The 57671-nt window shown below is 41.6% G+C and carries 54 protein-coding genes (2 of these 54 only partly in view); 24 read left to right on the forward strand and 30 right to left on the reverse strand.

Going from position 1 to position 57671, the window contains the following annotated elements; translation table 11 throughout:
• The 4 genes from F2B13_RS04855 to F2B13_RS04870 form a co-directional block, all read right to left on the reverse strand.
• Positions 1-502 carry the start of a BamA/TamA family outer membrane protein gene (locus tag F2B13_RS04855; protein ID WP_149303414.1) on the reverse strand. It extends 599 nt beyond the left edge of the window, so the window shows 502 of its 1101 coding nt (coding positions 1-502); its start codon is at positions 500-502; its stop codon lies beyond the left edge, outside the window.
• A gap of 799 nt (positions 503-1301) precedes the next feature.
• Positions 1302-2588: a tetratricopeptide repeat protein gene (locus F2B13_RS04860; protein ID WP_149303416.1), complete on the reverse strand. Its 1287-nt coding sequence runs from the start codon at positions 2586-2588 to the stop codon at positions 1302-1304.
• Positions 2589-2721: 133 nt separating this feature from the next.
• On the reverse strand, positions 2722-3507 hold the full coding sequence (locus F2B13_RS04865) for a DUF4331 family protein (RefSeq protein ID WP_232625192.1): 786 nt from the start codon (positions 3505-3507) through the stop codon (positions 2722-2724).
• A 21-nt stretch (positions 3508-3528) separates the two neighbouring features.
• Positions 3529-4209, reverse strand: a complete 681-nt coding sequence (locus tag F2B13_RS04870; RefSeq protein WP_149303418.1) for a DUF4331 family protein — start codon at positions 4207-4209, stop codon at positions 3529-3531.
• A 193-nt stretch (positions 4210-4402) separates the two neighbouring features.
• Here F2B13_RS04870 and F2B13_RS04875 point away from each other — a divergent pair, with 193 nt between their 5' ends.
• Positions 4403-5590: an LETM1-related biofilm-associated protein gene (locus F2B13_RS04875; RefSeq protein ID WP_149276152.1), complete on the forward strand. Its 1188-nt coding sequence runs from the start codon at positions 4403-4405 to the stop codon at positions 5588-5590.
• 78 nt (positions 5591-5668) lie between these two features.
• Here F2B13_RS04875 and F2B13_RS04880 read toward each other — a convergent pair whose 3' ends face one another.
• From F2B13_RS04880 to F2B13_RS04895, 4 genes are all read right to left on the reverse strand, one after another.
• Entirely contained in the window at positions 5669-6424 is a 756-nt protein-coding gene (locus F2B13_RS04880) for a LytR/AlgR family response regulator transcription factor (protein WP_149303420.1), read from the reverse strand.
• Positions 6425-6651: 227 nt separating this feature from the next.
• Complete coding sequence (locus tag F2B13_RS04885; protein WP_149303421.1) at positions 6652-6999, reverse strand: 2TM domain-containing protein; 348 nt, start codon at positions 6997-6999, stop codon at positions 6652-6654.
• A gap of 91 nt (positions 7000-7090) precedes the next feature.
• Positions 7091-7393, reverse strand: coding sequence for a 2TM domain-containing protein (locus F2B13_RS04890; RefSeq protein ID WP_149276155.1), 303 nt, complete (start codon positions 7391-7393; stop codon positions 7091-7093).
• A 161-nt stretch (positions 7394-7554) separates the two neighbouring features.
• Entirely contained in the window at positions 7555-8892 is a 1338-nt protein-coding gene (locus F2B13_RS04895) for a 2TM domain-containing protein (RefSeq protein WP_149303423.1), read from the reverse strand.
• Between the two features lie 313 nt (positions 8893-9205).
• Here F2B13_RS04895 and F2B13_RS04900 point away from each other — a divergent pair, with 313 nt between their 5' ends.
• The gene (locus F2B13_RS04900; RefSeq protein ID WP_149303425.1) at positions 9206-10201 is read left to right on the forward strand and encodes a DUF1028 domain-containing protein; all 996 of its coding nucleotides are present in this window, start codon (positions 9206-9208) and stop codon (positions 10199-10201) included.
• A 21-nt stretch (positions 10202-10222) separates the two neighbouring features.
• Here the strand turns inward: F2B13_RS04900 and F2B13_RS04905 are convergent, their stop codons facing one another.
• The 3 genes from F2B13_RS04905 to F2B13_RS04915 are packed head-to-tail and all read right to left on the reverse strand — an operon-like array spanning position 10223 to position 15732.
• The gene (locus F2B13_RS04905) at positions 10223-11347 is read right to left on the reverse strand and encodes a Gfo/Idh/MocA family oxidoreductase (protein WP_149276158.1); all 1125 of its coding nucleotides are present in this window, start codon (positions 11345-11347) and stop codon (positions 10223-10225) included.
• Positions 11348-11357: 10 nt separating this feature from the next.
• Positions 11358-12218: a sugar phosphate isomerase/epimerase family protein gene (locus F2B13_RS04910; protein ID WP_149276159.1), complete on the reverse strand. Its 861-nt coding sequence runs from the start codon at positions 12216-12218 to the stop codon at positions 11358-11360.
• A 4-nt stretch (positions 12219-12222) separates the two neighbouring features.
• The gene (locus F2B13_RS04915) at positions 12223-15732 is read right to left on the reverse strand and encodes a PVC-type heme-binding CxxCH protein (RefSeq protein ID WP_149303427.1); all 3510 of its coding nucleotides are present in this window, start codon (positions 15730-15732) and stop codon (positions 12223-12225) included.
• 164 nt (positions 15733-15896) lie between these two features.
• On the opposite strand from F2B13_RS04915, the gene F2B13_RS04920 reads away from it, so the two are divergent.
• Positions 15897-16781: an AraC family transcriptional regulator gene (locus tag F2B13_RS04920; protein ID WP_149276161.1), complete on the forward strand. Its 885-nt coding sequence runs from the start codon at positions 15897-15899 to the stop codon at positions 16779-16781.
• Here F2B13_RS04920 and F2B13_RS04925 read toward each other — a convergent pair.
• Together F2B13_RS04925 and F2B13_RS04930 are read right to left on the reverse strand one after the other, a co-directional pair.
• Entirely contained in the window at positions 16768-18081 is a 1314-nt protein-coding gene (locus F2B13_RS04925) for a hypothetical protein (RefSeq protein WP_149303429.1), read from the reverse strand. The two genes, F2B13_RS04920 and F2B13_RS04925, sit on opposite strands and share 14 nt — an antisense overlap.
• A gap of 16 nt (positions 18082-18097) precedes the next feature.
• A complete protein-coding gene (locus tag F2B13_RS04930; protein WP_149276163.1) occupies positions 18098-18313 on the reverse strand; it encodes a hypothetical protein in 216 nt (71 codons plus the stop codon).
• 90 nt (positions 18314-18403) lie between these two features.
• Between F2B13_RS04930 and F2B13_RS04935 the strand changes: the two genes are divergently transcribed.
• Both F2B13_RS04935 and F2B13_RS04940 read left to right on the forward strand, forming a co-directional pair.
• Positions 18404-19954 carry an NAD(P)/FAD-dependent oxidoreductase gene (locus tag F2B13_RS04935; RefSeq protein ID WP_149303431.1) on the forward strand — a complete coding sequence of 517 codons (1551 nt, stop codon included), beginning with the start codon at positions 18404-18406 and terminating at the stop codon, positions 19952-19954.
• Between the two features lie 113 nt (positions 19955-20067).
• The gene (locus tag F2B13_RS04940; protein WP_149303433.1) at positions 20068-21372 is read left to right on the forward strand and encodes a DEAD/DEAH box helicase; all 1305 of its coding nucleotides are present in this window, start codon (positions 20068-20070) and stop codon (positions 21370-21372) included.
• Between the two features lie 95 nt (positions 21373-21467).
• Here the strand turns inward: F2B13_RS04940 and F2B13_RS04945 are convergent, their stop codons facing one another.
• From F2B13_RS04945 to F2B13_RS04955, 3 genes are all read right to left on the reverse strand, one after another.
• Positions 21468-22262 (reverse strand): hypothetical protein, encoded by a 795-nt coding sequence (locus F2B13_RS04945; protein WP_149276166.1) that lies wholly within the window; start codon positions 22260-22262, stop codon positions 21468-21470.
• 211 nt (positions 22263-22473) lie between these two features.
• The gene (locus F2B13_RS04950) at positions 22474-23205 is read right to left on the reverse strand and encodes a LytR/AlgR family response regulator transcription factor (protein WP_149276167.1); all 732 of its coding nucleotides are present in this window, start codon (positions 23203-23205) and stop codon (positions 22474-22476) included.
• A gap of 2 nt (positions 23206-23207) precedes the next feature.
• Positions 23208-25169, reverse strand: coding sequence for a sensor histidine kinase (locus tag F2B13_RS04955; RefSeq protein WP_149303435.1), 1962 nt, complete (start codon positions 25167-25169; stop codon positions 23208-23210).
• 188 nt (positions 25170-25357) lie between these two features.
• On the opposite strand from F2B13_RS04955, the gene F2B13_RS04960 reads away from it, so the two are divergent.
• The 6 genes from F2B13_RS04960 to F2B13_RS04980 all read left to right on the forward strand — a co-directional run bounded on the left by F2B13_RS04960 (position 25358) and on the right by F2B13_RS04980 (position 30143).
• Positions 25358-25888 carry an ester cyclase gene (locus F2B13_RS04960; RefSeq protein WP_149276169.1) on the forward strand — a complete coding sequence of 177 codons (531 nt, stop codon included), beginning with the start codon at positions 25358-25360 and terminating at the stop codon, positions 25886-25888.
• Between the two features lie 250 nt (positions 25889-26138).
• On the forward strand, positions 26139-26936 hold the full coding sequence (locus tag F2B13_RS04965) for a YybH family protein (RefSeq protein WP_198439808.1): 798 nt from the start codon (positions 26139-26141) through the stop codon (positions 26934-26936).
• A 269-nt stretch (positions 26937-27205) separates the two neighbouring features.
• On the forward strand, positions 27206-27424 hold the full coding sequence (locus F2B13_RS20365; RefSeq protein ID WP_198440079.1) for a methyltransferase family protein: 219 nt from the start codon (positions 27206-27208) through the stop codon (positions 27422-27424).
• A gap of 26 nt (positions 27425-27450) precedes the next feature.
• Positions 27451-28242: a methyltransferase gene (locus F2B13_RS04970; RefSeq protein ID WP_198440080.1), complete on the forward strand. Its 792-nt coding sequence runs from the start codon at positions 27451-27453 to the stop codon at positions 28240-28242.
• Positions 28243-28265: 23 nt separating this feature from the next.
• Positions 28266-29276 carry a methyltransferase gene (locus F2B13_RS04975; protein WP_149276172.1) on the forward strand — a complete coding sequence of 337 codons (1011 nt, stop codon included), beginning with the start codon at positions 28266-28268 and terminating at the stop codon, positions 29274-29276.
• 105 nt (positions 29277-29381) lie between these two features.
• Positions 29382-30143, forward strand: a complete 762-nt coding sequence (locus tag F2B13_RS04980; protein WP_149276173.1) for an alpha-amylase family protein — start codon at positions 29382-29384, stop codon at positions 30141-30143.
• 211 nt (positions 30144-30354) lie between these two features.
• Here the strand turns inward: F2B13_RS04980 and F2B13_RS04985 are convergent, their stop codons facing one another.
• From F2B13_RS04985 to F2B13_RS04995, 3 genes are all read right to left on the reverse strand, one after another.
• Positions 30355-31371: an AI-2E family transporter gene (locus tag F2B13_RS04985; RefSeq protein WP_149276174.1), complete on the reverse strand. Its 1017-nt coding sequence runs from the start codon at positions 31369-31371 to the stop codon at positions 30355-30357.
• Between the two features lie 253 nt (positions 31372-31624).
• The gene (locus tag F2B13_RS04990) at positions 31625-32608 is read right to left on the reverse strand and encodes an NAD-dependent epimerase/dehydratase family protein (RefSeq protein ID WP_149303437.1); all 984 of its coding nucleotides are present in this window, start codon (positions 32606-32608) and stop codon (positions 31625-31627) included.
• Between the two features lie 11 nt (positions 32609-32619).
• The gene (locus F2B13_RS04995; RefSeq protein ID WP_149276176.1) at positions 32620-33000 is read right to left on the reverse strand and encodes a VOC family protein; all 381 of its coding nucleotides are present in this window, start codon (positions 32998-33000) and stop codon (positions 32620-32622) included.
• A gap of 130 nt (positions 33001-33130) precedes the next feature.
• Here F2B13_RS04995 and F2B13_RS05000 point away from each other — a divergent pair, with 130 nt between their 5' ends.
• Entirely contained in the window at positions 33131-33889 is a 759-nt protein-coding gene (locus tag F2B13_RS05000) for an endonuclease/exonuclease/phosphatase family protein (protein ID WP_149303439.1), read from the forward strand.
• Between the two features lie 452 nt (positions 33890-34341).
• On the opposite strand, the gene F2B13_RS05005 is transcribed toward F2B13_RS05000, so the two are convergent.
• Complete coding sequence (locus F2B13_RS05005; RefSeq protein WP_149303441.1) at positions 34342-35172, reverse strand: alpha/beta fold hydrolase; 831 nt, start codon at positions 35170-35172, stop codon at positions 34342-34344.
• Positions 35173-35288: 116 nt separating this feature from the next.
• Between F2B13_RS05005 and F2B13_RS05010 the strand changes: the two genes are divergently transcribed.
• The 5 genes from F2B13_RS05010 (at position 35289) to F2B13_RS05030 (ending at position 38396) form a co-directional block, all read left to right on the forward strand.
• Positions 35289-35942 carry an FMN-binding negative transcriptional regulator gene (locus F2B13_RS05010; protein ID WP_149303443.1) on the forward strand — a complete coding sequence of 218 codons (654 nt, stop codon included), beginning with the start codon at positions 35289-35291 and terminating at the stop codon, positions 35940-35942.
• Position 35943: 1 nt separating this feature from the next.
• Positions 35944-36897, forward strand: a complete 954-nt coding sequence (locus F2B13_RS05015; RefSeq protein ID WP_149303445.1) for a sugar phosphate isomerase/epimerase family protein — start codon at positions 35944-35946, stop codon at positions 36895-36897.
• Positions 36898-36958: 61 nt separating this feature from the next.
• Positions 36959-37363: a VOC family protein gene (locus F2B13_RS05020; protein WP_149303447.1), complete on the forward strand. Its 405-nt coding sequence runs from the start codon at positions 36959-36961 to the stop codon at positions 37361-37363.
• Positions 37364-37440: 77 nt separating this feature from the next.
• Entirely contained in the window at positions 37441-37812 is a 372-nt protein-coding gene (locus F2B13_RS05025; RefSeq protein WP_149303449.1) for a TfoX/Sxy family protein, read from the forward strand.
• Between the two features lie 161 nt (positions 37813-37973).
• A complete protein-coding gene (locus F2B13_RS05030) occupies positions 37974-38396 on the forward strand; it encodes a DoxX family protein (RefSeq protein ID WP_149303450.1) in 423 nt (140 codons plus the stop codon).
• A 111-nt stretch (positions 38397-38507) separates the two neighbouring features.
• Here F2B13_RS05030 and F2B13_RS05035 read toward each other — a convergent pair whose 3' ends face one another.
• The 6 genes from F2B13_RS05035 to F2B13_RS05060 form a co-directional block, all read right to left on the reverse strand.
• Positions 38508-39314: an FAD binding domain-containing protein gene (locus tag F2B13_RS05035; protein WP_149276184.1), complete on the reverse strand. Its 807-nt coding sequence runs from the start codon at positions 39312-39314 to the stop codon at positions 38508-38510.
• Between the two features lie 18 nt (positions 39315-39332).
• Positions 39333-41693 carry a xanthine dehydrogenase family protein molybdopterin-binding subunit gene (locus F2B13_RS05040; RefSeq protein ID WP_149276185.1) on the reverse strand — a complete coding sequence of 787 codons (2361 nt, stop codon included), beginning with the start codon at positions 41691-41693 and terminating at the stop codon, positions 39333-39335.
• A 2-nt stretch (positions 41694-41695) separates the two neighbouring features.
• Positions 41696-42160 (reverse strand): (2Fe-2S)-binding protein, encoded by a 465-nt coding sequence (locus F2B13_RS05045; RefSeq protein ID WP_149276186.1) that lies wholly within the window; start codon positions 42158-42160, stop codon positions 41696-41698.
• 31 nt (positions 42161-42191) lie between these two features.
• Positions 42192-42644 carry a CoxG family protein gene (locus F2B13_RS05050; RefSeq protein WP_149276187.1) on the reverse strand — a complete coding sequence of 151 codons (453 nt, stop codon included), beginning with the start codon at positions 42642-42644 and terminating at the stop codon, positions 42192-42194.
• A 234-nt stretch (positions 42645-42878) separates the two neighbouring features.
• A complete protein-coding gene (locus F2B13_RS05055) occupies positions 42879-44051 on the reverse strand; it encodes a vWA domain-containing protein (protein WP_198440081.1) in 1173 nt (390 codons plus the stop codon).
• A gap of 4 nt (positions 44052-44055) precedes the next feature.
• A complete protein-coding gene (locus F2B13_RS05060) occupies positions 44056-44949 on the reverse strand; it encodes an AAA family ATPase (RefSeq protein WP_149303454.1) in 894 nt (297 codons plus the stop codon).
• A 351-nt stretch (positions 44950-45300) separates the two neighbouring features.
• Here F2B13_RS05060 and F2B13_RS05065 point away from each other — a divergent pair, with 351 nt between their 5' ends.
• The 5 genes from F2B13_RS05065 (at position 45301) to F2B13_RS05085 (ending at position 51570) form a co-directional block, all read left to right on the forward strand.
• Positions 45301-46866 (forward strand): toll/interleukin-1 receptor domain-containing protein, encoded by a 1566-nt coding sequence (locus F2B13_RS05065; protein WP_149276190.1) that lies wholly within the window; start codon positions 45301-45303, stop codon positions 46864-46866.
• Positions 46850-49174: an nSTAND1 domain-containing NTPase gene (locus F2B13_RS05070; protein ID WP_149303455.1), complete on the forward strand. Its 2325-nt coding sequence runs from the start codon at positions 46850-46852 to the stop codon at positions 49172-49174. The genes F2B13_RS05065 and F2B13_RS05070 overlap by 17 nt, the downstream gene beginning before the upstream one ends.
• 289 nt (positions 49175-49463) lie before the next feature.
• On the forward strand, positions 49464-49730 hold the full coding sequence (locus F2B13_RS05075) for a hypothetical protein (protein ID WP_149276192.1): 267 nt from the start codon (positions 49464-49466) through the stop codon (positions 49728-49730).
• A gap of 16 nt (positions 49731-49746) precedes the next feature.
• Positions 49747-50034, forward strand: a complete 288-nt coding sequence (locus F2B13_RS05080; protein WP_149276193.1) for a hypothetical protein — start codon at positions 49747-49749, stop codon at positions 50032-50034.
• 594 nt (positions 50035-50628) lie between these two features.
• Positions 50629-51570: a LysR substrate-binding domain-containing protein gene (locus tag F2B13_RS05085; RefSeq protein ID WP_149276194.1), complete on the forward strand. Its 942-nt coding sequence runs from the start codon at positions 50629-50631 to the stop codon at positions 51568-51570.
• A 27-nt stretch (positions 51571-51597) separates the two neighbouring features.
• Here the strand turns inward: F2B13_RS05085 and F2B13_RS05090 are convergent, their stop codons facing one another.
• On the reverse strand, positions 51598-51795 hold the full coding sequence (locus F2B13_RS05090) for a hypothetical protein (RefSeq protein ID WP_149276195.1): 198 nt from the start codon (positions 51793-51795) through the stop codon (positions 51598-51600).
• A 134-nt stretch (positions 51796-51929) separates the two neighbouring features.
• Here F2B13_RS05090 and F2B13_RS05095 point away from each other — a divergent pair, with 134 nt between their 5' ends.
• Positions 51930-53219: a D-alanyl-D-alanine carboxypeptidase/D-alanyl-D-alanine-endopeptidase gene (locus F2B13_RS05095; protein WP_149276196.1), complete on the forward strand. Its 1290-nt coding sequence runs from the start codon at positions 51930-51932 to the stop codon at positions 53217-53219.
• A 4-nt stretch (positions 53220-53223) separates the two neighbouring features.
• Here the strand turns inward: F2B13_RS05095 and nudK are convergent, their stop codons facing one another.
• From nudK to F2B13_RS05110, 3 genes are read right to left on the reverse strand one after another with little or no spacing between them, the layout of a single operon-like run.
• Entirely contained in the window at positions 53224-53808 is a 585-nt protein-coding gene (nudK, locus tag F2B13_RS05100) for a GDP-mannose pyrophosphatase NudK (RefSeq protein WP_149276197.1), read from the reverse strand.
• 12 nt (positions 53809-53820) lie between these two features.
• On the reverse strand, positions 53821-54414 hold the full coding sequence (locus F2B13_RS05105) for a gluconate 2-dehydrogenase subunit 3 family protein (protein WP_149276198.1): 594 nt from the start codon (positions 54412-54414) through the stop codon (positions 53821-53823).
• 3 nt (positions 54415-54417) lie between these two features.
• Entirely contained in the window at positions 54418-56118 is a 1701-nt protein-coding gene (locus F2B13_RS05110) for a GMC oxidoreductase (RefSeq protein ID WP_149276199.1), read from the reverse strand.
• 174 nt (positions 56119-56292) lie between these two features.
• Between F2B13_RS05110 and F2B13_RS05115 the strand changes: the two genes are divergently transcribed.
• Positions 56293-57671: the 5' portion of a M81 family metallopeptidase gene (locus F2B13_RS05115; RefSeq protein ID WP_149303457.1), read on the forward strand. 193 nt of this gene lie beyond the right edge of the window; the window shows 1379 of its 1572 coding nt (coding positions 1-1379); the start codon lies at positions 56293-56295; its stop codon lies off the right edge, out of view.

Genomic DNA, 57671 nt, shown 5'->3' on the forward strand with positions numbered 1-57671 from the left:
TAAGATTGCTAAAGCCGTCGAACTCATAGGCAAGTCCTACCGAAAAATTGGGTATAATTTCACGAAGCAGTGATAATCGCACCCTGGGAAAGGTGACTTCATAAGATTCTTCATTTTCTTCAGGAGCATCAATACCCGTGCCGTAAAAATTATAATAGTATTTGTAAAATCCGAGTTCGCCCAGAAGCCGCCAGCGCTCGTTATCACGATAAAACTCAAAGGGCACATAGACCAGAAATTGCCCTTTGGTCGTATAGCTCAAACCGAACTGGACTGAAGAAGGCCTAGTTTCCCTGGCTTCATCTTTAAGCCAAAAAGTGGCTATGCCCAAACCTCCAAAACCGAAAGCAGTTTCCGGTGTATAAAAAGCTACCGGAAAAGCGGAAATTTTTAAATTCTTCAACGTACTATCTTTAGTGGTTCCTTGTTGATCTTGGGATAGGACGGGGCTATGACAGCCTAGGACAACAAAAAAAAAGATAATTAGTTTTGTAATTTTCATATAGTAATTTAGAATAAAATGAGATTAATTTCGCTTCTAGAGGTATGCGTTAAACTGAGTTGGACAAATTATCCATTAATACCACCAACCCCTAGCCCATTTGATTTGATTACTTGCTTAAAACCTTTTACTCCGTCTATTGGTATTAGAAACCAATCTAAGGGCATAGCCGCCTTTGGTCAAGACCATAGGCTTATGAAGGCATATTATTTACATCCTGCTTTACTTGAAAAACATCGACGCAGAAAGGCATCTAATTTTTAGAAAAATTTTATATCCTACCTAATACACTTGCAGGGGACGTAATACACTTGCAGAGGACAATTCGCTTGTGCTTGTTGAATAAAGAAGATATGTTAAAGGCCTACCGCAAAACAAGGTAACCCTATTATAGGCGCAACCAAGTTATTATGGGAATTCAAAAAACTCTAGAATTTTATTTTCCGGATTTTAGTGTCTTTCGTAGGGCACGTCGAGCAATAAAAACCCGATAACACAAGATGGACATAAAGGAAAGCCAAACAAGGAAAAGTATGTATTCCATAACATCGTTATTTTAGGGTACTATTGGGGTTAAAGTTCATTGTGTTCGATAACATTTTCTGATGTTACTACACAAGCATTGATTTTTTGGGTAGTTAAACTTATGCATTGCCTACATCAATTCCTACTAAAAAGTTAAACCTCTCTTAATTTTTACATTATTCATAACAAAAAGGTGTTGAAATTATATTTATATCACCTTAGAGCACTCCAACCTAAAAAAAATTATGGTTCATAAGACTTCTTTTTAATCGATTTATAAGTTGGCGATGCTTTTTTCGGCGTGCGGTCCGAGTTCATATATGGCTTGGGATAGCTCATTTTTGAGCTTTTTAGCTTTATCAATTGCCCCGGTCGCTTTATAAATCTTTGCAACATACATCAGTACTTTGGGCTCAAATGTTTTTCCTTCAACATTTGCTTCTATAATTTGTCTGGCCTTGCTTTTTTCGCCTTTGTTCAAATAGGTGTAAGCTAGAAGACCGTAAGATTCAGGCGTAGGCCTAAGTTCAACCTCCTTTTGTGCCAGATCAAAAGCCTTGTTCAATTGCCCTGTTTCGTCTACATATATCGAGATGTTGTACCTGTTGTACATATTCCCATACGCAGGATTACTCACCAGCTTAAAATATTGGTCTAGATTTATAAGGCGTTTCAAGTCGTCGTTCAGGTAACCGGCAATCTCAGCTTTTAATAGAAAGTAATCGGGAGCGCTATAGGTCTTCGTTACCGAATCGAGAATACGCATGGCTTCTTCTGGTTTCTTTTCGTGGGAAAAAACGATCCATGCAATTCCTTTCTTAGCGTAGGCATTGTCAGAATCGATTTCCAAAGCTTTTAAATAGTAGGAATAGGAATCTTCAATTCGACCTGCATGACCATAGAAATCGGCTAAATTGGTATATGCCCACAACTGTAAGGCTTCATTATTAGAGGATTTTGCCTTTTTGGTAGCTTTTTCCATAAAATGTATGGCCGTACCGAGATCACCTAGGTGATCGTTCCACTTTGACAGACGGATCAAATATCCAAAATTGGACATGTGTTTTAGACTATCTAGGTATTTTTTCGCCATGTTGTAATTGCCCAATTCCATATGCACATCGAAAAGCAAACTTTGGGAAGCTTCTACCCCACTGTTGAAGGCTCTTGCTGAATCAGCAAACTGAAGGGCTTCCTTAAATCGATGTTGTGAAATATAATTTCTGGCCAATGCCCTATAAATTCCTGCCTTTCCGATGGCAGCAATGTCGGCCGCCTTTCTCAGTACAGCTTCGGCTTTCTTGAGATATTGGATATCTCCCGTATTTTTAAAAAAACGTTCATATTCACCTCCGACAATGCCAAAACTCATCAATTGCGAGCTGTCAGGTCGTATTTTAGAATTCCAAATCTCAAAATATTTAGAGGTGGCCTTACCGTGATTAGCTACCAAATATTTGTCGTAGTCGTTTTTATCGGTAATCTTGTCGGGGTTTTCAGATAGGTCGCAAGAACCCAGTAAAATGAGGAGTATGCCTATTAAAACGTAATTTCTACTCATGTTTTCAAGTTTAGGATCGAGCTGCCCATTATTCAACAGGGTATAGCTTGAATGAGATAATTGTAAAAGTTGGAATAAAGGGAGGGTAGCAAAGACCGCCCTCCCCGCTCCTTCTTCTTCATAGATTAAAATCTTACTCAGGAGCTCCCAAATAAGGGAATGTTTCTGTTGGATTCGCGGTAAAACCCACACCATCCGAGACTAGTCGTGGAAAATTTCCTACACCTTCCACTTCTTGCCCATTAAACCGTGCTCCGTCACCTCCTCCGAAAAGAAGTATAAGGGATACGTCTATAACATCATCCTGTAACGTCCTTCCTGTTAAACCGATGGCCCCTTCGTAATTAGGCGCACCTGAACCGGGGTTAAAATAGGTCGTCGGTAAATCGGGTGCAATCTCCAACACGTCTTGTGCCAAAACGCTGGTCAACACCTCCGCCGTAACAGGGTTATTAGTAAAGCCGTCTTGATCGGCTCCGTTCAAAATATCGCCTAAAATATTGGGTTGATAATTGACATCTTCCGGGTTTAGCCCCAATAGTTGAGCATAAACATCATGCAGTCCTTCTAAACGGTCCTCAAAGTCTTGACGGTACGACTCTTGTATGTTGGCCGGTCTTGCTTGATTATAAAAGTCTTTGAACTCGTCGATTACCAAAACCGTACCAATTCCAGGTCGGCCCATAAAGTCGACTTGGGCATAGGTGCCGGAAAAGTCGGGAGGCGCAATCATATTTTCATCGCAGGGTTGACAATCAGTGCCCCCACAATCGACCCCGGTCTCGTCACCATTCATCAAACCGTCGCTACAAGTAGATTGCGCCATGGTTTCCATAGTATCGTCATCTGCACATCCGACAATCATTGTGGCTGCACATAGCACCATAAACGTAAATTTTATTGTATGTAATTTCATCATGTTATGTTTTTAGATTGTTTATTATTGCTTTCTGTTGGTGGTGACCCACGTCTTATAAACGGAGAGCCCAAGAACATTGGTCGCGGTAGTTTCGCCTAGCATGCTATTTGGTATTTCCACCACTAGAGACATGGTATTGGCACCATCGAAGGTATCTACCGCTTCACCTTCCGGCAAAAAACCTTCAGGGGCGTTCCCGCCAATAACTTTGTTGAACTGGCCAAAATCGAAAAAGAACGGGTCTTGCCTAGGACCGGCGAACAGGGAAACACCAGCTTCCGTTGTTGTGGTCAGGGCATCAGCATCTGAAATAGCGACTTGCCCTAATGGAAAATCAGTCAATACCTCACTTTCCCTTCCAGTCATGTCAGGGGCTGCCGGGCCAAAGAAATACATCGTATCTCCCCTGGGAAGCGCTTGGATTACTAAATCTTCTATCAGGTCGTTATCGGTGTCGATATTGATTTCGGTCAGTACATTTTCATCAAATTCCCCATATGCCAAATCAGGTAAAACGTTGGTCTGCAGGTCTATAATAAATACTGTATTATCAGGATTGGAAGGTGACTCAAATCCATAGAAATCCGAGATATCGGCGGTATTACCTGTCGTTCCAGGTGCATCTATGTGATCAGCCGCCACTAAAACAATGCCGACTATGGTCAAGAATCCAAGACCAATCAAAAGTTTCGTGTTTTTCATTTTAAAGTAATTAGAGGTTAATATTTGCTTTTATCACCCTTACTTACGGTGCTTTCTATTGGAGGTTTGGTTTTAAGTGTTAAAAAAACGTTAATCAAAATTTCGATGGGAATTCTAAACGGTCAACAATAACCCCCCTTTGGGAAATCTTATTCGATTTTGTAGTATTTTGGCTCCCGAAATCAAAGTACGCATGAACCCATCTGCATCTGGTTGGATAGATAAATTTGGTTCCCTAGTTGAGCATGAACGAAGTATATATAGTGATTTTGGCAGCTTATATGCTACGTTGAAACGTTTAGGGTTTGTATACGGCATCAATGTTAAAGTCCCAAAATTCATTGTGCTTCAACACGTGCTCTCCGAAGACGAAAAAGCAAAAATAAATCTGTTAACAGGTCTGTATGGGGCTTTTAGATTGGAAACTAAAGAAAAAGATTTTGCTGTCTTTTTAGAAAGAATTTTCCAATTCTATAAAACCCTTGAAGTTAGCCGCATATCATTTCTTAATAAAATACTTACGGGAAGAAAAACGTCGGCCCAACTCGAAAAGCTTATCGATTCTAGAGTATACTTGGAGGACAACATGATCAGTAAAACCTTTAACAGTATCATTACCAACTCTCTACTGTTCATAGACGTGCTTCTTTTCAAAAGATACCTCAACCAACCTGATAATCTAAAAGCATACGCACAGGCCTTGGAGTATCTCACGATCAATGTCACATATCATGCCCTTAGTTCAAAAGAAAAAAATAAAAGTGATGAACGTCTTGCCCAATTGTTCGAATCATCATTGACCTTTATCGATAGTAACGCCCAAAATTTTGACGGCTCGTATCGTAACCAACTTTTAGAAAGACGATCTGTATGGGAAAACCGCTATTTTTTAGATGTGGCATGCCTTACGGTTTGGGAAGATAAATCGGTGGACTACCAGGAGTCGGAGTTTATTTTCAGCTTGGGTTCGGATTTGGGCATTGAAAACAAAAATGTCATTCAATCCCTAGACGAAATAAAAACGTTCTTTCGCAGAAATTCTAAAATCATTGCATTTTTGAAGGACAATAATTTGGCCGTTCAGTTCTATGACAGTATGTCAAAGGTAGTCAATAAGTTGATTCTTAGAAACAGTAAACGACTATTAATGGAACTCTCAGAGAGCAAAGAATTGGTTTTTTTAATCTCAAAAGCTACGGTTAAAGATTTAACCCCATTAGAAAGGAAAAAGGTTCAAAACCAATTATTGGACATCTTCAAAAGCATACCTTCCCTCGCTATTTTTCTATTGCCAGGGGGGGCAGTCTTACTTCCAATTTTCATCAAGCTTATTCCTAAGCTTTTACCTTCAGCCTTCGATGAAAACAGGGTGGAAAAATAGTAAATTTGGGATAATTACTGCTATAAGAAAAATCTATACTGTTTTATAAATATTTATTTATCAAATATTTATAATTATTCATTCCAACCAAAGCTTGAAGTCCCTAACACGTTCTCTACTCACGATTATTTCTTGGTCTTGATATCGATTTAGCTTGACTTTCAACCGTGAATTCGTATAAGAAACAATGTCTTTTATATGATCGATATTGACATAAAATTTACGACTTACCCGAAAAAATGATTTGGGTTCTAATTCCGATTCCAAATTTTCCAACGTCGTGTCAAGCAGATAATTTCTTCCTTCGGAGGTGGCCAAATAAGTTCCCTTGTTTTCGCTATAAAAACATTCCACTTCATCGGCATTGATAATCTTGAGGTGCTGGCCAACTCGTGCAGTGAATCTCTTTTTATATTCTCTTTCCAAGGGGTTTACCAGTAGCCTTTTGATATCCTCAAAATCAAGTGCCAATTTTTTAGGTCTCCTATCCGTGGAAAGATATTTTTTCACGGCCATCGCCAATTCTTCGTCGTCTATAGGTTTCAACAAATAGTCAATACTGTTCAGCTTAAATGCCTTAAGGGCATATTCATCATAAGCCGTGGTAAAAATAATGGCGCTATTAATTTCGACAGCTTCAAAAATCTCAAAAGATAGTCCGTCGGAAAGCTGAATATCCAAAAAAATAAGGTCCGGGTGCTTATTCTTTTCGAACCAAACAATAGCCTCTTCCACAGAATGTAGCATGGTCGACACTTCGATTTCTAAATCTTTGAGCAAGCGAGACAGTCTTCTAGCCGCTGGTTTTTCATCCTCTATGATTATGGTGGTCATTTTAAATTTTGTTTTTTAACGACAACTTGACTCAGTATTCAGTTAGAAACACTGGTAAACAAATTAATTTATGGACCTTTTTGGTATTCTTCCTTATCTTTTTTACTGTTTTCCCACCGCTTTGCAACCCCTAGCTAACTAGCAAAAAAGAACATCTAGACCCACAAACTTGTATACCTACATCCCTACAAAGGCCAAGGGCATAAATTATGTTGTTCCAAAGTTGCTTAATTATCTTTGGTTCGGGTACTATATTTATGGGCATTCTTTTTATCTTCCTCCATGTATTTTTCGATTTGTCTTTCCTCCCATTCCTTATTGAAAAACGGATTAAAAGAGAATACCTTGGCCGCGTGAAAGGTGAGGCCTATACCCCAAAAAAAAGGAGTCGCCAAAGTACCGAAATTGAAAAGAGCATCCGACAGCCCTTCGCCGCCCCTCGTTCTAGCAATCACTGTTGAAATTAGTATAAAAAGGTTGACAAGAACGTACACTATTGAGTGAATGTAAAAACCCTTTAACTCTTCTACGCGTTTTTTGGCTCTTTGTTTTTTATCTATTCTATTAGATTGCATATTCTGAGTTTTATAATATAGTTCTTTTGAAAAGCATCTTCTTGGGTTTTAGCCTTCTACCTCACTTTCACTTTTGCGTAAATCCGACATTCTATTGCCACTGCCTTTTGTTTTCATCCTCGTTCATAAATTCCTTGATTTTTCGTTCTTCCCAATTTTTCCCAAAAAAAGGATCAAATCCAAAAACCTTCAATGCTTGAAAAGCTAGTCCAAATCCCCAACCGAATGCCGCCCATAAAAACCACGGGTACTGCCATTTATCAACGTAATAGTTCAGTGCGGCCAGAAATGTAATAAAGACAAAATAAGAGATTAAACTGGTGTAAAACTTCTTTATTTTCTCGACACGGTCCTTTGCTCTTAAGTATTTATTTTCACTTTCATAATTTGCCATAATCTTTCGTTTTATTGGTTTATTGTTTCAAATTTCCCTTAAAAACTTACCCTGTCTAAATATGAAGTTCCCAATTGTGGTTTTTAAGAGATGAATTGCATATTTGCGTAAAACTTTTATAGTTTTTCCGTTATACGGAAATTGGTTCCCGTGGTGCTGTACTAAAAGTTTTCATCGTCCATATACTCTCTCATCTTTTTCTCCTCCCAACCTTTTCCTAGTATTGGGTTAAAACCAAAAGCCTCCATACCATGTATGAGTACACCAAAGCCCCATCCGAAAATAGGGAACAATACCCATGGAAAACTCGTCGTTTTATAATTAAGAATCACCAAAAAAGGAATGACTATACAGTATGCCAATACATTACCGTAAAACCCCTTTATATTTTCTACCCGTTGTTTTGCCTTCTCGTAACGCTTATCGGCAATGTATTCTTCTTGGGTTTCCATTTTAGAAATCAATTTAGAGAGAATCGGCAAACACACGCGAAATTCTACTTCCGATCGCTCAATATCCAAGGTACGATCGGTGAGCAGGCCATAGCGCTGACGTATATTGCGAAGTCCTACCCCACTACTCTTTTTAACAACTTGCTTTTCCTGAAGATTGTTGACCACCACCAGTACATTTCCTTCTTCAAATACTTTAATATGTAATGGTCTTTCCGAAGTTACTACATTATGTTTGACGGCATTTTCTAACAAAAGTTGCAACGATAAGGGTACAATTTTACCTTCATGAACTACCGACTTATCAGGAATATCGAACACGATACTGTCTTCGAAACGCATTTTTAAAAGTCTTACATATGTTTTTGCGAATTTCAGTTCTTCGTCAATAGACACCAATTCTTTGCCCTTTTGCTCAAGTACATAACGATAGACCTTTGAGAGTAGGGTCGTGAACTTTTGGGCTTGATATGGATCTTCTTCGATAAGGCTGGTCAACACATTGAGGCTATTGAATAGAAAATGTGGGTCTAACTGGTTTTTTAGTGCATCGAATTTTGCCGAGGCGGCACCCGCAATTATCTTTTGTTCCTTTACCTTGAACTCCTGACGGTATTTATAATAAAAAAAAGCAAAGAAAATCATCGCTACAACGATAGCGACCAACATAGAAACACCGTAGTATTGAAGACTTTGGGCTGCGAGGAAAGCTTGTACGTCTGTTTTTTCAATAATTACTTCATGAACGAACCGAGCTACGAACAAAGCCATTAGGGAAACTACTACCAAAGACCCTAGGGAAATAAAAAAACGTCTGCCAGAGAAGAGGTTTTTATCGAATCTTTGTAGAAGATGCCTAATCAAAAAGGCATCTGCCATATAAATGATAATACTGTACAATAGGTTTATGGCATAGTTTTTTAAAAGTAAGGAGAAATCTAATCCGTTATCATAGTCTCCCCTTATATAATAAATGCAGAAGAATACCACAAAAATTGATGTTCCGACAATAGTCGCCCTAATCAGTTCCTTTAAGGATTTTAGCATAGTATATGGGTATTTGTAAAACGCCTATCGTCGAATAAAGAAGCTTATCCACCATACAAAATGAGGATTCAACCCCTAAGTTAAATAATTATAAAATTCTAGGTATATCCATTGGCATTACCAAGAAGTCATTTTGAAATTCGCTGCCCTATTCAAAGAAAAACGAAATTAAAAAAGAACAGCGGAAGTCTTAAAAAAGGAATTCCGAATTGCCATTATTCCCTACCGAGTTGTAGGCTGTGACGAAACGACCCCAAGTTTTAAAGTACCTTTTCGTTATATTCGTTTTCACATATATAAACCGCATAATACTATGAAGTATTCCTTCACAATAACCTTGTTGATATCTCTTCTTATGGGGATTCAAAACAGGATATCGGCGCAAAGGGTCTACCAAGAGCAGTTTGCCCATACTTTTTCAATCGTAGCTAGGGATAAAAATACCGGGGAAATGGCCGTTGGGGTACAAAGTCATTGGTTCTCCGTGGGTACAATAGTTTCTTGGGGAAAGTCAGGTGTTGGCGTGGTGGCCACGCAATCATTTGTCAACCCTGCCTACGGGCCTAAGGGGCTGCAACTTATGGAAGAGGGGGAAACTGCGGAAGAAGCATTACAAATGCTTACCGCTCAGGATGATGGCAAAAACTTCAGGCAAGTAGGGTTTCTTGACGTTCATGGAAATAGCGCTTCCTTTACCGGAAAAAATTGTGTCGCTTCGGCAAACCATATTATCGGGGATAATTATGCCGTTCAAGCCAATATGATGCTCAATGATAGTGTGGTGCCAGCAATGGCTAGGGCTTTTAAAGTCCATAGTGATTTGCCTTTGGCCGAAAGAGTGGTACAAGTGCTACTTGCGGCACAAAAGGCCGGTGGTGATATACGCGGAAAACAATCAGCCGCCCTTATCGTCGTACATGCCGAACCCGTCAAAAACATTTGGGAAGACAAAAAGGTGAATCTACGGGTAGATGATAGTGAAGAACCCTTAATCGAACTCGACCGGCTGTTGAAAGTCCATCGTGCCTACGAGCATATGAACCGGGGTGATCTTGCCGTGGAGGTCGACAATATGGATAGTGCCTTGGCCGAATACGCCGCGGCAAGAAATCTATTTCCAGAGAACCTTGAAATGAAATATTGGACGGCTATCGCATTGGCCAACAACCATAGATTCAAGGAAGCACTTCCGATATTTAAAAAGGTATTCAAGGAAGACCCCAATTGGAAAACGATGACCAAGAGGCTACCAAAATCAGGTCTTCTAACAATATCCGATGTTGAGCTACAGCGTATTCTGAAGCTTTAAGGTCTCACGTTCCGATAGGGCTTAAGACAGTGTAAAATCAGGTAATTTGATCAGTTCACCGCCTTTTTGTGCCGACTCATGGGCCAATATGCCCACACAGGTGATGTTGGCCGATTGTTTTGCATTTGGGTAGGGCGGCTTTCCCGTAACCAAAGCATCCACGAAAGCGTGTACCAAATGTGGATGGGAACCGCCGTGTCCTGCACCTTGGGTAAATGACAAATGTTCGTGCTCGTCATCATAAACACCTTGGGTGGTAAACGATTGTATCTCTTTAGGAAGCAGCTTGGCAAAATCAGGACTCTCTACCTCCTCCGGAATTTCAGGTTCAGGTTTTTTAGCTGTATGGACCACGAGGGGTTTTCCTTCTATCAACGGCCACTCTACCGATTTTTTCGACCCATATACTTCAAAACTTTCGCGATACTGGCGCGCGACATCGAAAAGAGACCGATAGACCTGTGCGCTCAAATCGGAATCCTTAAATTTTATATGTGTGGTTTCGACGGCATATGGCGAGTTATAATTCGATATCAACTCTTCGCGTATCGTTCCCGATCCGAAACAGGATACATATTCAGCTTCATCTTGGGTCAATGCCAAAACCGGACCCACGCAATGGGTTGCATAATGCATAGGCGGTAGTCCAGGCCAGTAATTCGGCCATCCGTCCATATCTTGCTGGTGGCTGGCCTTCAAAAACTGAACCTTACCCAGTTCACCATTTTCATATAACTCTTTCATAAATAAAAACTCTCTGGCGTACACCACAGTTTCCATCATCATATACGTTAGTCCCGTTTCTTCGGTCAACCGCACAATTTCCTCACATTCTTCGACCGTTGTGGCCATTGGAACCGTACAAGCCACGTGCTTACCGGCCTTTAAAGCGGCAATAGATTGTTGGCCATGGGCTGGAATAGGTGTATTGATATGTACCGCATCTATATCGGGATCTTTTAAAAGTTCTTCATACGAAGTATATCTTTTGGGTACATCAAAGGCATCGGCAATCTCATTGAGTTTCTCCTCGTTTCTTTGGCAGACTGCTACGAGCTCGGCATTGCGATATTTTTTATAAATAGGAATGAACTCGGCTCCGAAACCTAATCCAATAATAGCCACTCTGATTTTTTTATTCTCCATGTCTCTATTCTTAGTCTTTAAACGTTTTCTTTATATGTTGTAACCCTTGGCTGGCAAAGTCATCTTGACTTTTAGCCATCGTTTTCCATATACAAACTGCTGCCGCCAATTCCTTAATCTCGGGGGTAAAGCTCTCAATTACTATAGCACCTTCATAATTAATATCCTTAAGACCTTCCTTAAAATCGGTCCAAGGGGTTAAACCGGTACCGGGTATTCCCCTATGGTTTTCTGAAACTTGTACATGAATCAATTTATCACCTACAGTACGAATCGCTTCACGAATATTTTTCTCTTCGATGGTCATGTGAAAACCATCCAGTAAAACTTTAGCCGCAGGATGATTGATATCGTTTACAAGACGCATCACATCTTCGGCAGTATTGACCATATCGGATTCAAAACGATTCAACGGTTCGAGAGCAATTGAAACACCACTTGACGCGGCCATCTTACATACTTTTTTTAAGTTGGTCACGGCTAGGTCCCACTCCCTTTTTCGTTGTTCCTCGGGTATCATTCTTGCCTTTCCCACTGCTGAATACATAGGTCCGGCAACGAAGTTCACGTCCAAGGTATTGCATAGTTTAAAACACTTTTCCAGATAATCAAAACATTGGGTATGTATCGTGGGGTCTTCATGGGTCAAATCTTTGGTCGGTCCAAATACCCCACAAACCGTCGCTGATAATCCGTTTTCCGACAGAGCCTTTTTGACGGTTTCTCCATCGATAAGGGCCGGATCTTCTACTGGTATCTCGACCAAGTCGTAGCCCATCTTTTTTATTTTGGGAAATAAGGCCAATGTACTTTCATCGAATGGTGATTGCCAAAGCCATGTGCTTACCCCGTATTTCAATTTTCCTTTCATTTTTTTAAATTGGATTAGCCACTACCTTCATTACGCCCTGCATGATACGCCAGTGCCCTGGAAAAGTACATATATAGGGGTATTCGCCAGGCTCCGAAGGAGCCGTGAATCGCAAGGTCACGGTTTGGTCCGGATTCACCAATGCCGTGGCATAGAGTACTTCCGACATTCTAGGTACATAATTTTGCGTAGCCCCGTTGGGATCCATCGCTAGTTTGTCTGCCGCGGCACCTACCTTTGCTTTGGTTCCGGGCCTCACAATGACTAGATTATGTTGCATAAAATCCACATTTTCCAAAACCAGTTCCACGTTCTTTCCTGCTTCAACGACAAACTCTGTCTTATCAAACTTCATTTCGTTTTCTACAGTTTTGATATTAATGACCACGCTGTTTTCTGAATTGGCAACATCCGATGCCTCTGCATCCAATCCTTTATTCATGTAACTTTTTGCAAATACCTCGGCGAGTGAACTTCCTCCAAATGCATTTTTTGGAGTTTTTGAAAAGTCGGTTTCTACTTCATATTTCCAAATTCCCGCAAGTGGGAATTCTTTATCGCTGGACCACCCTCCCACTCTGATGAACATTTGATCGGGTTTGCCATAGAATCCCCCGGGGCCCTCGGCGTCCTCCACTCGAACAGCCAGTACATTTTCTCCACTTTTAAAAAGTTCCTTGTCAATTCTATAATACCGATTTCTAGTATAGTCATCCTCGGTAAAACCAATTTGCTCGCCATTCAGATAAACGATATCCGACTCATCGATAGGGCCTAGTGACAAAATGGTCGATTCTTCGGGCTTAAATTTGAATTTTTTCCTGAACCAGATAATACCATCTATGTCCAGTCCCGCATCTTCAATGGTCTGCGGCAATTCCATCGTTTCCCATGCACTGTCATCATAGTTTTCTGCCTGTCTTTGGTTTTGTCCCAATTTTTCCAGATCCATAGCCGGGTTTGCGGCTTTGAAACTGTTCATAAAACCCGTACTATGTTTTCCGGCCGCGGCATAAGCGGCCTTTGCCAACCAATTATCGGTAAGAACGGGCTGATCTTTGCTTATTTTGAATATCTCCGCACCTAATTCATCAGAGGGTTCCCTTTCCGTGATATAGAGTATAGCCGCCAAACGTACCGCTGGATCTTTATCGTTCAACACATTTGATTTCACTACAGCTTCCACTGATTTTTCAGTACCGGAAAGTATTTGAATGGCACCTCTACGAACAGGGGCAGCAGGATGATAAAGTGCTCCCGCCACCACATTGCGCGCTTCCTTGTTGGTTTCTACTGACACCAAACCATCGATAGTCCATAAGGCATGTAACGCTCCTTTATTCATACCCATATTATCGACCACATTATTGTTCACCATTTTATATAGGTCAGGCAAGACTTCAGTATTGCCATTTTGTACCAGCAGCCGTTGTGCCGTCATTCTCCAGAACATGTTCGAATGATCCAGCGCTTCTACCAGCGCATCCGTATCGGTGGGGTCTAAAACAAACGCTTCCGATTCCTCCGCTCCCTTGGGAATGACTCTCCAAATACGCCCTCTGGACTTGTCCCGTAAAGGGTTTACATAGGCATTTCCATCACCGTTCTCAGCATTGAAACCACCCCTTTCCTTACTTGGTGTTGGGTTGTGCTGTACGATAAAGTTATACCAATCGGCCACCCAAACGTTGCCATCGGGCCCTACCTTTGCCTCCACGGGTGAAACCCACTCATCCGAACTGGCAAACAAGTTGCCTCCGTCCAACTCCTTATATCCTGCACCATCTTTCTGTATTTTAGCCATATGAACCACGCCCCCCGTCGGTTCACACACAAAGGCAATTTTGTTCCAATAATTACTAGGGTACTTCCGTGCGATATAAAAATGGTGCCCGGCGGCGGCCGTAAAACCACCAAAAACGTCTACCTGTCTCACATTGGGGGTAATGGCCTGCATGTCGTAATGGCCATCTATCTTCATGCTACCCTGGGCGGGAATACCCTCTATCTGCTCCAAGGCTGCATTGGGTATTCCTAAAAATACACTGTGCGTATTATTGGCAGTAGAGGCAAAAATGGCATTGTCTTCCGTTATCCCCAATCCCCAAGTATTATTACTAGTATTGGTCAATACTTCAAATATGCTTTTTTTGGGATGGAACCTGTACACGTTTTGGTTAAACTTAAAATCCTTCCCAAAAATCTGACCTTCAAAACCTGAATACCCCACAACTCCATACAGTTGATTATCCATACCATATTGTAGGTTTGATGGTCCTGCATGTGTATCAAAAGTGCCCCAGCCGTCTATCATAACCTCACGTACATCTGCCCTATCGTCTCCATCGGTATCTTTAAGAAACAGAAAGTGCGGTGCTTGCGATACAACGATGCCTCCATCATAAAATGAAAAACTAGTGGGTATATTTAGGTTTTCCGCAAAAACTGTAAACTTGTCCGCTTTCCCGTCGCCATCAGTATCTTCACAAATTTTTACCCGGTCATCACCTACTCCGGTATCGTTTCGCACCGTATTGGGATAATCTACCGTCTCTATAACCCATAGTCGGCCCCTTTCATCCCAGTTCATGGCAATGGGATTGATGATGTCCGGCTCGGAAACGAAGAGTTCCAATTCAAAACCGGCAGGAACCTGAATTAGTTTTTTTGATTCTTCCGCCGTTAAGGGAAGCTGATATTTTGGAGCGGGGTCTCTTTTCTCATAATTAGGGATATTGGGTTTTTCCTCATAGTGCAATGTGGGGATATCTTTGGCAAAGGCCATCCAATTTTCTTTTGCTTTTTCAGGGACCGCCCAAAGAATACCTTCCTTTACCAAATTTTGAAAACCAGGATGGCTCCATGTACGCTCATCATGCCCGTAAGCGGTATAAAATACTTTTCCTTGCCCATAATTCTTTACCCACGTCCAAGGTTCGTGATGTTCACCCTCTACCCGTTCCATCAACACATTGATGTCTTCCGCTATTTTATCGTGGACGTAAGTCTCGTCCCATGTGGAGAAAGGTTCAACGTTTTGCATGATAGGGTGATCCTTTGCTACGATATCCGCGGTGAACGTTCCGGTCCCGTGCTCCTTAAACTGAGCCCCGACCATATCTACGTACTCTGGTGAATTTCTAAAACAAAAACTTGCACAATGCAAGGGTATAAAAGCATGACCTTCACGTACATAGTTCAACAGGGCTTTTTCTTGGGATGAAGATATTTCATCGTGATTGGCATAGATGATCAACCCATCATACAGCGATAATTTCTCGGGATTTAGGTCGTTTACATCTTCCGTGTAGGTAATATTAATACCATCCTTGGTCAAAGCCGAGGCCAATATGGGAAAATAAGCACCTGAATCGTGATGTTCCAAGGCGTGGCCCAAAAAAAGAATCTCTATTCTTCTTGGGCTATCATCAGATTTTTCTTTTTTGGTAGTTCCACAGCTAATACATAAGAAAAGCGTTAAGAAAATACCGAAGGTCGAGCTGTTGAATTTCATGGGAATTGATTTTTTCAACGTCAATTATAAGCATAATTTCTATGAAAAAAACACTGTCACATATCCCATACTGACTTTTTTATATCTTTTAACACTTCTAAAAAGGTTTTTTTTGATAATTTAGAGTATATAGTTTGCTTACGGCATTATTTTAAAACACGATTGTGAAAACTGCCCTTCAAAAGTCTCCCATACCTGAAACCCGAGCCTATAAAGCCAAATTTCTGAAAGAACCTGTTTTCGACCCCAACTGGCATTTTCACTCGGAATACCAACTTTTTTTGGTCTTAAAAGGAAAAGGCACCCGTTTTATCGGAGACAGCGTACAGCCCTTCAAAACGGGAGATATTACCTTTACTGGGCCTAACCTTCCCCATCTTTGGCGCAATGACCAGGATATCGATCAAGCAAGTGATATTGCATGGTCTGAAGGGGCGGTAGTATATTTCAAGGAAGACTTCTTGGGTAGGGAATTTTTACAAACGGAAGAGGCCATTCGTTTACGACAGGTTTTTGCAAGAAGCTTAAGAGGTATCGAATTTACCGGAAAGACCGCTGAAAAACTGGGATCAATGATCAAAACGCTCATATCCCTAAAAGACTTTGACGGAATGCTCTATCTTTTAAAGATACTCAACTTCATCAGCAAGACTAAAGAATATAGGTTATTGGCCAGCCCAGGTTACACCAACACCCTTAAAGAAGCAGACACCGAAAAAATGTATCGTGTTTATGCACACGTCATGAAGAATTTTAAAGGGAAAATGGCATTGTCCGATTTAGCCGAATTGACCAATATGACGCCGACTTCTTTCAGTCGGTATTTTAAGGTACACGCCAACAAATCGTTTTCTGAATTCGTTAGCGAAATTCGGATCGGCCATGCATGCAAACTACTTATCGAAAAGAGGATGAATGTTTCCCAAGCTTGCTACAACAGTGGTTTCCAGACGCTTTCCAACTTCAATCGGCAATTCAAAGCGATCACAAAAAGAACTCCGAGAGACTACAAGAGGGAGTACACCACCAATGAAATTACTCGTCGTTAAGTTCACTGTTTAGTACCGTCGAAATATCGATCATATACATTTGCCGGCCATCACCACCATGTGTTGAATCAAAAATAACAAGGGTACCATCACTACTATTTCTAGGATGAAGGTCGCAGCGCATTTCACCCGTATATTTCTCGGGTTCATGAAACTTGCCGAGGGAAACTTTGGTTCTACTTGGAACATGAAAAAGATAAAGTTCCTGTAGACGTTCATCGCCTTGGGGATATGTATCATTGAGAATCCACTCATTATTGCTTCCATTGATATAGGTATTGTGTCCGTTTACGACCATTATGTCTTCACCGACCGGGGTAATTTCTTCCGTCATATCGGTAAAGAGGTAGAAACCCCATTCTTTTCCCACAGGTTTTGTCCACATACATATTTGATTCGGGTTCTTCCAAATAAAATGGGAGGTATGCCCCGAAGGATCCAAAATGTATCGGTTTGAACCATCAAGGTCGGCCGTCACCATTCGAGTAATAAATCCAGAGGGTTTGATGTCTTTGCCATTACCCTTTTCCTTGCGCCATCGGTGCAGAAACACAAAACGGCTATCATCGGGACTGATTAAAATATGGTTGAACCAATGCCAATAATCAGTCAATACTTCACCTTGATTCGACTGCCTGGCCATTTCGTCTATGGACACTAAAAGTTCCGATGCTCCTGTACTTAGATCGATTTTATAGATTCCTATGTTATCTGGATGCCGGTTTAGCGCAGTAGGGTCAGGAATTCCCGCATAGCCATAGCCGGGCCGTAGTTTCTGAATACGGTTGAATTCGGTTCCAAGAGCAAAGGTTCCGTCGTTGCTAATTGTATAAATGGCCTTCGGAAGTATTCTTTCTTTTTTGGTAAAAACATTGACTATCCTACTAATGTAATGATCATCCTTTATATCGTTCCAGATAATCTCTTCCCCTGAACCAGGAATCCATTGTAGCATACAGCCCTGCTGCCATCCCCAGGCCTTTGTCTCGCCAAGGGGTATCCATTTATTATCATTATGAAGATCTACCATGCCAATGATCAGTCTATCATGTTCGAGAGGTGAACGATGTATCGTATCTACTTCCATGCCCAATACATAACGCCCGGATGGATCTACCTGCAGCTTATCGTAATACCCAAACCAATGCTGTGCGGGGCCCGATGTCAATTTTTTAATCTCTGGTGTCCATTCTTCGACAGTCCCGATATCGGTTTGCACTGTTGATTCTGTCGTGTTTGAGGTCTTTTCCCGGCATCCTAAAATGAAAACAATGAGGAGCACTGAAACATAGTATTTCATAAATTTATATTGATCATTAGGCTAAGAATTTCAGTAAGTACGGTCTGTGAACCGATTGGAATTGGCGAACGGAACTATCCGTGGTACCACTTTGTCTAAAATTAACTATAATTCCCCTTAAATCTAAAAAAGGAGCAGCCCAAAATAGACTGGAAGCCACACTATAGGACTTTGGTTCGAGCACTTCGGCCAGAACGATTTCCGGTATAATTTTTTCTAGAACGAAAATCATTTTTGATTCCTTTAGATTTCAGATCATCGGAAATACTTAAAATACGTCACCTTCCACGACACCTACATTATTTTCCCTTAATTTTATCCCATGGTGAAAACCTTGCAACTGCGTTTACCCCTATCGGAAGTATCTCAAAAAGATATCCTTAAAAAACGAGTGGCCCAAAATCTTGGGCTTTCCGATAATGAATTTACCATTGATGTTCTAAAAAAATCGATAGATGCGAGGAAACCTAAAATTGTTTTTAATTATAAGCTCGCTGTTTACATCGGCGAACAACAACCGGAAAATAAAATATCTTTTGACTACAAGGATGTCTCAAAAGCCAAAACCGTACATATTGTAGGGTTCGGGCCGGCCGGAATGTGGGCGGCACTGCGTTGCCTAGAACTCGGCTTCAAGCCGGTCGTTTTTGAAAGGGGCAAAGACGTAAGGCGCAGAAGAAGAGATCTCAAGGCGATCAATCAAGATCATCAAGTAAATGAAGACTCGAATTACTGTTTTGGCGAGGGAGGTGCTGGCACCTATTCAGATGGCAAACTCTACACCCGAAGCCTCAAACGGGGAGATGTCAGACGTATTTTCGAAAGTTTGGTCTACCACGGGGCAACGGAGGAAATTTTAGTAGAAGCACACCCGCATATCGGAACCAATAAATTGCCCAAAATTGTAAAAAATATCCGGGAAACTATTATTGCACATGGGGGTGAGATTCATTTCGAAAGTCGAGTCACCGATTTTATGGTGAAGGACAACCGATTGAGAGCTTTAGTCGTAAACAATTCCACGGAATACCCTACGGACCGAGTAATTTTAGCCACCGGCCATTCTGCCCGCGATATCTTCTACCTGCTGCATAAGAAAGATATCGAACTATCGGCCAAATCCTTTGCGATGGGGGTACGGGTAGAACATCCGCAACAACTAATCGACTCGATACAATACCATTGTAAAACGGAACGACACGAATTGCTTCCTGCAGCCGCCTATAGTATGGTACACCAGGTCAAGGGAAGAGGCGTCTATTCTTTCTGCATGTGCCCAGGTGGCTTTATCGTGCCCGCCGCTACGGCTCCGGAAGAGGTGGTCGTAAATGGAATGTCACCTTCGAAAAGGAACAATAGGTTTGCTAATTCGGGCATCGTTGTCGAAATCAACGTAGATGAGGATCTTAAGAAATACGCACATTTCGGCCCACTGAAAGGCTTGGAGTACCAAAAAGACCTAGAACGCTTGGCCTATACTGCCGGAGGTCGAAGCCAAACTGCTCCCGGGCAGCGTTTGACCGATTTTGTCGAAGGCCGCACTTCACAAGATCTCAATGCGAGTTCGTATCAACCCGGCCTGCAATCGGCTCCGCTCCATTCCCTTCTTCCCAAGCTTATAGGAAGCCGTCTGCGGCAAGGATTAAAAGCCTTCGGGGAAAAAATGAACGGGTACTATACCGCTCAGGCAAATGTGGTGGGTGTAGAATCAAGAACATCGTCCCCGATCACCATTCCTAGAGACCAATACTTAGAGCATCCCAAAATCAAAGGCTTATTTCCCTGTGGCGAAGGTGGAGGATACGCCGGTGGTATCGTTTCGGCAGCCATGGACGGGGAACGATGTGCCGAAGCAGCGGTTGTAAAGCTTTAGATGAAACATACATCGATCTTTACAAGATAAAAGAACCCAACTGGTCATCGAGCTACCACAAAAGAGCTTTTTCCTAATTTAATTAGACGTATCTTCGCGCCTTATTTAAAATTATGACATTCAAAGAACTCGGCCTCGCCGAACCTCTCCTTCGGGCGTTAGAAACAGAAGGATACTCGCACCCCACCCCCATACAAGAACAAGCCATTCCGATTCTACTAAAAGGAAAAGATCTATTGGGCGTGGCCCAAACGGGAACGGGTAAGACCGCGGCTTTTGGCCTCCCTCTATTGCATCATCTCTATAATTCTAAAAACGGGGTATCTAGAAAACCGAAAATCAAAGCCTTAATCGTCACCCCGACCCGTGAACTGGCCATTCAAATCGGAGATAGTTTTACGGCTTATGGAAGATTTACCGGTCTTAAGAATACGGTAATCTTCGGAGGAGTAAAGCAAGGGCAACAAACCAGGATTTTGCGGCAAGGCATAGACATTCTTATTGCTACTCCTGGGCGTCTTTTAGACCTTTTTAACCAAGGATTCGTCTCTTTCCGCGATCTTGAATTTGTAGTTTTAGATGAAGCGGACCAGATGCTGGATATGGGTTTCATTCACGATATAAAAAAAATAATAGCAAAGCTTCCCCCAAAAAGACAATCGCTCTTTTTCTCGGCTACTATGCCCTCGAATATTGTGGAACTCTCTAAAAAACTATTGGGTGATTTCGAGAGAGTTTCTATTCGGCCACAGCAGGCTACGGCCGAAAAGGTGGAACAAGGGGTCTATTTTGTAAGCAAGAAAAATAAGCCAAAATTACTTGTACATCTCCTACAGGAAAATCCGACCGACTCCGTTTTGGTTTTTTCGCGAACCAAGCATGGTGCCAACAAAATAGTAAAAAAACTAGCACAAGCGGGCATAGGATCGGCCGCTATACATGGCAACAAGTCGCAAACGGCCCGTCAAAAAGCACTTGGACAATTTAAGGATGGAAAGCTCCGAATTTTGATAGCTACGGATATTGCCGCTAGGGGAATCGACATCGATGAGCTGGCTTTGGTCGTCAATTACGATTTACCCAACGTTTCGGAAACCTATGTGCACCGTATCGGCAGAACAGGCCGCGCCAATGCCAGCGGAACTGCCCTATCATTTTGCGACAAAGATGAGCGGCCCTATTTAAGGGATATCGAGAAATTGATCAAGCAAGAGGTACCAAGAATGCCGGAGCATCAATTTGTCGATGATGAGCAAGAGGAACCCGAAACTAGAGGCCCTGTACAAAAATCTAGGAATTCCAACCCGGCAAAAAATCGGAACCGTAGTGGCAACCGGTCTAAAAAATCAAGGTATCGAGGAGGGTCCAATTCAAATAGGAATAGTACTAATCGAAATAAGTCTAGGGGCAGGGATTGACAAAAGTTCAGCATCCGGAATCTTAATCAATACCTGAAAACCCCATAATCTTTAAACTATGGGGTTTTAATTGTCTTTAAGAATTTTAGTTGTCTTTAACGCGCCATTCTTATCAATTTCGCCATATACACATATTTCATGTCCCTCGCGGAAATACCTTCTTGCATCAGTTTTGTTACTGATGGGGTTGCCCCCTCGCTATAGTTTATGTTTTGATTTAAGGCCTGTCCATAATCCTTGAACATACTTACGGTCATGTGCGAGGCATAGGTGTCGCTTCCAATTGGATTTAAAAATCGAATCAATCCCCAACTTATCTTATCCCCGGCATCTACGGCTTTTTGATGTAAGGGCTGAAAGACTTCCATCTCGGCTTTCTCATACGTGGCATAATTCATAAGGTCTACTTTCATCATATCCACTTGTGCCACCGTACCAAGAACCATTTCAGCAGCTGACGAACCCGTGGTCGTTGCAATTTCTTGGGCAAATATACGTACGGCCAAATCCCTTGTTTTAGCAGAACCATTAAGTTTGGCCATAAGGTCGGTCTCGCTCATGGCAGGATAAGCGGCCTTCGCCCTATCCATAAGGTTGTTCCAACTACTGCCGTCCATCATTTTAACGGGGTCACTGTATATGGAAACCGTTAAGTATTGAAAATCCTGCATTTCACCACCAGGTTGGAGCGACCATAGGTCCCATCCGAGAATATCACCTGCTTTAACGCGTTGTTCTTGAATTTTTTCCCAGAATTCTTCCGTTTCCGAATATGCCGCTTCTTGCTCGTTATCGACTTTCATAAATTCAAAAGTAAGGTACAGCGTTTCTTGTGCGGTGACCAGATTACATAGGAGTATTCCGAATAGTAAGAGTACTACTTTTTTCATGTTTCCATTGGTTTATTGATTAGAGGAATCGGATTGGACTACGAACACCTTAATTCATCCATAGGCCAAATTCGTATTCCTAAGTATGGCTCCCCCGAACCATAATCAATACTACTGATGAAAAGTGAAAAAAAAAGGGAAATAAGGACAAATGAATGGTTTTACTGTCCATTTGAGCATTATTACTTACCGAAGTCATAATTGGTAACCCTTAAATTGTGTGAATACGAGCAAATAAATGCTCTTTATGGGACCTACTAATAGGAATGACTTTTCTATTGATCTCAATATGGGTATCGCTCACCACATCCAACTTTGAGATATTCACCATGTATGATCTATGGATTCGTAGGAATATAGCATTCGGTAATTTTTCCTCGAGCACCTTAAGAGTACTTGACAATAGGTATTTTTTTGTGGGTGTGACCACCGTAGCATAATTTCGATCGGCTTCGACATAGAGAATATCAGAAAGCAAAAGTTTCTCCATTTTGCCATTGTGTCTTATAAAAATACGATCGTTCAACACGTGCATATCTATAGGGACCTGAGGTTCTTTTTCTTCTTCCTTCAACTGTTCTACAACAAGAGCGACAGCGCGTTGTAAATTTAATTTGTTGAACGGTTTGGTAATGAATGCCATAGGATGTGTTGCCTTAGCTTTTTCAAAAGTTTTAGCATCATTGTTCGCGGTCAAATAAATAATTGGGATGTCAATGACTTTCTGAATAGAACGGGCGGTTTCTATACCGTTCAACGCCCCTTTAAGATTAATATCTAGCAACAAAATGTCAGGAGTATTATTGAGAACATGGTCAACAGCTTCTTCTCCCCTCGAAAGAATACCCGATATATCATACCCCGAGTTCTTTAGCTGTAACGCAAGGTTCGCTCCGATAATCATATCGTCTTCTACAATTAGAATGGTGGGCTGCTTTTTCATTTTTAGGCTGCTTTTTCAATCTGAAACTGAATGGAGACAGATGTTCCCTGAGAAGTTTTAAGATTCATTTTTCCATCCAATTGCTTGGTCAACAGTGCAATGAGCTGGGTACCAAAACCTGTTCCAGCCACTTCATCACCCGCTGTAAAACCCACTCCGTCATCAATAACCTTCAACTGAAATATATCTGCAATTTTATGTAGACCAACAGTGATTTTCCCCTCCCTATGGTCAGGAAAGGCGTATTTCAGCGAGTTTGTAACCAGTTCATTAACAATAAGGCCGATGGGTGTTGCCGCATCGACATCTAGCTCGAGTTCGGGCATATCGATTTCAATAGCCACTTTACCCACCATTCCAAAAGCATCTACCGTGTACTCCAATAAATTTTCGAAGTAATCTTTCATCTCAATGGAAGTCAAATGTTTGCCCGTATATAATTTTTGATGGATCATCGCCATACTCAACACCCGATGCTGGCTTTCCAGCATGGCATCCGACACCAATTTGTCTTTGATTTGAGCGGCATGTAGGGACAAAAGACTTGAAACCATTTCTAAATTGTTCTTTACCCGATGGTGTATTTCCATGATCAAGAACTCCTTATCGTTATTCTGCTTCTGCAACAGTCGATTCTTTCTTACATTGTTCGCGATGGCCTGATACGAAAGTAGAAGCAAGAGAAGCATTAAAATAGCGATAATAATGAAAAGGGTCTGCCTTGTCTTCTGTCTACTGATCAGAGATTCTTGATGTAAAATTTGACCTTCCTTATCGGCTAAATCCAGTTCTGTTCGCAATAAAGATGTACGCTGATCGGCCTCTGCAGTAAAAATTTGGGCTTTGAGCCTGTCATATTCGGCCATCGCCTTGTAAGCTTGTTGATAATCATGATTCCCTGCATATGCCCTTCCTAGGCCTTCATAGGCTTGGGCGAGGTAAAACCCATCACCGAAATCCTCAGTGGCAATATCAATGCTCTTACGCAGGTTCTTTATCGCTAGCGTGTAGTCACCCCGTTGAATATTCATTTTTCCAATGGAGAGCCATGAGCGCATTAACAGAAAGTCATTGGATAACATTTTTGCATACTTGACAGCATTTACCCCCGCTTCTTCGGCCTCTTGATATGTATTCAGGTAAACGTAAAGATCTAATAGGGATATATAGATGTCGCTCAAATTGTTATAGAAACCATACCGCTCCCCAATGATCAAAGCATGTTCGTAATACTGTTTCGCCTTTTCATATTCCTTTAAAGAAAGATAATTGTTGCCGGCCACATACAGTGTAAAGTCATAGTCAAGATCTGTAATTCCTATCTCTTCAAATATTTCAAGGGACTTCAGGGCATATTCCAACCCAGTCTCTGCTTTGGACTGTTTCCAAAAAAGGTTGCTCAAATCGCTATAGGCCAAGGCAATGGCTTTTCTATCGCGTAACTCCTTGCCAAGTCGTAATGAAATCTCGGCGTAGTCAGTTGCTTTATCCAATCGGCCTCTACGCTCATAGACATACCCCAATTGAGTATTTAGAAAGGCCAAGTCGCGCTTTGCAACTTTAGCTCGGGCCTCATTTAAAACCACTTCGGCACTGTCTAATTTTTCCATTCTCAACAAGACTGCGCCTTGGGTAACCATGAACCGTCCCTCCCAAATTACATGGTGTTGTTCAATGCTCTGACCCAATCCTTCTTTAACGAATTTCATCGCTGTACCCAAATTGCGCGTATGCCAATAATAGGCGAGATCATGTAGTACTGACAACCGAATGGTATCAGACTTGATTTTAGGATACGCTTTTTCCAATATTTTCAAATAGGATGGCCCAAAATTATCGGTGTCGACAAAAACTTTTTTGTAGGGATTTTCGCTTTCTAAATCGATAATCTGAGCAAAACTGGTTCCCCAATTCAGGGTAGAAAGGAATGCAAGGCAAGCTACTTTGTAAAAGAAACTCAGCATTTTAATTTGGTTGGTTTGGAGGGCACTACCTTTAAATGTACGATATAATTCCCAGATTTGGTTAGAAAAAGAATTTAATCGATTCGGACAGTAAAAAGGGGCATTCATCCGTATTCGGCAAACAATTCATTCACATTGCACTTTATTTGAATATATGTTCAAGTTCGCTTTTACATAAAGTATGCAAAATGAAGGTAGCAGCCCTTAGGTTATTTTTTCTAGCCGTCCTTTTCGTCGCCTGTGATGCCAGAAAAGGAGATAGAAGCCATAGGGTAACCGAAAATTTGACCGATAGTGTAATTAAGGTAAGTCTCCACATGTATGTAGATTCTTGTTGGAACAAGGGAGATACCACTTTTTTGAGTCAAGTGGCCACCTATCAATTCGAAAGGAAGCTGAACGGCATTTTGGTTACAAAAACGAAAAAAGAGATGCAAGCACATATGGAACAGTATTTCAATGCTTTTCCTGATTTGCACTTGAAAATGAAAAAATTTCACATTTTGGATAACACCGCTTTTATTGATTGGACTTGCACAGGGACCCACACGGGTAAATTAGGAGAGACAGCTGCCACTGGAAAAAAGGTGAAAATACATGGCTTCTCCCAACTCTTTTTTAATGAGGACGGAAATATGTTCGGTGAAGAAGTGGTATTCAACGAGCTCGATCTATTACAGCAACTTGGCTATACGATGAAGCTCCCTAACTTAAAATGAGGACGCATATCATTGACAAACCAATGTTCATAAACCAACCATTATGAAATCGGCAAAATCGCTATTTTTTATCGTATGGGCATCGACAATACCTTATGATGCACAAGGGTTTCTTGTCAAATTTAAATCTATATGAAGTCATTGAAGGAACGATGTGGCCCGATATGGCCCCATCCTCATATTACGTCTTTAATAGCCTTTATATTTTTTGAAAGGAATTTTTTTCACGACCTAATTTAAACCCATGAAAATGACAAAACTCATTAAAAACCTAATTTTTAGAACCTCTTTCGTCTTGATGCCCATGGTGATCGGATGCACTTCCATTGGTGAAGATGCAACCGATATGGCTACTATCAGAACCAAAATCGAAGAGAAAGAAAAAGCTTTTGCGGAGGCCATCTCAAATCAAGATGTAGAGGCAGTCCTGACATTCTATGCCGATGATGCAGTCAGTATGAGCAATGGCCAACCGGCGGATATTGGAAGAGAGGCCATTAGAAAAGATCTTGTCCAGAGTTTTAACAATCGGCAAAAGGGTTCAGTAACCAATTTTGAGGTGCTAGATGTATTTGGAAACGCAAGTCAAGTTACTGAAATTGGCAAAACCACCGTCAAAGATGCGTCGGGCAAGGTCATCTATACAGGTAAATACATGGCTGTTTGGGAAGAACGTAACGGTGAGTATATCTGCATACGTGATATATCAAACGGAGATATGCCCCGACCTCCAGCGTCAACAAAAAGCATTCACCTCTTCGATATGCCAAAGGGTCTTACTGAAGCACAATGGTCTGATAGTATTAAGGAGTTGAATACGATTATTGCCGATATGGGATATCCTGGTGCTGGTTATGCCTTCTACAAGACTTCGGACAGTACTATAAAGACAAACCGCTATTACTTTGAAGGTGTATGGCCATCGGGTGATGCTTATAAAAAAATACATGAAAATCCGCTTTTCACAGAGGCAAGTGAAAAAGGGGATTCCTTATATGCTAAAATCAAAGCGGTTGAGATTTACAGAAGAATGGAGAAAGTGGATTAAAGGAAAAATTCTTGAAAAAATTTTACAAGAAATATCATAAAACAGGTAGATGAGTTTCGGGGGAGACTCAAATTGACAAGATGGAAGCGAACGAACCAGCTGATGTAAGACTGTCATTAAGTCTACCTGTTTTTTATGTATTCGAGAAATCAAAGGTTCTTTATGGAATATACTCAGTATAGTGTGTATTGGCCGTAGTCTAAAACCTTTAAAAGAAATCGGCTAAAGAATGATGTTTCTAAACGGCAATATCATTATAAACTATAATTATGGTAGAAAGCACAAAAAAGCAACTCGATCCTTCAAAAATAATGCAGACAGGAACGGCTTTCTGGGCATCTAAACTACTGCTCACGGCTACCAACATGGAGCTTTTTACCATTTTGGCAAAAAAAGAATTATCCGGAACAGAAATTCAATCAAGGCTTGGCTTGCATCCAAGAAGTATATATGACTTTTTAGATGCCCTAGTCGCTTTAGGATTTTAAAAAGAACAGGACTAAAAGAGTCTAGTATGTATAGGAATGCTGAAGATTCAGATCTATTTCTTGACAAGAACAAGCCGAGTTATATGGGCGGTATGCTAGAAATGTGCAACAATAGGCTCTATCCTTTTTGGACCGATTTAGAAGAGGGCCTTAAAACGGGATTACCTCAAAATGAATCCAAAACAGGTGAAAAAACGCTCTTTGAAGCAATCTACACCAACGAGGATAAAATTCGGGAATTTGTCAATGCCATGGCTGGCGTTTCCATGGGTAATTTTATGGTCTTTGCAAAGCAATTTGATTTTTCCAACTATAAGACGCTATGCGATATCGGGGGCTCGGGCGGACATTTATCTGCCCAAGTAGTATTAAACAATAAACACATGCAGTGTATTTCATTCGATTTACCTCCCGTAAGCCCTGTAGCCCAAGAAAACGTCGCTAAGATGGCCCTGGATGACAAAATTCGAATTGAGTCGGGCGATTTTTTTACCGATGACTTTCCTAAAGCGGATATCATCACCATGGGTATGATTTTACACGATTGGGGCACTACCCATAAGAAAATGTTGATTAAAAAAGCCTATGAAGCGCTACCTAAAGGAGGGGCTTTTGTGGTTATCGAGAACATAATTGATGACAATCGAAGTGAGAATGCCTTTGGGCTATTAATGTCATTGAATATGCTTATCGAAACCACTGAGGGATATGATTTTACATTGGCTGATTTTGATGAATGGGCCAAAGAAGCAGGGTTTGTTTCGACAAGCCTTATGGCCTTGACCGGGCCCTCAAGTGCTGCAATAGCCATAAAATAATTAAAAATGTATAACGTAAATTAATGGAAAACGACCTACCACCCCAAATAGCTATGACCCAAATGATTTTAGGGTATGTACCGGTCAAAGCGATTCATGCAGCTGCAAAGCTTAATATCGCCGAACTTTTGGCGACCCATGGCCCCATGAATTCAATCCAATTGGCCGAGAAAACCGATACGCATCCAGAAGCGGTCTATCGACTACTACGGGCACTCGCCAGTAACGGTATTTTCAGGGAAGGCGAAAACGGAAAATTTGAATTGACCCCTTTGGCCGAATGTCTGAAGGAAGACAGCCCAAATAGCACGAAGGCCATGGCGCTCTCTGCAGGCAATTTGTTCTACAGGGCCTTTACGGAGCTCATGTACGCAGTGCGGCATGGAGGCGGTGGTTGGGTTGAGGCACTTGGCGCCCCGCCTTTTGAATACTTGCGGGATCATCCCGAAGAAGGCAAGATATTCGATCGCATGATGACCGATATCCACGGTGGGGAAACCGCTCCTATGGTCGATAACTACGATTTTTCTGTTTTCAATACGGTAGTCGATATCGGAGGCGGAAACGGGGAGGTGATTTCCGCCATATTAAATGAAAATTCAAGGACCAAGGGCATATTGTTCGATTTGCCCGAAGTAATCGACAGATCAAAGGAAAACATAAAAGCTGGGGGATTGCTTGATCGTTGCCAACTTTTGACGGGGGATTTCTTTAAGACAGTACCAAAAGGTGGTGATGCATACATACTAAGGCATATTGTTCATGATTGGAACGATGAGGATGCCATTTCCATTCTTACTAATTGTAGAAAAGCAATGGTGCCCCATGGCAAAGTCTTGGTCGTAGAGGCCGTTATTCCCAAAGGAAACGATCCGCACCCTTTTAAATGGCTCGACCTCACCATGCTTATGATCGGCGGCAAAGAACGAACTAAAGAGCAGTTTGAACATATTTTTTCACGGGCCGGTCTGAAATTGGTCCGAATTATTCCTGCGACACCAGCCGTCAGTATCGTTGAAGGCGTAGCGGTCTAAAAGTATTTATCGACAGTAAAAATGAATCGTAAGGTTTCGGATATAAAGAAATCTATATCATGACAGTATTATACCTGGGTAATTAACCAATTAAATGTAAATACAATGAAAAAATTTATGAGCACCCTAATGCTATGGCCGTTATTGGCCATGGCACAAACCAATGAAAGCCCAATTATCGAAAATGTAATGCTGACCGTGAATTCAGAAAAAATCGTTGCATTTGAAGCCGGTATTGCGGCGCACAACAAAAAGTTTCACGCAGATGGCCCGTATGGAGCAAGAGTGTACAGTGTGCTGAATGGTAAAAATGCCGGTAAATATATGCTGATTATGGGGCCCCTAACTTGGAGCGCTATTGATGGAAGACCTGCCAGCAAAGAGCATACGGACGATAATAACAAGAACATCAACCAGTATCTAGAGTCCGAGGTTGAAGTAAACTATATGAAGATGCACCCCGATTTATCAAATTTCTCAAAAGACTTTGAAATTAACAAGGTTTCGGTATTTATGATTGATGTAAAACGTTTCAAAGAGCAAGAGTTTATAGAGAAGGTCTTAAAAAAAGTAGTAAAGATGTATAAGGAAAAAATGCCAGGTCAGATTTATGGCGTCTACTCCAATGAAATGACCAATATGGATGGATTGGATTTTGCCTGGGTCGATTTTTTCAACAGTTCCTCTTGGTTGGGCAAGGAAGACAAATTTGTACAAAATTTCGAGGAAGTACACGGAGCTGGAAGTTTTCAACAATTCATGGCCGATGTAGAAGCTACTACCGATGGCGAAAGAACCGAAATTTGGACCCTTAGAAAAGATCTCAGCGGACCAAGTGCTCAAGTAATGGCAGCAACTCGGCAGTAATTATTTGAATTAGCTATTAAAATAACCTGACCGAACACGCAAGACCTGAACAAGTTCAGGTCTTGTTATTTTACCTAAACATATATCTTTAAAAACCCCTGAAGACGCTCCAAGATTATAAGACAAGCGCCTCTATTTCCACGTATTTATTGTGGGTAAAAGCCGCTCAAAAAAGAATTGAAAAAGTCTCTGAATCTACAACTTATTGTGTTCAGAGCTCGGGGGGATCACTATACTCTTTCTTATAAATACGAACTACGATCAGAAACAAGCTTATCAACAGCGGACCAAAAATAAGCCCTATAAATCCGAAGAGCGGCACGCCTACGATTACTCCGATGAGGGTGATGAGCGGATGCACATTATCCAATCGTTGTAGCAAATACAACCGGATGAGATTATCGGTGGAGCCCACTACCACAATACCGTAAATTAAAATGCCCCAGGCTTGAAAATCATTGCCATTCGAAAGAGTGAGTATGAATACGGGGAGAATGCCCACAAAAGTACCTACGAAAGGGATCATAGAACCCACCGCAACAATAACGAACCAAAATAAAGGATTTTGAATACCAAAGATCAAAAATCCAATAAGTGCTACTACTCCTTGGGCTACTGCAACCAGAGGTATGCCCAGTGCATTCGACTTTACCATTGCGTTAACCTCCTTACCAATAATATCAAGGTTTTCCTTACTTATAGGGATGAATTCGAATAGTGTAGATCGCAATTCATTTCTATTGGTTAACATATAGAAGAGCAGAAAATACATTATACCTATGGCCACCAATATATTAAAAGTACCCCCTGCGAAACTGGAAAGGTTATTGGCCAACCAGCTCGAGGCACCCGAAGGGTCTATTTTAGAGGTAAGATCATAATCGACCCATTTTTCCAAGATGAACATTTGATTTTTTATGGCCTCTACTACACTCTGTGATTTATCGACCGCGCTCCCCACTTTATTCCCCAACATTAAAATCAATCCACCGACCGGTAATAAAATACCGATAAAGGAAACTACCATAATCAAGGTTGCCGCAAGATTGGTATTCCAGCCCTTTGCCACCAACTTGGCCATCCATTTTCTGAAAATAACATAGATGGTGATCGCTCCTAAAATTCCGGAGAGGTATGGTACTAGTTCCAAAAAAATCAGTCCTCCAATAAGAAGAATCAATAAAAGAGTAAATAGTTGACTAATAATTTTAGGGTCGATAGAGCGCATTCCGTCTTAAGGTTAAGGAAGTTGGACTTTCTTTCGACGAAAAGGTAGTTGCAATTCGAATACGAAGCAATAGCGTCGACCATTATTTTTTAATCAAATAGCGCCTTTCGTTACCCCAATCCGATAGAAACAGTATTTACGTGCACATCACACTCAACACATGGCTCTATCCTAGAATAAAAATGCATCAGTTAATAAATTCGAAGCTTGTGAACCCTAGATTTGAGCTAGGCTTCGTGAGGGACTTACACTTTTATTGGGATCGATATACTGAGAGTATATTTTCTATTTTTTCTTCTGTCTGCTGATCGATGTTGATAAACTCAGGGTTATCATGTAACCAAGACAAGGTTCTTTTAATCCCTTCCGCAAATGGTATGGTTGCTTTATATCCAGATACAAAAGTTTTAATTTTGGTATTGTCGAACAATACGCTCTCTGCCTTATCGGCCAAAAGCGTACCCGTAAAAGACGGTTCTACGCTACAGATGAAATCAGAGGCAATGTGCACTATTTTTGCCTCTTTTTCCAAAGCATCGGCCAAAATCTTATAGATCATATTCCAGCTTAACACTTCATCCGAGGTAATGTGAAAAGCATGGCCAATGGCTTGTCTCAATCCCAAAAGACCGACAAAACCTTTCGCAAAATCATCGGAGTGGGTGACGGTCCATAGTGAAGTACCGTCACCATGTACAATGATTTCTTTTCCCGTTAAGATACGATTCGCGGTATTGTATTTATCGAATCCGCCAATAGCTATAGGTATTACAGTGTCATAAGTCAATGATGGTCGTACGATGGTAATAGGAAACTCTTCTTTGCGATACGCCTTTTGTAGCCTATGTTCGCATCGTATTTTGTTTTGTGAATAATCCCATAGGTTGTTGACCAAAGGCGTAGATTCAGTGATTACAGGATAGGTCAACGGCGTTTGATAGCACGATGCCGAGCTTATGAAAATGTATTGCTTGGTCTTTCCCCTAAACAACTGAATATCACGCTCGATGTCTTCGGGCATAAACGCTATCCAATTCACCACCACATCCCATTCATGTTCCTTTAGTTCACCTAAGGCATCCGGTTGGCCAATGTCTCCGATAATACTTTTGGCCCCAACGATCCTTGTATTTGAGTTTCCCCTGTTTAACAGGTATAGATCTATTCCCTTTGCAAGGGCTAAACGGCTAGAAGCCGTACTGATATTACCAGTTCCCCCAATAAATAGTACTTTCATAAAATGATGTTTCAGATATCCCTATAAAAAGTAAGCCCATTTTTAAAAGGGTCATAAAAACCGAACTCCTTGGTACCCCATGCTGTTTCACGAAGCAAAGTATGAGCATGAAATACGCCCATTTCTGAATATTCTTCATATAATGCTTCAATGTGCTCGGTAACGATTCGAAGCATTGGCCGATCGATTTCAATTTCCCATTCCTCGGCAGGGTGCCATTGCAAATGTATTTCAACATCATCTCTTAAAATACCTGCGTACTTAGGTTTTTTTGAATCATCGGCGAAAGCAATCTTAAAGTGCAATCGGTTTACATAAAAGTCCAATGCATCGACTACATCCCAGACAGGAAGCACGGGATGAATCTGATGTAAATATCCTTTTGTTTGCATAACCTAAATGTAATGGTAAATGCCTAAATTGTCAATTCGTATTAAATCTATTCTCATGTTTTTTAAAAATTCGCTTATCGCATGCCTACTTTTTACCCTAACTATAGGTCATGGTCAAAATATTAAGGTAATGACCTACAACATCAAGTATGATAATACTAATGACACCATAAACAATTGGAACTACAGAAAGGCTGCGATGGTCGATTTGGTCGATTACTATGGCCCCGATGTTGTTGGAATGCAAGAAGTACTCCATAATCAACTGACCTATTTAAACGATAACCTAAAAAACTATCAATATGTTGGTGTCGGCCGTGACGACGGAAAACAAAAAGGAGAATACTCTCCTATTTTCTACAATACCAAGAAGCTGAAGCTTTTACAATCGAATACGTTTTGGCTGTCCCCGACCCCAGATAAAGTTTCAGTCGGTTGGGATGCTGCCCTAGAACGTATTTGTACCTATGGACTGTTCGAGGAAATCAAATCAAAAAAGAGGTTTTGGGTCTTTAATACCCATTTCGACCATATTGGAGAAAAGGCCCGTGAAAATTCCGTTCGTTTGATCGTAAAAAAAATAACGGAAACTAATTTACAGAACCTACCGGCAGTTTTAATGGGCGATTTAAATCTAAGACCTGATACTGAACCTATTCAATATTTGAGAAACGAAATGGTAGACGGTAAAGAGAGTTCGAATAAATTGTTTTACGGGCCCTCGGGTACATTCAATGGCTTTGATCAGAATAGAATAATCGACCAGCGCATTGATTATATTTTCGTGAATGACTTTGAGGTTGATGCGTACATACATATTGACGATCGATTGGAAAACAATAAGCATATTTCCGATCATCTTCCTGTACTTGCCACCCTATCCCATTAACTTATAATACACGTTATCTTCTACATTCAAGGCTAAACAATTGGATTTTTGTGTAATGCCCTCGTGGATTCCCTATCTCTCCAACTCGGCCAAAGGTATCTCGACCGCCGGAATGAATCAAAGATGTAACTCTGGGTGAAGAGCCTGTCCTCAAAAAACGGGCTGTTTCAGTATAGGGTACCTCCATGAAAAAACTATCGTTCATCGTAGCTTCAAAAAACTTTTCTACTTTTTAAATATCTGTGAATCCCGATCAAATTCCTGATCGGCGGGATTCGTAGTCAAATCCGTTTTTTTGAAATTGTTCACCTGAAAATAAGAACATGGCAAGCCCTAGATGCTACCATTTTATTGTATGAAATGATGATCGCATCTAGGGCTTGAGATAAGTCTTGCCGTTTTTGTTGAATAAAAAACGGTGAATCCCTTTTTGGTTTTTAAATAGGGGGTCGCTATTTTTTCAAAAAAGAAATCAGAATTTCATTGAGCTTATCTGTATGCGTCACATTGAGTCCATGTGGCGCCCCTTTTATTACTTCGTAGGTACTATTTGCAATACCTTTTGCTGCCTGTTCCCCAGAAGTTGCGATAGGTACGGTCTCATCGGAATCACCGTGAACTATCAATGTCGGAACCGATACATTCTTAAGCTCATTCCTAAAATCGGTATGCATCCAAGCCAAGGCCGTCTGTATGGTAGCCCTTGGCGATGCATGGGATGCTATAATAAAGTCGTACTCCAATTGTGCTTCGCTTACCTTGTCTTTGTTATCGTCGTAGTTGTAGAAACCTTTGTGAAAATTCTTCAAGAACCCCACACGATCTTTTTGGAGGGCATTTTTAATTTCATTCAATGCGTCTTCTGGAACCCCATCCGGATTGTCATCCTTTTTTTTCACCAAAGGAATAATAGAACTGATGAGTGCGGCTTTTGCTACATTTTCTCCTTTGTAATCGGTAAAATAGCGAACGACCTCACCACCGCCCATAGAGAATCCAACAATTATCGCATCTTTTAGTTGCAATTCATCGATAATGGCCTTTAGATCTGTAGTAAGTGCGGAGTAATCATAGTTGCCCCAGGGCGCAGATGATATACCGAATCCTCTACGGTCGTAAGAAATACAACGAAAGCCCTCTTCGACAATTTTCCAAACTTGCTGTTCCCATGATTTTCTGCTTAGTGGCCAACCGTGTATCAAGATTACAGGTTGCCCTTCTCCATAGTCTTCATAAAAAATGTCTACAGGTTCTTTTCCTTTCTTGTTTGTTATAAATGGCATATCTTTAATTTTAATGTTTGTTACAAACTAACCTATAGGTAGTAGAAGCCTTGACTCTATTCCATTTAAAATTGGTTTAAACAAGGGGTGTTGGTTTCTCTCTACAGCAGAAGATTATGTACATACCTGAATATCAACGAAACGAAAACTTATCAGAGGTCAAAACCTTTATTCGTCAGAACAGTTTTGGAGTTTTGGTGAGTCAAATAGCCGGCAAACCGTGGGCCACACACCTACCCATGGAACTGGATGTACAGGCGGAAGGAAAAGACATACTCGTCGGTCATATGTCCAAATCAAACCAGCAATGGAGAGACTTCGCCAAAAACGAGGAGGTACTCTGCATCTTCAACGGCGCCCACGCCTATATTTCTTCTTCTTGGTACCAAAAAGAAGAGGTTCCCACATGGAATTATGTGGCCGTTCATGTGTATGGAAAAATTCGAATTTTGTCTCAATACGAAGTGATGGCTTCGCTACATCGATTGGTCGATAAATATGAGGCTGAAAGTGAAAACCCCGTTTCCTTGAAAAACATGTCAAATCATACTTTAAAGCAAGTTCATGGGGTCGTAGGGTTTCAAGTCGAAATATCGGATTTTCAAGCCAAGTACAAGCTTTCTCAAAATCGGGAGCACGACCACCCTAAAATTATAGAGGCCCTTGAAAAGAGACCAGACGAAGCTAGTAGGGCTATCGCTGAATTGATGAAAGAAAGAAGTGATATTAAAGGGGCTGCGAGCCCTAAAACTTCTTCTAAAAAAGATTGAAATGTCCGACCGCAGAAGATTCATTAAACAAGCTACTTTAGGAGCCACCGCGCTCTCGGTAGCTTCAACCTCAGCTTTTTACGAAATGTCCAAAACCAGCCTATCCTTACCGAGCAACTTAAAGATTTCATTGGCACAATGGTCGTTTCACAGAGCTTTGGAAAAAGGTGAAATGAATGCTTCCGATTTTGCCCATATCGCCAAGCAAAATTTTGGAGTACATGCAGTAGAGTACGTCAACCAATTCTATACGGAAAAGGCCAATAATGAAAAATACTGGGCCGAAATGAAAAAAAGGGCCGACGATGAAGAAGTTACAAGTCTTCTCATTATGGTCGACGAGGAAGGAGATCTAGGGAGCCCTGACCCTCTAGAGCGGATTAAATCGGTAGAAAATCATTACAAATGGATCCATGCGGCCAAAATTCTGGGTTGTCATTCCATCCGCGTCAATGCTTTTGGGGAAGGCGATAGGGCGTCTCTTAAGACATCCTTGATCGATGGACTGGGTAGGTTGGCATCCTACGGGGCCAAGGAAAACATCAATATCCTTATCGAAAACCATGGCCTTCATACCTCTGATGCCAAGTTCGTGGTTTCCATTATAGAGCAAGTGGGCAACCCCTATTTGGGTACGCTTCCAGATTTTGGAAACTGGTGCCTCGCCACCAAATGGGGCAGCACGCAAAACAATACGTGTAGCCAAGTATACGACCGGTATCAAGGAGTATCGGAATTTCTTCCTTTTGCCAAAGGTGTAAGTGCAAAGTCTTACGACTTTGACCTAAATGGTAATGAGACCATTATCAATTACCATAAAATGCTGAAAATTGTAAAAGATTCGGGATTTAACGGATATATCGGTATAGAGTACGAGGGAGAAGCTATTTCGGAACCTGAGGGAATATGGGCCACCAAAAAACTTATCGAAAAGGTCTGGAACGAAATCGGGTAATGCATTCCGTTTACATATTTACCTAATGCTCCGGTTCGGGGCCTTTGCAAATTTCTAAAAAATGGCTTCATTCGAAATAAGTAATCTCGATCATGTAGCGATACGGGTAGCTGATATTGAAACTTCGGTCGATTGGTATACCCAAGTACTTGGTTTAAAAAAATATAAGCTGGAAAAATGGGGTGATTATCCTATATTTATGTTCGCCGGAAAAACAGGTATCGCCTTGTTTCCGGCAAATGTGGAGGATCCGGAGGTTCCCGACACCAAAAATGTTAAGATTGACCATTTCGCCTTTTATGTTACGCGTGATAATTTTGAGAAGGCTAAAATAAAATACAATGAATTAGGGCTAATTTATACCCTTAGCGACCATCATTATTTTCATTCGATGTACACAAAAGACCCTGATGGACATACCGTAGAACTTACGACCTTAGTGGTACCTCCTGATCAGTTCTTTTAACGGGTGTGATGATTTTTTTGAGGGCTTTTATAACCTACGAAAATGAACAGACCACACCTATTTTAAACATTCAATGTATGGCATATGATGAATTTTTAGCGGATAGGGCACGACAAATACTCAGAAGTGAACATATCGCTTTTGAAGAAAAGAAAATGATGGGGGGACTCTGCTTTATGGTCAATGAAAAAATGTGTTTTGGTCTTGATATAGACAAAAACAACAATTCTTCTAGATTGATGTGCCGAGTAGGCGGGGACAATTACGAAAAATTACTTGCTCAACCACATTGTAAGCCTATGGACTTAACCGGAAGGGCCATGAGAGGGTATGTATTCGTTTCTTCTGAAGGTTTGGATACCGATGAACAATTGGCATTCTGGATTCGACAATGCCTTCTTTTTAACCCGGAAGCGACCCGTAGCAGAAAGAAGCCTAAAAAGAACTGAATCGTTTTCTTAGCCATGCGACAGTTTAAAAATAATCCTACCCCTTTCGAAGAGTTCCCTTGATTTTTAGATCCAAGGTTTTAACTTTTTTATATTGCTAAAAATGAGTAACTTATAACAACAATCGTCACTGCATACCGCAGTTCAATAAATAAGGAATCATGGGAACCATTAAATCTTTGAATAAATGGGCCAATGCCCATACGTATTATCCCCTAGACCTACTACGTGTCGGACTTGGGGTTTTTCTTTTTGTGAAAGGCATTGATATCATGTCGAATCATCAACAAATGATAGAGGTTATTCGGCCTTTTGAAGATATACCTGGGGGGATGGGCATTCTGCACTATGTAGCCCCTGCACACTTTGTGGGTGGTTTTTTAATCGTAATAGGCTTACTCACACGATGGGCCGTTTTGGCCCAATTGCCCATTTTGATCGGAGCCATTTTGGTCAATTTCATCGGTACAATGAATACGACCAATTTGATTCTAGCACTCTGCGTTTTGCTAGTTTGTGTTTTCTTTTTGTTGTATGGCTCAGGGAAGCACTCGGCTGACTATTATCTAAAAATGCAAAAGTGAGTTCGACATCTTGTGCCCCGCGCATCACGGCCGACAAAAAAGGGAAATATATCAGGCAATATTACCCCTGAACATTATTTCCCTTCAAATTTTATTTCTCACTCTGCAAGGCTAAGCTTCCAAGGCCCGTTTGACCATTACTTTAGCCAAATGAGTTCGATATTCGGCGTCGGCAAAATGATCTTCCATAACTTCGACACCGTCTACCGCATGTTCGGCCGCATCGGAATCATTGTTGTTTTTATAGGCTTTTTCTACTGCGGTAGCCCGATAGGGAGTGTCCGCGACTCCTGTTACCCCTACTTTGACCCCGCTACCGTCATGAACAACGGCTACGCCTACCACAGCAAATCTTGAGGCCGACTGATAGAACTTTTGATAGTTCCCATGGGCCACTTTGGGAAAGCGCACTGCTGTTATCAATTCGTCATCTTCAAGGGCTGTGGTAAAAATGCCTACGAAGAAATCTTTTGCATCGATCGTACGTTTACCCTTCTTTCCTTCTACTTCTATTTTTGCCTCACAGGCCAGAACAACCGCAGGATAATCTGCCGAGGGGTCTGCATGGGCCAAACTACCACCGATGGTACCTCGATTTCGTACCTGAACGTCACCGACCGTTTCGGCAGCTTGCTTTAGAATATTGACGTTCTTGTAAATCACTTCAGAATTCACAATTTGAGTGTGGGTACAATTGGCACCTATAATCACTTCGCTACCGGTTTCTTCAATAGTATTCAAACCGGAAATTCCGCTGATATCGATTAGTATTTCAGGACGGTTCAACCTTAATTTCATCGCAGGAATCAAACTATGGCCTCCCGAAAGAATTTTTGCATCGAAGCCATGCTCGTCCAAAAGATTTACCGCCTCATTTACCGAAGATGCTTTTATGTAATCAAATTTTGCTGGTATCATGCTCTTTGTGTTTCGTTGTTAATTTTGCATCGCTCTCCAAACTGTCTGGGGTTTGAGCGGCATTTGTATATCCGTTACCCCCAAATGGGCCAAAGCATCCACTACTGCGTTAACTACGGCAGGGGTAGACCCTATAGCTCCTGCCTCGCCTGCACCTTTAACTCCTAAGGGGTTGTGAGGACAAGGGGTAGTAGTTCTGTCCGTTTCTATCATGGGTAAATCATCTGCCCGAGGCATGGCATAATCCATATATGACCCCGTAATCATTTGTCCGCCCTCATCGTATACCACTTCTTCTAAAAGGGCCTGCCCCACTCCTTGGGCGACACCACCTTGTATTTGACCGTCTACAATCATCGGGTTCATGACATTACCGACATCGTCTACGGCGATGAACCGCTGAAGTTCAACAGCCCCAGTATCGGCATCTACCTCTACCACCGCAATGTGCGTACCGAAAGGATAGGTAAAATTGCTAGGGTCATAAAAGCTAGAGAAGTCAAGTCCTGGCTCCAAACCTTCAGGATAATCATGGGGCACGTAAGCTGTCAACGAAACATCACCAAAAGAAATCGACTTATCCGTACCTTTGACCGTCCATTTTCCGTCCAAATATTCGAGATCTTCTTCTGCGGCCTCCAATTTATGGGCTGCTATTTTGGCTCCTTTTTCCAATATCTTGTCGATACTCTTTATAATCGCACTTCCGCCCACGGCAAGACTTCTTGAACCATAGGTTCCCATACCAAAAGCGACTTGCTCGGTATCGCCATGTTCGATTTCGACATCATCCATCGGTATACCCAACTTATCTGCCACGAACTGGGCAAAAACGGTTTCATGGCCCTGACCATGGGAATGGGCACCTGTGAAAACCGATACTTTACCGGTAGGCTGTACGCGTACCTGACCCACCTCATACAATCCGGCCCTTGCTCCTAAAGCTCCGACTACGGCCGAAGGTGCTATACCGCATCCCTCGATATAGGTGGAGATTCCCACTCCTAAAAGTTTTCCCTTCTTGCGAGCCTTTTCTTGCTCTTTTCTAAAATCTTCATATCCGAGCATTTCCAATCCCCGTTTAAGTGCTTTTTCATAATTGCCGCTATCATATTGCAGGGCCACTTGGGTCTGGTACCCTTCTTCTTCTACGCCGTCAAATGGAGGGATGAAGTTCTTAAATCTTATTTCCGCAGGATCCATGCCCATTTCCTGAGCCCCTTTGGATATGATCCGCTCTAACAAATAGGTAGCTTCAGGCCTACCTGCGCCTCGATAAGCATCAACGGGAACGGTGTGCGTAAAAGGCGCCGTAACGTTCAAATGAATCAGTGGGGTTGTATACACCCCTTGAAAGAGGGTACCGTGCAAATAAGTAGGCACAGCAGGAGCGAAAGTAGAGAGATAAGCCCCCATACCGCAATACTCGTCGGTCAGATGAGCAACGATTTTTCCATCTTTATCAAAACCCATTTTCGATTTTACGACATGGTCGCGACCATGCGCATCTGTTAAGAACGCCTCACTTCTATCGGAGGTCCATTTTATAGGGCGACCTATTTCTTTTGACGCCCATGTCAAAAGTGCTTCTTCCGTATAATGATATATCTTACTGCCAAAGCCTCCCCCAACGTCACGAGATACGACGCGCACTTTGTGTTCTGGTATTCCCAAGGCGAAGGCACAGAGTAACAATCGAATCAGATGAGGGTTTTGGGTGCTGGTGTAGAGTGTCCATTTATCCCCATTTACATCGTAATCGGCAATATAACTTCGGGGCTCCATGGCATTTGGCGCCAATCTTTGATTGCGATATTCCATTTCGGTTACGTGATGTGCCTTCTCTAAAGCCGCCTCTACCTCTGCCCTATCATTTCCGATACACCAGTCGAAAGCGGCATTGTTTTCCCATTCATCGTGAACTAGCGGTGCGCCCTCCTCCATAGCTTTTTTGGGATCGGTCACCGAAGGAAGTTCTTCATAATCTACCTCGACCAATTCAACGGCATCGCGCGCCTGCTCGAGGGTTTCGGCTATGACAATCGCCACCGCTTCCCCGAGGTGCTTTATTTTATCTTTGGCCAATAAAGGATGCTTCGGCTCCCTCATCGTCTCTCCATTTTTGAAATCTACCTGCCAACCGCAAGGCACCCCAAACTCACCACATCCGTCCTTAGCGGTAAATACGGCGACCACCCCATCTGCCTTTTCGGCTTCCTCCGTCTTGACGGAAAGAATTTTGGCGTGGGCGTAGGGACTCCGTACAAACGCCGCATGGGCCATCTTCGGAAGTTTAATGTCATCGGTGTATTTCCCGGCTCCCTTTAGAAATCTTGCATCTTCACGTCTTTTGACTGATTTTCCTATAAAATTTCCCATAGCTACTTGTTAATTGTTTCAGCAGCATGCTGAATGGATTTAATAATATTGTGATACCCCGTACATCTACAGAAATTACCCTTTAGCCCATGTCGAATATCTTCTTCCGATGGTTTGGAATTGTGCTTAAGGATATCAGCTGCAACCATTACCATTCCTGGTGTACAAAATCCGCATTGAAGGCCATGTTCCTCCTTAAAGGCGGCCTGAATAGGGTGCATTTCTCCATTTTTGGCCATACCTTCTATAGTGGTTACTTCACTTCCGTTGGCCTGAACGGCCAAAATCGTGCACGACTTTACGGCATCACCGTTCAACGTGACGGTACACGCACCACAGCCACTTGTATCACAGCCGATATGGGTTCCTGTCAAATCCAGATGCTCCCTCAAAAATTGGGTCAAGCTCAACCGGGGTTCGATGTCACGGGTAAATTCTGTCCCGTTTACAGTTAGTGTTATTTCCATACTTGATAGAATTTTGAATTCATATTTTTTTTCAGTTCTTATCCCGTTTTTCGATTTCCTCTTCCATTGACTTGAAAAACTGCTTGGAGAGCGTACTTACTACGCCACTCATAATACGCTGGCCCATACTGGCCAAGGTACCGGACATTTTGGCCTCTCCCGTGTATTGAATATCGGTTTTATCGTCTTCAAGAGGTACCATTTTCATGACAATTTCAGCAATCACATTGCCCATTTTACTTTTTTGATCGATTTCCAGTGTACAGCTTTCGTGTGGAACCTTATCCTTTATGACCAAGTTACCGTTAAAATTCCCTTTTACAGGCCCCACCCTTACCTGGGAGATCGCCTCATACTTGTCCGGACCTTCCTCTTTTAGCTCTTTAATACCCGGAGTGACCTTCTCGAGTACGTTAGGATCCATTACCATTTCCCAAAAAACTGCAGGAGTAACGTTCAAGGTATAATTGCCGTTTATTTTCATACGTTAAGATTAAATTTTTCAAAAGACAGAACCGCAAACCTATAGACACGCGTAGATCATATGAAATAGTAAAACGTGCCTAAAAAATAGTGGAACCTGCCTGTTTGGTTATCAAAATTTAGTTTATGAATATAAAAAATACGATTGAATATTATGACTTTCAACGGTATTTTTTTGTGATATTCTTATATAAGATTATCATTTGTTAAGACATAGATAATTTCGAACCTGATTTTACTGAGGTATGGTGCTATTTCTTCTTCGCTGCACTTGCCAAAGTACTCGCTTCAAGCTTTCAAGATTATGAGCCGAACCCAAAAGATCGATATAGGGAAGGGCGGTTCTCATTCCCAAGGCTTCCGGAGAAAAAGTTGGGCTTCCCGCTAACGGGTTTAACCAAATCACTTTTCTTGATTTCTTGTAAATTATTTGCATCGCATTCTTAATAACTTCAGGTTGCCCAGTATCCCACCCGTCACTTACGATGAACACCATTGTCTTTTTATCTAAATATCGATGTCCGTATTCCGTGACGAAATCCTGCAGACAACTACCAATAGTGGTACCGCCCGACCAATGGGGTACCCTCTCCGAAATCATGTCGAAGGCCTTTTCAAATTCCTGGTTTTCAAGAATATCACTTACTTTATGTAGGGCAGTACTAAAGACTAGGGTCTCTATTTTATCATATGCATTTTGAAAGGCATAGATCAAGTGAACAAAGAATCGGCTATATAGGTCCATCGATTTACTTACATCACACAACAGCACTAATTTGAATTTCTTGTCTTTTAGACGACTATAAACCAAGCGCTGAATATCCCCTCCTTTTCGCATGTTCAACCTAATGGTCCGTTTTAGATCAAGCCTTTTATGTTTATTCGAAGTGATGCGTAAGCGGCTTTTTCGATGTGCCGCTTTTCTTGCAAGCTTTTTCAACAAGCGCATCATCAGGCGAATTTCATCTTCACTCAAGTCGGCAAAATTCTTTTTGGTCAAGACCTCCAAATGACTTAATGAACTGACTTCCTTTTCTTCTTCCGAGGGCTTAAGGTTCAACCAATCTTTAAGGGACTCAAAACGGGCTTCTAACTGTTGTGCCTTAGATTTTTTATCCTTCTTCACCACCTCATCCTTGACTTTGGCATCGGTTGCTTTGGCCAGTTGCTCCCAGAATTCATCATAGAACCCGTCGAACCTTTCAAATTGATACTTGTTTTTTACCAAGATAGCCTTTAGGGCCTGCCTAAAATAATGGGTACTACCTATTGGCAAATAGGTCAGCGCCTTGAGGGCATCGGATTCTTCGGTAACCCCGAGCTGAAAACCACGTCTTCTTAAAAAACGGCATAACAGGGTTATATTGGCCGACAGTTCTGTACGATATCTGATAACAGCTTGAGGCATTGCGTCAACCAATTCTTGATACAACGCCCGTTTTCTCAAGTAGCTCGGAAAGCGCATCTTGAGTATGGCGCATATCTTGCCAGTCTTTGAGTACGACACCCAACGTATCTTCCACCACTTTTTTGTCCAAGTGGGTAAGATGCATGCTTGCGAGAGCTTTGGCCCAATCAAGGGTCTCGGAAATACCAGGGGTCTTTTCCAATTTCAGTTGGCGAAGTTCTTTCATAAACGTACAGATTTGTACTCCCAACTGTTGATCCACTTCCGGCACCTTCGCTCTTACTATGGCCAGTTCCTTTTCAAAATCCGGATAATCGATCCAGATGTACAAACATCTTCTGCGGAGGGCTTCGGAGAGCTCTCTGGTACGGTTACCCGTTAAAATAATTTGAGGCTTATTTTTTGCCTTGATAGTACCAATTTCCGGAATTGTTACTTGCCAATCAGACAATACTTCTAGAAGAAAGCTCTCAAATTCTTCATCTGCCCGATCAATCTCATCAATAAGGAGCACAGGTTTTTGGGCGGCAGTAATGGCCTGAAGTACGGGTCTTTTGAGTAAAAACCGGTCTGAAAAAATAGTTTTTTCAAGCCCTTTGGTATTTTCCCCCTCGGCCTCTTGCATTTTTAAGAAGAGTAGTTGGTGTTGATAGTTCCATTCGTAAAGGGCATGGGTACTATCGAGCCCCTCGTAACACTGTAGGCGTATCAGTTCGGTGTTCAATGCCTTGGCCATAACCTTGGCAACCTCAGTTTTACCGACACCTGCAGGCCCTTCTATCAATAGTGGCTTTTCAAGCTGCATCGCCAAAAATATCGACATGGCGATAGCACCATCGCTAATGTACCCCTGCTTTTCGAGCATTTTTTTTATATCATGTAACTCTTGCGATCTCATAGTATATCCATTAGGGAAATGCTTAAAGTTACTTATAAAAGAGGTAATCTTTACGGAAGCATACATTAAGTCTAGGCATCATAATAAGAAAGTATCGATCTTCTTAAACGGATACCATGAAGTTTTCTATTTTTTGTGGGGAACAATAGTAAGGTAAGGACAGCTCCGAGGACACCTATAAATTATAAAGATGCTTCACTTAGCTTTCTAACCCTACAATTAATTCATTAGCCAGATACTTTTTGCGCTATCATACCCAAATCAAAATAGCGTTTATAGAGTATTAGACTGTCGCGGTGGTTTGTATTGGATATTTCACTAACTTACTAAGGACAAACCAACTTTGAAATCATGCAAACAGCGACCAACTTTGAGATCGATATTTTTATAAGTTATGCGCACAAAGACAATATTAAACAAAACGAAGGGTGGGTAAAAAAGTTTGTCGAATCCCTTCATTTTGATCTTGAACGCTTAACGGGAACCGATATTAATATATGGATCGATGACCGAAAATTGGATGGCAACGAATTTTTTGACCCTAAGATTCAAGAGTCTGTAGATAAAGCGGCCATTATGCTCTGTTTTAATTCTCCGAGCTACCGGGGTTCCGACTGGTGCAAGAAAGAAGTAAGCCTTTTTCACCAAAAATCCTTAAAGGAAGGTTTAGACATGGGCCATAGCTCACGTATCGTGAATGTGCTTCTTTATGATATGCCCATCGAGGATTGGTTGCCCGAATTCGCCGATAGAACAGGATTTCACTTTCATGAAAAAGTAGAAAACAAAGAAGATTGGGTCACCGCCGATCCTTTAGAATTGCATTCCACCGCGTTCAACGAAGAAATGAAAAAGCTTAGAACGGCCCTTTTTAAGCTCATAAAGCAATTTAAAAACCAGTCCGTAGAAAAAGAGGCAACGTCCATAATGGTCGACCTGCCGAGAGACGATGAATTCACCATTTACTTCGCAGATGCCCCAGAATCACTTCTGTCTCTGCGTAAAACGCTTATAAGCAGTCTGCAAAAAAAAGGGTATAAAATAATTTTAAACAGTCAAGACGCCCGAGAGGCCAAAGCCCATGAAGAGGAATGCCACCAAGTGTTGGAACATGCCAATTTGGCCATACATCTCTTAGACCAATACCCAGGACTTGAAATTGAAGGAGATCCGGACAACTGGTATCGGAAAAAACAAGTGGAAGTCGCCCTGAAATCTTCTGTCCCCCAATTGATTTATATGTCTTCCCAAATCGATATCGATAAAATCGAATCGGAACCCTATCGTGTTTTCATACAGTCCCTTGAAAGAGGTACGCCTACCGATGCCTCGGGCAATTCACTAGATAAGAACTATGAATTCATTGTAGACCATAAAAGTGGACTGACTCAAGAGGTACTTAATTTCATAGAAGTACTCATGGAGAAAAAAATGGCCGAAGAGCTTAGTAAAAAAGTGGGAGCGCACGACGAATTGGATATTTTACTTGACTACAATGTAGAGGATAAGTCCTACGCCATGGAATTGCAGAAGTCATTTGACAAGTACAAATTTGTAACCCATTATGCCCCATTGGGCCAAGACCCCGAAAAAAATCAAAAAATATTACAAAGACGGATGGACGAGGTTAAAAAACTCGTTTTTATCTATGGAAAATCTTCGCGCGATTGGGTACAATCGAGAATTAATACCGTTGCCAACAAGCTTCTTTGGAACGACAGCCCCATTGAAGACATTTATATCTATGCCGCTCCCCCAGACAAGGCATCCAACGATGATCTAATGCTAAAGGTCAAAAATATCAATGGTGTTCCCGTTAACATTATCGATTATAGTAAACATGAGGTATTAGATACTAATTTATTGGAACAATTCATTAGCAATATAAAGGGGGAATCAAATGCCAAACAAAACTAATCCGTATGTAGGTCTAAGGCCTTACCATACGGATGAAAATTCGTTCTTTTTTGGACGAGAAACACAAACCTTAGAACTACTTCAACGACTTTATCATCACAAATTTGTGGCCGTAATCGGAAGTTCTGGATGCGGAAAATCTTCATTATTGCGAGCGGGGCTTATTCCAGCCCTCAAAGGAGGCTTTCTTGTCGAAGACAGTAATCGGTGGATCATTGCCATCATGAAACCAGGTGAATCACCCTTGTATAACCTTGCTGAAGCACTTCTAAAAGAGATTGATAAAAAGCCCAAAAAGAATGATGTTCAGCAATTTGTGACTCAAATCGAAGAAGAAGGTATCGATGCAATTCTTGAACGAATACGTCCGCTTAGGGAAAAAGATAATTTCAACTTCTTCCTCTTGGTAGACCAATTTGAAGAATTATTTGCCTTTGCCAAGAAAAAGCCGGAAGACGGTGAGAAAACTAGGGCCGATAGTATGAACGAATCCATAACATTGGTCAATATTCTTCTTGAACTTTCACAGCAGAATTTGATTCCCTTTTATATAGTTTTCACCATGCGCTCTGACTTTATAGGAGACTGTGCCGAATATCATGGTCTGCCCGAGGCTATGAACAAAAGTCAATATCTTGTGCCCAGGCTCTCCCGCCAAGAATTGAAGAAAGTCATTGAAGGTCCGGCCCGGTTATCCGGTAAAAAGTTCAATTCTGCGTTAACGTCAAAACTCACTAATAACCTGGGAGATGTACAAGATGAGCTTCCCATATTGCAGCATATACTGATGCGCATGTGGGAATATGATGAACATCAAGACGAGGCCAATAAAGATGTAATCGGTTTTGAAGATTATGAAGCTGTGGGCGGTATCGAAAAAGCACTTTCCCGACATGCCCAAGAAGCGCTTGAAAATTTATCTTCCAATGAAAAAAAAATTGCCAAAACCTTATTTAAAGCATTAACCAAGATTGATGAAAACAATCGTAAAATAAGAAGACAGGTACGATTAAGTAAACTTGTGGTATTGACCGAAGCCTCGGAAGAAAAAGTGCTAGATGTAATCAATAGCTTTAACGCAGGGGGACGTTCTTTTCTAGTCATCGAAAGTATTGGCGATAGTGATGACAAACTTATCGATATTTCGCATGAAAGCCTGATCCGGCAATGGCGAACATTGCGCGAGCTCGTGGTAGAAGAAGCACGTAATGCCAAACAATATAAGGCCCTATCTGTTAAAGAACGACAATACAAAGCGGGGGAAAGAGCCTTATTGACCGGTATTGAATATGAGAGAACGGAAGAGTGGTGGAACAATTTTACACCCAATAAGGCCTGGGCTTCCCAATACGATACCAATTATGAAAACTGTACCGAGTTTATTAAGGAAAGTAAAAGACAGTATACGATAAATAAAAAAAGGAAAAAATTCAGAACCAAAGTACTCCCTCGAATTATCATAGCAGCGGTGGTAGCTGCAGTTATAGCCGCAGGTTTGTTTTATGTTAAATCACAACAAAAAGAGCTTCAAGATGAATTGGAGCGAAAATTGACCAGCCTTAAGGAAAAGGCCAAACAAGAAAATACCATGGCCGCCTATTCGGACTATTTAGGAGTTTTAACCGATAAGGATAAGGATCTAAAGAAAGAAATAGATTCCATTTTGAACAAAAAAAATGATTCACTGTGGGAGCGAGCCAAAAGATTCAATACTGTTGAGGAATATAATAATTACTTAGAGACAGTTACAGCTTCTGTCGATGAAGAGCAAACCCCCCCTAAAATTATTTATTTTGACGTTGCCAAGGATAATGCGACGAATGCACAGAAAATCATAGAAAATTTAGAGAAACAATTAATTGGGAATAACGTTGGTCCGCCAAAGGATAATGAGTGGGATATTGCCCAAAAAGGCAACACGGTGAACGATTACATCAACTATATGGAATCGAATACGGCACATTATGATGCAGCCTTAAAAAAATTGAATAGCATTGGTTCTAAAGGCTGGCTATTTGTTGGTAGGACCTTGGGTGAGAATAAGGATAATTTGGTTTTAGATAAGGTCTTTGATATAATTGCCAGAAAAGATTCAACTGACAAGATGGAACCGAATGCCATGCTGAAAAAAGGCGACATAGTACAATTGAGAGGTAAGGCCCACCGTAAAATTCGCAAGACGACGAGTTCCAATTCCCAGGATGTCGGGCTAGTACGCGATAACACCAAGTACTATGTAAACGAGGTTGAAATAATGGGAAGCGATGATAATCAAGAAAGAGCTGTTTTCGTTGAAATCATTTTTTGATTTCAACTAGGTCCATGCTCATCTTTTTTAAGTGGCAAATACACATGCTGTACCCCTAACCCATTGAGTTCTTGAAATCGGAGATCAATTTATTTTCAAGGTGTCCTAATTCTAAAGTTCTCCACTAATCTATTCGAATTAATTACAAGGGATACATCACTCCCAAATAGATCTCCTCCTGCACAAAAAACTTTTAATAAAATTTTAACGACTTGCTGGCGTAATTTTTTAAATCAAGTTGTTCTCTATACAAAAGCATTGATTTTTCAAGCTTAAAATTTATGCGAGTATGGAGCGTAAAAAATTTTTAACGCCTATTAGTTCTGGAGCGGCTTTTGCTTTGACCCTTTGTTGTTTCAACAGCTGTTTACGGGAAGAGATAAATCTCATCGATCCATCAGACCTAAACGGCAATACCGAAACCTTAAATCAAGGGGGAAACAATTCCCAAACGGTTTCCAACCCGGATACTGCCGCCCTATCCACAAAAATTCTATTCACCATTGACCTCACCTCGTCGGAAGCCTCAAAACTGGCAAGAAAATGTTTGGAGTAATCCAAGGGTATTTGAGATGTTAAAGAACGAGTTCGTGCTGATTTCCTTGTATATCGATGATAGAAGAGTACTTGAAGAAAATGAAAAATTCAACTTTAAGGTGAAGGAAAATCAACTAAAAGCAATTAATACTATTGGCGAAAAATGGGCCACTTTTCAACACGTCAATTTTGAAACCGCCTCGCAACCGTACTACGTAACAATGAGTCCAAATTTGGAATTATTGAATGCGCCTAAACAGTATACTGGAATTCAGCCTTATTATCAATGGCTACAGGAAAGTCTTGACCAAAATGCCAACTAGCCGTGCACCTCGTCTAAAAAAGTTGAAATTCAACGTTTTTGAACAATTAAATTAGAAGAACCAAGGTTTAAAGATTTTAATCATGCGTAATTTCAAATACTTAGCCATGAAAGTTTGTAAGACCTTTTTCTATATTTTAATCGGGATTGTCACTTTTATTCCTTTCGTCGTCGCATTGTATTGGGTCTCGAAGCAACCAACCTCTTAGGCCATCGGGCCAAATGCTTCAAATAAACTATTTTTAGCAATCTTGACGCTTTGTTTTCTTTATACCTGTAATCCCGTAAAAAACGTTTGAGCACGACTCGACATAGCCGATGGATCATTACACCAGACCTAGATCTGATATGTTGTGCATTCAATGCCCATAAATACGGTCGGTATGTTGTTGTAGTTGCTTGAGACCAATGAATTTCTACCTCAGCGTATTTTTAATACGCTACCTAAGCTAGGCCATATTGTCATTTAACCTGATATTATCTATATATTTTGTTTTTAAATCTTGTTACAATATCAATTTAATAAATATTGAAGATCCTTTTTAATAAATTTTATTGATAGTTTTTATATTTTTACGGGTCTGATTTCTATGCCATGACCATTACTCAATTACAATATGTGCTTGCCGTCGCCGAGTATCAAAATTTCACGTTGGCCGCCGAAAAAAGTTTCGTTACACAGCCCACGCTCAGTATGCAGGTTCAAAAATTGGAAGATGAACTCGATATCTTGATTTTTGACCGTGGAAAGAAGCCTATATCGATTACAGAGGTAGGAAAAAAGATTGTGGCCCAAGCCAAAAACATCGTAAACGAGGCGAATAGGATCAAAGATATCGTCGATCAGGAAAAGGGGTATATCGGGGGCGAGTATGCGCTAGGGATCATCCCAACCGTAATGCCTACCCTATTGCCGATGTTCTTAAAGACATTCATCAAGAAGTATCCCAAGGTGAATCTCATCATCAAAGAACAAAGTACGGAAAACCTTATACGCAACATACAAGACGGTCACCTTGATGCGGCCATTGCGGCCACTCCATTGAAAATAGAGTTTATTAAAGAAAGGCCTTTGTACTATGAGCCCTTTGTCGGTTATGTTCCAAAAAGCCATAGATTGGGAAATGCCTCAAATCTTAGACCCGAAGACTTGGATATCAACGACGTGCTTTTGTTGCAAGATGGACATTGTTTTAGAGACGGTGTTATTAATCTATGCAAAACTCCAAGAAATTTCCAAGAAGAACATTTTCAATTGGAAAGTGGTAGCTTCGAAACCCTCGTTAATTTAGCTGATGAAAATTTAGGAATGACCCTTCTGCCTTTTCTAAATACATTAGAGTTAGATGATGAAAAAAGGAAGAACTTGAAATATTTTGAAAATCCTCCTCCTGCTAGGGAAGTCAGTTTAATTTACCACAAGAGTGAACTTAAAATCCAAATAACAGAGGCGTTACGTGATGTAATAGCGAGTATCGTCAGAGGTGCTATAGCCTTTCAAGACGTCAAGATCATCAGCCCCTTGAGCAAAAATTAAAAAAACCCTCCGATCGGAGGGTTTTTATTATCTTTTTAAATAAATTAAACTTTGTTGAAGTTCTGGTTTATCAGTAGTAAATTGCTCTAACCAGAGTTTAAGTTCCTCGATTTCTTCGGGGAGTAATCTTGAAACCGCTTTTTTCAGTTCTTTTAAAAACAATTTTGTGTCAAAACTAACTTTTTTTAGCACTGTTTTAGAGTACTCAAGCATAGCTCTTGCCATATTTCAAAATGTTAAATTAATTAGTTGTTAGGAGTAAAAACTCCTTCTAAAGTTAAACTATTACGACTATATTTTATTGCGAAACGCCTGTTAAAAGTTAGCTAAATTCTTGTTAAACCCTTTGTTTTGAGCCGATGAGAAGCCTCTCTATAATATTCAACCCCTTAATAACTTGTAGTTTAATTGCGTTCTTCTTTTTGGGGTGTGCCTCTACGACCAGGGCCTTAAGAAAAAGTACCGATGAAATTGTGACATCGCCCTTCTACCAAAACCAGTTCACCGGTTTTATGCTGTATGATCCGGTAGCCCGCGATACCTTATACAATCTAAACGGTTCTAGATATTTCACGCCCGCTAGCAATACCAAGATATTCACCCTATACTCGGCCCTACAGCTTCTCCCAGACCGCATACCCTCCTTAAAGTATGTATTAGAAAATGACACTTTGTATATCGAAGGTACGGGAGACCCGACCTTGCTACATCCATATTTTCAAGATAGTACCGCCATTAAATTCCTGCAAAATCATAAAGATATTGCCCTCTACCTGAACAATTTCGAAGATGCTAAATTAGGGCCAGGATGGTCTTGGGGCGACTACCAGTACTACTATCAACCTGAAAGAGGCCCACTACCTCTTTATGGGAATGTCGTAACTATTTCGAATACAGATTCCCTAAGAGTCACCCCCTTCTATTTTAAGGATAGCGTTATCTCCATAAACTACTCGAAGAATAGAAACCTTGAAAGTAATACCTTCTACTATGCGCTTTCTAGAAACGACACGACCGAAATACCATATAGAACGGACTCGGCCTTGACAAAGACCTTATTAGAATCGTTGCTCGGCAAAGAAATCTCTCTGACTCCAAAAATGCCAAAATCCGAAAAAAATATTGTGTATGGTATTGCTTCGGATTCCGTGTATAAGCGGATGATGCACGAAAGCGACAATTTTTTAGCGGAACAGCTCCTATTCCTTGCCTCATCTACCCTTTTGGATACCTTGAATAGCAATGCTGTACGTGAATACATGATCGAGAATCAGCTTTCCGATCTAAAGCAACCGCCCAGATGGGTCGATGGTTCAGGGCTGTCAAGATATAACCTGTTCAGCCCGGCATCAATTGTGCAAGTATTGGATAAGCTATATCAAAACACGTCAAGGGAACGATTGTTTACCTTTTTCCCGGCAGGTGGGGTATCTGGCACTTTGGAAGATTGGTATGCAGGGAATCCGGACCCTTATATTTATGCCAAGACCGGAAGCCTCAGCAATAACCATTGTCTTAGTGGATATTTGATCACCAAATCGGGGAAAACCCTAATCTTTAGTTTCATGAACAATCACTTCAGAGAGTCGTCATCTGAAGTAAAAAAAAGAATGCAACTCGTACTAGAACAGATCAGGGATACGTATTAGCAAATTATTCCAATAATTTATGAAGAGCGGCATATTGCAACAGGAGAATGGTTTTGGCATCTTTAATCTCGCCCGTACGTATCATTTCCAAGGCTTTTTTAAAAGGATATTCCAACACCTCGATATTTTCGGTCTCATCGGCGGCACCGCCGCCTTCCCCAACTTTCATTTTTGGTTCATAGGCAGCGACAAAATAATACAGTATTTCGGTCACCGAACCTGGTGACATATAGGATTCAAAAACTTTTTCCACCTCGTCTATACGATAGCCGGTTTCTTCTTCAACTTCTTTTTTTATGCAATCTTTCGGATGATCACCATCAAGGAGTCCAGCACATACTTCCACCATCATGCCGTCTTCGTTACCGTTCACATATGTGGGCATACGAAACTGCTTGGTCAATACCACCGTACCCTTTTTTTTATTGAACAGTAAAATGGCCGCCCCATTTCCGCGGTCGTAGGCCTCGCGTTCCTGTATTTCCCATGAGCCGTCGTCTTTTTGGTACTCATAGGTAAATTTGTTCAAAGTGTACCAATTATCGGAAAGCACTTCTTTTTTAATGTTTTTAATTCTATGGTTCCGCATTAAAATAATAGATTACAAACTCCAGCGGTTTCCCACTTCGGAAATCGGCTTGCATGGTTCAAAACCACCAGGAATAGGGTCATAACTAAGTACTTTTTCTCCCATTTCTTCGGAGGTGAAATAGGCCCAAATTGCCATTGCCTTCATGGCCCGATAAAAGCCTATAGGTTCTTGATCACCAACCGAGGTACCCCAAACCCCGGGATTGAACTTTGCCGAATTCGCTTCCTGGCTTTTCAATACTTCGACCCTTTCGGTTTCGCCTAAATTGATAAAATCATCACCATAGTCTTTCTTACACTCGGCATTAAAAACGGCAATCCGATTTCGCATAGCTTCTTGACCTTCTTTATCATAAGTATGGGCGATTACCTTATCGATAAACATATCGACCTTAACGTCCAAGGCTCCAGGGGTATCGGTACGCGGAAGTATCATATCGACCAAAGCAGAAATAGTTTTAGCTTCCTTTTCTTTAAAAAACTGCGGCCGCCAATCTGATCGGGTTTCGTTCTTACATGATTGCAATAGCGATAAAAAAGAAGGCATACATACGGTGGCACCCGCCAAAAACCCCGCTTGTTTGAGCGCTTTTCTCCTGTTCATGGTTTAAATATTTCGTTTTTTCATTTCAGATACGGCGTAATTGGCAGCCCTAGCTGTTAGGGCCATATAAGTCAGGGAAGGATTAACACATGAAGATGAAGTCATACAGGCTCCATCGGTCACAAAAACATTTTTTGCACTGTGCACTTGATTGAATCCGTTCAATACGGAAGTTTTAGGGTCACGGCCCATACGTGCCGTTCCCATTTCATGCACACCGTATCCAGGTGGATGTTCATTGTCAAAACCTAACACGTCTTGTAGTCCTGCTTTTTCAAGCATCTCCACGGCATCATTCTGAATTTGGTTATTCAATGCTTTCTCATTTTCCTTGAACTCGGCGTCGATAGACAAGGTGGGTTGTCCCCATTTGTCGGTTACGTCTTTATTGAGGTACACTTTGTTCTCATGGTAGGGCAAACATTCGGCAAAACCGGTAATGAAAAATTCCCAAGGACCGGGTTTTAAAATGCCATCTTTGAAATCGGCACCGAACGACTCTATATTCGCCGGATTACCGCCCCTAAAACCTCCTCCCTGATAACCGAAGCCACGTAAGAACTTATCGGATCGGGTCTTTTCATCGATATTCACATAGCGGGGAATATAAATGCCATTGGGCCTTCTCCCTTTATAATATTTATCTTCAAAACCGTTGACTTTCCCCGTGGCCCCTACCCTATAGGTGTGATCCATTAAATTATGACCCAATACCCCACTATCGTTGCCCAAGCCGTTCTCGAACCGATTGGAAACTGAATTCATAAGTATTTGGGTCGTACTGAGGGTTGAGGCGTTCACGAAAACGATTTTAGCCGAATATTCAATATCCTCATTCGTTTCTGCATCGATGATACGTACCCCGGTTACTTTTTCTTTGGTGTCGTCATAAATAACGGACTGTACAATGGAAAAAGGTCTGATGGTAAGGTTACCTGTAGCATTTGCCGGTGGCAAGGTGACTGCATTACTGCTAAAATAAGCTCCGTAAGGACAACCCCTACTGCACCTGTTTCGATATTGACATTGGCCCCTACCGTTGTGTGGCTGTGTTAAGTGGGCCACGCGACCAATAATCATATGCCTTCCGGGAAAGTCTTTTTCAATTCTACCCTTCACATGCTTTTCTACACAATTAAGCGCCATGGGCGGCAAAAAATGGCTATCCGGTAGTTGTGGTAGCCCCAGGGGCTCTCCACTTATACCTGCGAATTTTTCAACATAAGTGTACCACGGTTCGATATCCTTATAGCGAATGGGCCAGTCAACACCATGACCGTCCTTTGCATTGGCCTCAAAATCAAGGTCACTCCATCGATACGTTTGCTTCCCCCAAAGCAAAGACTTACCGCCCATTTGGTGGCCCCGTAGCCAAAGAAAAGGCTTGACCTCGGTGTAGGGATTGGCCGCATCATCCGCCCAAAAATGTTCGGTATCTGCACCGACCCAACCCGACCTAATATTCTTGTAATGTTTCTTCTTCTGTTCTGGGGTCAAACCTCCACGATATTCCATGTCCCACGGGTCAAGGTGCATTGTGGGATAGTCTTTTACATGCTCTACAATCGGGCCACGCTCAAGCACCAACGTTCTAAGTCCTTTTTCACATAGTTCTTTGGCGGCCCATCCCCCACTGATACCCGATCCGATTACTATGGCATCGTAGGTCATGTCTTTTTTTGCATCGATGTTATAATTGGCCATAAATTCCGCTATAATTATCCTTCGAAGATAGGGATTATTCAATCAGGCGACAAAAAATTACGATTATCCTAAAAGGTTAGCAGTCTGTTTTCCAGACCGGGATACTGCTATCGAAAATTTGTAACTTACTCCATATGTTAATCGAATATTAATACTTCTAAATCGGCCTCTATTTTGAAAAAATCAATTTTGTTCCTTAACTGCATCTTTCTCTTAATCAGCGGTTGCAACTCAAAGAAAGAGAAAAATGACGTGACAAATAACCTTCCCCGAATTGCAATTGCCGGCCTAGGTATTGAGTCGAGTACCTTTTCACCTGCAAAGACCCAAGAAGAAGCATTTCATGCCAGAATCGGCGATTCGATTTTTACCCGCTATCCTTTTTTTGCTGATAGCTCAACCATCCGAAAACGGGCAGAATGGGTGCCTACACTATTGGGCAAATCATTACCAGGGGGAATCGTTACCCGAGAAGCGTATGAGTCTTTGGTCGGGAAAACCCTCACCATGTTAAAAAATAGTGGCCCCTACGACGGCCTTTTCTTTGATATTCATGGAGCCATGAGCGTAGAGGGCTTAGAGGACGCCGAGGGGGATCTTATCAAACGTATTCGAGAGGTAATCGGACCCGATGTACTTGTATCTACATCGATGGACTTGCACGGCAATGTCTCCGAACGTTTAGCTCGACATTCCGACCTTATTACATGCTACAGGATGGCACCGCACGAAGACGCTTTGGAATCGAAGGAAAGGGCAATTACCAACCTATTGGACCGGCTGGAAAGCGGGAAGGGAAAGCCTGCCTATAAAGTACGTATACCAGTACCTATTCTACTACCAGGAGAAAAAACAAGTACGCGTATTGAGCCAGGTAAAAGCCTCTACGCCAAAGTTCCGGATGTGGCCGATCAAGAAGGCATAGTAGATGCGGCCATTTGGATCGGCTATGCATGGGCCGATGAACCCCGTAACCATGGGGTAGTAATGGTAACCGGCGATGACAAAGATAAAGTAGTTGCGGGAGCGGAGAAGTTGGCACAGGCCTTTTGGGATGTTCGTAACGAATTTGAGTTTGTCGCCCCGGTAGCAACCTTGGAAGAAAGCTTGGCCATGGCTTTGAAAAGCGATAAAAAACCTTATATGATTAGTGATATGGGCGATAACCCGACCGCTGGGGGTGCAGGGGATGTTACTTGGACGTTGAGGGAGCTCTTAGCACGGCCCGAGTTCAAATCGGAAAACGGACCTTCGCTGATTTACGCGTCGATTCCCGGTCCTGAACTGATCAAAGAAGCCCTAAAACTTGGTATAGGCGAGAAGGTTTCTGCCACGGTCGGCGCAGCGGTAGACCATCGATTCGCCCCTCCTTTAGAGCTTACCGGAACTATTACCGCCATTCATGAAGGGGACCGTGATGCAGAAGTAGAAGTCGTCGTTAAAACGGGAAGCATCCACGTCATCGTAACCCAAAAAAGAAAGCCTTATCATCAAGAAAGCGATTTTACCGATTTGGGACTGCAACCTAGGGAAACGGATATCGTTGTAGTTAA

Source organism: Pareuzebyella sediminis (assembly GCF_008367235.1).
In the GTDB taxonomy this organism is placed as follows: domain Bacteria; phylum Bacteroidota; class Bacteroidia; order Flavobacteriales; family Flavobacteriaceae; genus Pareuzebyella; species Pareuzebyella sediminis.

Excerpts from the sequence above, each read along its gene's own strand:
- F2B13_RS04860 (WP_149303416.1), bottom strand. The coding sequence starts at position 2,588 with ATGAGTAGAAATTACGTTTTAATAGGCATACTCCTCATTTTACTGGGT.
- F2B13_RS04865 (WP_232625192.1), bottom strand. The coding sequence starts at position 3,507 with ATGATGAAATTACATACAATAAAATTTACGTTTATGGTGCTATGTGCA.
- F2B13_RS04870 (WP_149303418.1), bottom strand. The coding sequence starts at position 4,209 with ATGAAAAACACGAAACTTTTGATTGGTCTTGGATTCTTGACCATAGTC.
- F2B13_RS04875 (WP_149276152.1), top strand. The coding sequence starts at position 4,403 with ATGAACCCATCTGCATCTGGTTGGATAGATAAATTTGGTTCCCTAGTT.
- F2B13_RS04880 (WP_149303420.1), bottom strand. The coding sequence starts at position 6,424 with ATGACCACCATAATCATAGAGGATGAAAAACCAGCGGCTAGAAGACTG.
- F2B13_RS04885 (WP_149303421.1), bottom strand. The coding sequence starts at position 6,999 with ATGCAATCTAATAGAATAGATAAAAAACAAAGAGCCAAAAAACGCGTA.
- F2B13_RS04890 (WP_149276155.1), bottom strand. The coding sequence starts at position 7,393 with ATGGCAAATTATGAAAGTGAAAATAAATACTTAAGAGCAAAGGACCGT.
- F2B13_RS04895 (WP_149303423.1), bottom strand. The coding sequence starts at position 8,892 with ATGCTAAAATCCTTAAAGGAACTGATTAGGGCGACTATTGTCGGAACA.
- F2B13_RS04900 (WP_149303425.1), top strand. The coding sequence starts at position 9,206 with ATGAAGTATTCCTTCACAATAACCTTGTTGATATCTCTTCTTATGGGG.
- F2B13_RS04905 (WP_149276158.1), bottom strand. The coding sequence starts at position 11,347 with ATGGAGAATAAAAAAATCAGAGTGGCTATTATTGGATTAGGTTTCGGA.
- F2B13_RS04910 (WP_149276159.1), bottom strand. The coding sequence starts at position 12,218 with ATGAAAGGAAAATTGAAATACGGGGTAAGCACATGGCTTTGGCAATCA.
- F2B13_RS04915 (WP_149303427.1), bottom strand. The coding sequence starts at position 15,732 with ATGAAATTCAACAGCTCGACCTTCGGTATTTTCTTAACGCTTTTCTTA.
- F2B13_RS04925 (WP_149303429.1), bottom strand. The coding sequence starts at position 18,081 with ATGAAATACTATGTTTCAGTGCTCCTCATTGTTTTCATTTTAGGATGC.
- F2B13_RS04930 (WP_149276163.1), bottom strand. The coding sequence starts at position 18,313 with ATGATTTTCGTTCTAGAAAAAATTATACCGGAAATCGTTCTGGCCGAA.
- F2B13_RS04935 (WP_149303431.1), top strand. The coding sequence starts at position 18,404 with ATGGTGAAAACCTTGCAACTGCGTTTACCCCTATCGGAAGTATCTCAA.
- F2B13_RS04940 (WP_149303433.1), top strand. The coding sequence starts at position 20,068 with ATGACATTCAAAGAACTCGGCCTCGCCGAACCTCTCCTTCGGGCGTTA.
- F2B13_RS04945 (WP_149276166.1), bottom strand. The coding sequence starts at position 22,262 with ATGAAAAAAGTAGTACTCTTACTATTCGGAATACTCCTATGTAATCTG.
- F2B13_RS04950 (WP_149276167.1), bottom strand. The coding sequence starts at position 23,205 with ATGAAAAAGCAGCCCACCATTCTAATTGTAGAAGACGATATGATTATC.
- F2B13_RS04955 (WP_149303435.1), bottom strand. The coding sequence starts at position 25,169 with ATGCTGAGTTTCTTTTACAAAGTAGCTTGCCTTGCATTCCTTTCTACC.
- F2B13_RS04960 (WP_149276169.1), top strand. The coding sequence starts at position 25,358 with ATGAAGGTAGCAGCCCTTAGGTTATTTTTTCTAGCCGTCCTTTTCGTC.
- F2B13_RS04965 (WP_198439808.1), top strand. The coding sequence starts at position 26,139 with ATGACAAAACTCATTAAAAACCTAATTTTTAGAACCTCTTTCGTCTTG.
- F2B13_RS20365 (WP_198440079.1), top strand. The coding sequence starts at position 27,206 with ATGGTAGAAAGCACAAAAAAGCAACTCGATCCTTCAAAAATAATGCAG.
- F2B13_RS04970 (WP_198440080.1), top strand. The coding sequence starts at position 27,451 with ATGTATAGGAATGCTGAAGATTCAGATCTATTTCTTGACAAGAACAAG.
- F2B13_RS04975 (WP_149276172.1), top strand. The coding sequence starts at position 28,266 with ATGGAAAACGACCTACCACCCCAAATAGCTATGACCCAAATGATTTTA.
- F2B13_RS04980 (WP_149276173.1), top strand. The coding sequence starts at position 29,382 with ATGAAAAAATTTATGAGCACCCTAATGCTATGGCCGTTATTGGCCATG.
- F2B13_RS04985 (WP_149276174.1), bottom strand. The coding sequence starts at position 31,371 with ATGCGCTCTATCGACCCTAAAATTATTAGTCAACTATTTACTCTTTTA.
- F2B13_RS04990 (WP_149303437.1), bottom strand. The coding sequence starts at position 32,608 with ATGAAAGTACTATTTATTGGGGGAACTGGTAATATCAGTACGGCTTCT.
- F2B13_RS04995 (WP_149276176.1), bottom strand. The coding sequence starts at position 33,000 with ATGCAAACAAAAGGATATTTACATCAGATTCATCCCGTGCTTCCTGTC.
- F2B13_RS05000 (WP_149303439.1), top strand. The coding sequence starts at position 33,131 with ATGACCTACAACATCAAGTATGATAATACTAATGACACCATAAACAAT.
- F2B13_RS05005 (WP_149303441.1), bottom strand. The coding sequence starts at position 35,172 with ATGCCATTTATAACAAACAAGAAAGGAAAAGAACCTGTAGACATTTTT.
- F2B13_RS05010 (WP_149303443.1), top strand. The coding sequence starts at position 35,289 with ATGTACATACCTGAATATCAACGAAACGAAAACTTATCAGAGGTCAAA.
- F2B13_RS05015 (WP_149303445.1), top strand. The coding sequence starts at position 35,944 with ATGTCCGACCGCAGAAGATTCATTAAACAAGCTACTTTAGGAGCCACC.
- F2B13_RS05020 (WP_149303447.1), top strand. The coding sequence starts at position 36,959 with ATGGCTTCATTCGAAATAAGTAATCTCGATCATGTAGCGATACGGGTA.
- F2B13_RS05025 (WP_149303449.1), top strand. The coding sequence starts at position 37,441 with ATGGCATATGATGAATTTTTAGCGGATAGGGCACGACAAATACTCAGA.
- F2B13_RS05030 (WP_149303450.1), top strand. The coding sequence starts at position 37,974 with ATGGGAACCATTAAATCTTTGAATAAATGGGCCAATGCCCATACGTAT.
- F2B13_RS05035 (WP_149276184.1), bottom strand. The coding sequence starts at position 39,314 with ATGATACCAGCAAAATTTGATTACATAAAAGCATCTTCGGTAAATGAG.
- F2B13_RS05040 (WP_149276185.1), bottom strand. The coding sequence starts at position 41,693 with ATGGGAAATTTTATAGGAAAATCAGTCAAAAGACGTGAAGATGCAAGA.
- F2B13_RS05045 (WP_149276186.1), bottom strand. The coding sequence starts at position 42,160 with ATGGAAATAACACTAACTGTAAACGGGACAGAATTTACCCGTGACATC.
- F2B13_RS05050 (WP_149276187.1), bottom strand. The coding sequence starts at position 42,644 with ATGAAAATAAACGGCAATTATACCTTGAACGTTACTCCTGCAGTTTTT.
- F2B13_RS05055 (WP_198440081.1), bottom strand. The coding sequence starts at position 44,051 with ATGCCTCAAGCTGTTATCAGATATCGTACAGAACTGTCGGCCAATATA.
- F2B13_RS05060 (WP_149303454.1), bottom strand. The coding sequence starts at position 44,949 with ATGAGATCGCAAGAGTTACATGATATAAAAAAAATGCTCGAAAAGCAG.
- F2B13_RS05065 (WP_149276190.1), top strand. The coding sequence starts at position 45,301 with ATGCAAACAGCGACCAACTTTGAGATCGATATTTTTATAAGTTATGCG.
- F2B13_RS05070 (WP_149303455.1), top strand. The coding sequence starts at position 46,850 with ATGCCAAACAAAACTAATCCGTATGTAGGTCTAAGGCCTTACCATACG.
- F2B13_RS05075 (WP_149276192.1), top strand. The coding sequence starts at position 49,464 with ATGGAGCGTAAAAAATTTTTAACGCCTATTAGTTCTGGAGCGGCTTTT.
- F2B13_RS05080 (WP_149276193.1), top strand. The coding sequence starts at position 49,747 with ATGTTAAAGAACGAGTTCGTGCTGATTTCCTTGTATATCGATGATAGA.
- F2B13_RS05085 (WP_149276194.1), top strand. The coding sequence starts at position 50,629 with ATGACCATTACTCAATTACAATATGTGCTTGCCGTCGCCGAGTATCAA.
- F2B13_RS05090 (WP_149276195.1), bottom strand. The coding sequence starts at position 51,795 with ATGGCAAGAGCTATGCTTGAGTACTCTAAAACAGTGCTAAAAAAAGTT.
- F2B13_RS05095 (WP_149276196.1), top strand. The coding sequence starts at position 51,930 with ATGAGAAGCCTCTCTATAATATTCAACCCCTTAATAACTTGTAGTTTA.
- nudK (WP_149276197.1), bottom strand. The coding sequence starts at position 53,808 with ATGCGGAACCATAGAATTAAAAACATTAAAAAAGAAGTGCTTTCCGAT.
- F2B13_RS05105 (WP_149276198.1), bottom strand. The coding sequence starts at position 54,414 with ATGAACAGGAGAAAAGCGCTCAAACAAGCGGGGTTTTTGGCGGGTGCC.
- F2B13_RS05110 (WP_149276199.1), bottom strand. The coding sequence starts at position 56,118 with ATGGCCAATTATAACATCGATGCAAAAAAAGACATGACCTACGATGCC.